57 protein-coding genes and 1 pseudogene (2 of these 58 only partly in view) are annotated in these 53926 nt (G+C 71.5%); 30 read left to right on the top strand and 28 right to left on the bottom strand.

Features of this window, described 5'->3' with window-relative positions; translation table 11 throughout:
* On the top strand, nt 1–1913 hold the 3' portion of the coding sequence (gcvP, locus tag ACZ5NW_RS32555; protein WP_468747592.1) for an aminomethyl-transferring glycine dehydrogenase. The gene continues 973 nt to the left of window position 1, outside the view; the window shows 1913 of its 2886 coding nt (coding positions 974–2886); its start codon lies off the left edge, out of view; the stop codon is at nt 1911–1913.
* A gap of 130 nt (nt 1914–2043) precedes the next feature.
* Here the strand turns inward: gcvP and ACZ5NW_RS32550 are convergent, their stop codons facing one another.
* Nucleotides 2044–3999, bottom strand: a complete 1956-nt coding sequence (locus tag ACZ5NW_RS32550; RefSeq protein ID WP_468747591.1) for an APC family permease — start codon at nt 3997–3999, stop codon at nt 2044–2046.
* A 522-nt stretch (nt 4000–4521) separates the two neighbouring features.
* Between ACZ5NW_RS32550 and ACZ5NW_RS32545 the strand changes: the two genes are divergently transcribed.
* From ACZ5NW_RS32545 to ACZ5NW_RS32530, 4 genes are all read left to right on the top strand, one after another.
* Entirely contained in the window at nt 4522–5814 is a 1293-nt protein-coding gene (locus tag ACZ5NW_RS32545; protein WP_468747590.1) for an extracellular solute-binding protein, read from the top strand.
* A gap of 6 nt (nt 5815–5820) precedes the next feature.
* Nucleotides 5821–6819: a carbohydrate ABC transporter permease gene (locus tag ACZ5NW_RS32540; protein ID WP_468747589.1), complete on the top strand. Its 999-nt coding sequence runs from the start codon at nt 5821–5823 to the stop codon at nt 6817–6819.
* A 65-nt stretch (nt 6820–6884) separates the two neighbouring features.
* Entirely contained in the window at nt 6885–7649 is a 765-nt protein-coding gene (locus ACZ5NW_RS32535; protein ID WP_468747609.1) for a carbohydrate ABC transporter permease, read from the top strand.
* 59 nt (nt 7650–7708) lie between these two features.
* On the top strand, nt 7709–8770 hold the full coding sequence (locus ACZ5NW_RS32530; RefSeq protein WP_468747588.1) for an endo-1,4-beta-xylanase: 1062 nt from the start codon (nt 7709–7711) through the stop codon (nt 8768–8770).
* A gap of 6 nt (nt 8771–8776) precedes the next feature.
* Here the strand turns inward: ACZ5NW_RS32530 and ACZ5NW_RS32525 are convergent, their stop codons facing one another.
* The 3 genes from ACZ5NW_RS32525 to ACZ5NW_RS32515 all read right to left on the bottom strand — a co-directional run bounded on the left by ACZ5NW_RS32525 (nt 8777) and on the right by ACZ5NW_RS32515 (nt 11171).
* A complete protein-coding gene (locus ACZ5NW_RS32525) occupies nt 8777–9868 on the bottom strand; it encodes a LacI family DNA-binding transcriptional regulator (protein WP_468747587.1) in 1092 nt (363 codons plus the stop codon).
* A gap of 198 nt (nt 9869–10066) precedes the next feature.
* Nucleotides 10067–10273, bottom strand: a complete 207-nt coding sequence (locus ACZ5NW_RS32520; RefSeq protein WP_468747586.1) for a DUF5999 family protein — start codon at nt 10271–10273, stop codon at nt 10067–10069.
* A 319-nt stretch (nt 10274–10592) separates the two neighbouring features.
* Nucleotides 10593–11171 carry a hypothetical protein gene (locus ACZ5NW_RS32515; RefSeq protein ID WP_468747585.1) on the bottom strand — a complete coding sequence of 193 codons (579 nt, stop codon included), beginning with the start codon at nt 11169–11171 and terminating at the stop codon, nt 10593–10595.
* Between the two features lie 560 nt (nt 11172–11731).
* Here ACZ5NW_RS32515 and ACZ5NW_RS32510 point away from each other — a divergent pair.
* Together ACZ5NW_RS32510 and ACZ5NW_RS32505 are read left to right on the top strand one after the other, a co-directional pair.
* The gene (locus ACZ5NW_RS32510; protein ID WP_468747584.1) at nt 11732–13249 is read left to right on the top strand and encodes a glutamate-cysteine ligase family protein; all 1518 of its coding nucleotides are present in this window, start codon (nt 11732–11734) and stop codon (nt 13247–13249) included.
* A gap of 248 nt (nt 13250–13497) precedes the next feature.
* A complete protein-coding gene (locus tag ACZ5NW_RS32505) occupies nt 13498–14265 on the top strand; it encodes a CPBP family intramembrane glutamic endopeptidase (RefSeq protein ID WP_468747583.1) in 768 nt (255 codons plus the stop codon).
* A gap of 4 nt (nt 14266–14269) precedes the next feature.
* On the opposite strand, the gene ACZ5NW_RS32500 is transcribed toward ACZ5NW_RS32505, so the two are convergent.
* Nucleotides 14270–15079, bottom strand: coding sequence for a PhzF family phenazine biosynthesis protein (locus ACZ5NW_RS32500; protein ID WP_468747582.1), 810 nt, complete (start codon nt 15077–15079; stop codon nt 14270–14272).
* A 175-nt stretch (nt 15080–15254) separates the two neighbouring features.
* Between ACZ5NW_RS32500 and ACZ5NW_RS32495 the strand changes: the two genes are divergently transcribed.
* Nucleotides 15255–16226 (top strand): NAD-dependent epimerase/dehydratase family protein, encoded by a 972-nt coding sequence (locus ACZ5NW_RS32495; protein WP_468747581.1) that lies wholly within the window; start codon nt 15255–15257, stop codon nt 16224–16226.
* Between the two features lie 53 nt (nt 16227–16279).
* Entirely contained in the window at nt 16280–16774 is a 495-nt protein-coding gene (locus ACZ5NW_RS32490; RefSeq protein WP_468747580.1) for a DUF6584 family protein, read from the top strand.
* 73 nt (nt 16775–16847) lie between these two features.
* Here ACZ5NW_RS32490 and ACZ5NW_RS32485 read toward each other — a convergent pair whose 3' ends face one another.
* On the bottom strand, nt 16848–17507 hold the full coding sequence (locus ACZ5NW_RS32485; protein WP_468747579.1) for a class I SAM-dependent methyltransferase: 660 nt from the start codon (nt 17505–17507) through the stop codon (nt 16848–16850).
* 116 nt (nt 17508–17623) lie between these two features.
* Here ACZ5NW_RS32485 and ACZ5NW_RS32480 point away from each other — a divergent pair, with 116 nt between their 5' ends.
* Complete coding sequence (locus tag ACZ5NW_RS32480) at nt 17624–18250, top strand: PadR family transcriptional regulator (RefSeq protein WP_468747578.1); 627 nt, start codon at nt 17624–17626, stop codon at nt 18248–18250.
* Between the two features lie 57 nt (nt 18251–18307).
* On the opposite strand, the gene ACZ5NW_RS32475 is transcribed toward ACZ5NW_RS32480, so the two are convergent.
* Nucleotides 18308–18739: a type II toxin-antitoxin system Rv0910 family toxin gene (locus ACZ5NW_RS32475; protein ID WP_468747577.1), complete on the bottom strand. Its 432-nt coding sequence runs from the start codon at nt 18737–18739 to the stop codon at nt 18308–18310.
* A gap of 133 nt (nt 18740–18872) precedes the next feature.
* Complete coding sequence (locus tag ACZ5NW_RS32470; protein ID WP_468747611.1) at nt 18873–19085, bottom strand: hypothetical protein; 213 nt, start codon at nt 19083–19085, stop codon at nt 18873–18875.
* 196 nt (nt 19086–19281) lie between these two features.
* Between ACZ5NW_RS32470 and ACZ5NW_RS32465 the strand changes: the two genes are divergently transcribed.
* Nucleotides 19282–19893: a peptidase gene (locus ACZ5NW_RS32465; protein WP_468747576.1), complete on the top strand. Its 612-nt coding sequence runs from the start codon at nt 19282–19284 to the stop codon at nt 19891–19893.
* Between the two features lie 64 nt (nt 19894–19957).
* Nucleotides 19958–20962, top strand: coding sequence for an EamA family transporter (locus tag ACZ5NW_RS32460; RefSeq protein WP_468747575.1), 1005 nt, complete (start codon nt 19958–19960; stop codon nt 20960–20962).
* Nucleotides 20963–20990: 28 nt separating this feature from the next.
* Here ACZ5NW_RS32460 and ACZ5NW_RS32455 read toward each other — a convergent pair whose 3' ends face one another.
* On the bottom strand, nt 20991–21623 hold the full coding sequence (locus ACZ5NW_RS32455; RefSeq protein WP_468747574.1) for an FMN-binding negative transcriptional regulator: 633 nt from the start codon (nt 21621–21623) through the stop codon (nt 20991–20993).
* Complete coding sequence (locus tag ACZ5NW_RS32450; protein ID WP_468747573.1) at nt 21623–22306, bottom strand: pyridoxamine 5'-phosphate oxidase family protein; 684 nt, start codon at nt 22304–22306, stop codon at nt 21623–21625. The genes ACZ5NW_RS32455 and ACZ5NW_RS32450 overlap by 1 nt, the downstream gene beginning before the upstream one ends.
* Nucleotides 22307–22341: 35 nt before the next feature.
* Between ACZ5NW_RS32450 and ACZ5NW_RS32445 the strand changes: the two genes are divergently transcribed.
* Nucleotides 22342–23673, top strand: coding sequence for an aminotransferase class I/II-fold pyridoxal phosphate-dependent enzyme (locus ACZ5NW_RS32445; protein ID WP_468747572.1), 1332 nt, complete (start codon nt 22342–22344; stop codon nt 23671–23673).
* Nucleotides 23674–23694: 21 nt separating this feature from the next.
* On the opposite strand, the gene ACZ5NW_RS32440 is transcribed toward ACZ5NW_RS32445, so the two are convergent.
* Nucleotides 23695–24630, bottom strand: coding sequence for a DMT family transporter (locus ACZ5NW_RS32440; RefSeq protein WP_468747571.1), 936 nt, complete (start codon nt 24628–24630; stop codon nt 23695–23697).
* Between the two features lie 94 nt (nt 24631–24724).
* On the opposite strand from ACZ5NW_RS32440, the gene ACZ5NW_RS32435 reads away from it, so the two are divergent.
* Complete coding sequence (locus ACZ5NW_RS32435; RefSeq protein ID WP_468747570.1) at nt 24725–25627, top strand: LysR family transcriptional regulator; 903 nt, start codon at nt 24725–24727, stop codon at nt 25625–25627.
* Between the two features lie 40 nt (nt 25628–25667).
* Here the strand turns inward: ACZ5NW_RS32435 and ACZ5NW_RS32430 are convergent, their stop codons facing one another.
* On the bottom strand, nt 25668–26135 hold the full coding sequence (locus ACZ5NW_RS32430) for a pyridoxamine 5'-phosphate oxidase family protein (RefSeq protein WP_468747569.1): 468 nt from the start codon (nt 26133–26135) through the stop codon (nt 25668–25670).
* Between the two features lie 146 nt (nt 26136–26281).
* Between ACZ5NW_RS32430 and ACZ5NW_RS32425 the strand changes: the two genes are divergently transcribed.
* A complete protein-coding gene (locus ACZ5NW_RS32425; RefSeq protein ID WP_468747568.1) occupies nt 26282–26914 on the top strand; it encodes a cysteine hydrolase family protein in 633 nt (210 codons plus the stop codon).
* A gap of 80 nt (nt 26915–26994) precedes the next feature.
* Here the strand turns inward: ACZ5NW_RS32425 and ACZ5NW_RS32420 are convergent, their stop codons facing one another.
* On the bottom strand, nt 26995–27492 hold the full coding sequence (locus ACZ5NW_RS32420) for a Rieske (2Fe-2S) protein (protein WP_468747567.1): 498 nt from the start codon (nt 27490–27492) through the stop codon (nt 26995–26997).
* Nucleotides 27493–27698: 206 nt separating this feature from the next.
* On the opposite strand from ACZ5NW_RS32420, the gene ACZ5NW_RS32415 reads away from it, so the two are divergent.
* Both ACZ5NW_RS32415 and ACZ5NW_RS32410 read left to right on the top strand, forming a co-directional pair.
* Complete coding sequence (locus tag ACZ5NW_RS32415) at nt 27699–28463, top strand: HipA family kinase (protein WP_468747566.1); 765 nt, start codon at nt 27699–27701, stop codon at nt 28461–28463.
* Nucleotides 28464–28545: 82 nt separating this feature from the next.
* Nucleotides 28546–28962, top strand: coding sequence for a DUF3037 domain-containing protein (locus tag ACZ5NW_RS32410; RefSeq protein ID WP_468747608.1), 417 nt, complete (start codon nt 28546–28548; stop codon nt 28960–28962).
* Between the two features lie 28 nt (nt 28963–28990).
* Here the strand turns inward: ACZ5NW_RS32410 and ACZ5NW_RS32405 are convergent, their stop codons facing one another.
* A complete protein-coding gene (locus ACZ5NW_RS32405) occupies nt 28991–29419 on the bottom strand; it encodes an excalibur calcium-binding protein (protein ID WP_468747565.1) in 429 nt (142 codons plus the stop codon).
* A 215-nt stretch (nt 29420–29634) separates the two neighbouring features.
* On the opposite strand from ACZ5NW_RS32405, the gene fabG reads away from it, so the two are divergent.
* From fabG to ACZ5NW_RS32380, 5 genes are all read left to right on the top strand, one after another.
* Nucleotides 29635–30396, top strand: coding sequence for a 3-oxoacyl-ACP reductase FabG (gene fabG / locus ACZ5NW_RS32400; RefSeq protein ID WP_468747564.1), 762 nt, complete (start codon nt 29635–29637; stop codon nt 30394–30396).
* A gap of 25 nt (nt 30397–30421) precedes the next feature.
* Nucleotides 30422–31174 (top strand): SDR family oxidoreductase, encoded by a 753-nt coding sequence (locus tag ACZ5NW_RS32395; protein WP_468747563.1) that lies wholly within the window; start codon nt 30422–30424, stop codon nt 31172–31174.
* Nucleotides 31175–31417: 243 nt separating this feature from the next.
* Nucleotides 31418–33001, top strand: a complete 1584-nt coding sequence (locus ACZ5NW_RS32390; RefSeq protein ID WP_468747562.1) for an ABC transporter substrate-binding protein — start codon at nt 31418–31420, stop codon at nt 32999–33001.
* Nucleotides 33002–33082: 81 nt separating this feature from the next.
* Nucleotides 33083–33766, top strand: a complete 684-nt coding sequence (ung, locus tag ACZ5NW_RS32385) for a uracil-DNA glycosylase (protein ID WP_468747561.1) — start codon at nt 33083–33085, stop codon at nt 33764–33766.
* A gap of 155 nt (nt 33767–33921) precedes the next feature.
* Nucleotides 33922–34371 carry a hypothetical protein gene (locus ACZ5NW_RS32380; protein WP_468747560.1) on the top strand — a complete coding sequence of 150 codons (450 nt, stop codon included), beginning with the start codon at nt 33922–33924 and terminating at the stop codon, nt 34369–34371.
* Nucleotides 34372–34852: 481 nt separating this feature from the next.
* Here the strand turns inward: ACZ5NW_RS32380 and ACZ5NW_RS32375 are convergent, their stop codons facing one another.
* Complete coding sequence (locus tag ACZ5NW_RS32375) at nt 34853–35371, bottom strand: hypothetical protein (protein ID WP_468747559.1); 519 nt, start codon at nt 35369–35371, stop codon at nt 34853–34855.
* A gap of 159 nt (nt 35372–35530) precedes the next feature.
* Here ACZ5NW_RS32375 and ACZ5NW_RS32370 point away from each other — a divergent pair, with 159 nt between their 5' ends.
* A complete protein-coding gene (locus ACZ5NW_RS32370; RefSeq protein WP_468747558.1) occupies nt 35531–36442 on the top strand; it encodes a Gfo/Idh/MocA family protein in 912 nt (303 codons plus the stop codon).
* On the opposite strand, the gene lnt is transcribed toward ACZ5NW_RS32370, so the two are convergent.
* From lnt to ACZ5NW_RS32345, 5 genes and pseudogenes are all read right to left on the bottom strand, one after another.
* Nucleotides 36360–37925 (bottom strand): apolipoprotein N-acyltransferase, encoded by a 1566-nt coding sequence (gene lnt / locus ACZ5NW_RS32365; RefSeq protein WP_468747557.1) that lies wholly within the window; start codon nt 37923–37925, stop codon nt 36360–36362. The genes ACZ5NW_RS32370 and lnt overlap by 83 nt on opposite strands.
* A gap of 79 nt (nt 37926–38004) precedes the next feature.
* Nucleotides 38005–38469, bottom strand: a complete 465-nt coding sequence (locus ACZ5NW_RS32360; RefSeq protein ID WP_468747556.1) for a nuclear transport factor 2 family protein — start codon at nt 38467–38469, stop codon at nt 38005–38007.
* 136 nt (nt 38470–38605) lie between these two features.
* Nucleotides 38606–39199 carry a DUF4291 domain-containing protein gene (locus tag ACZ5NW_RS32355; RefSeq protein WP_468747555.1) on the bottom strand — a complete coding sequence of 198 codons (594 nt, stop codon included), beginning with the start codon at nt 39197–39199 and terminating at the stop codon, nt 38606–38608.
* Between the two features lie 301 nt (nt 39200–39500).
* Nucleotides 39501–39713 carry a hypothetical protein gene (locus tag ACZ5NW_RS32350; protein ID WP_468747554.1) on the bottom strand — a complete coding sequence of 71 codons (213 nt, stop codon included), beginning with the start codon at nt 39711–39713 and terminating at the stop codon, nt 39501–39503.
* A 69-nt stretch (nt 39714–39782) separates the two neighbouring features.
* Nucleotides 39783–39934, bottom strand: a pseudogene (locus tag ACZ5NW_RS32345) (TerD family protein); the annotation flags it as partial.
* Between the two features lie 153 nt (nt 39935–40087).
* On the opposite strand from ACZ5NW_RS32345, the gene ACZ5NW_RS32340 reads away from it, so the two are divergent.
* On the top strand, nt 40088–40756 hold the full coding sequence (locus ACZ5NW_RS32340; protein ID WP_468747553.1) for a hypothetical protein: 669 nt from the start codon (nt 40088–40090) through the stop codon (nt 40754–40756).
* A 177-nt stretch (nt 40757–40933) separates the two neighbouring features.
* On the opposite strand, the gene ACZ5NW_RS32335 is transcribed toward ACZ5NW_RS32340, so the two are convergent.
* Together ACZ5NW_RS32335 and ACZ5NW_RS32330 are read right to left on the bottom strand one after the other, a co-directional pair.
* Nucleotides 40934–41113: a hypothetical protein gene (locus ACZ5NW_RS32335; protein WP_468747552.1), complete on the bottom strand. Its 180-nt coding sequence runs from the start codon at nt 41111–41113 to the stop codon at nt 40934–40936.
* A 125-nt stretch (nt 41114–41238) separates the two neighbouring features.
* Complete coding sequence (locus tag ACZ5NW_RS32330) at nt 41239–42114, bottom strand: undecaprenyl-diphosphate phosphatase (RefSeq protein WP_468747551.1); 876 nt, start codon at nt 42112–42114, stop codon at nt 41239–41241.
* A gap of 173 nt (nt 42115–42287) precedes the next feature.
* Between ACZ5NW_RS32330 and ACZ5NW_RS32325 the strand changes: the two genes are divergently transcribed.
* A complete protein-coding gene (locus ACZ5NW_RS32325; protein WP_468747550.1) occupies nt 42288–43082 on the top strand; it encodes an alpha/beta fold hydrolase in 795 nt (264 codons plus the stop codon).
* Here the strand turns inward: ACZ5NW_RS32325 and ACZ5NW_RS32320 are convergent.
* Nucleotides 43069–43539 (bottom strand): winged helix-turn-helix transcriptional regulator, encoded by a 471-nt coding sequence (locus ACZ5NW_RS32320; RefSeq protein ID WP_468747549.1) that lies wholly within the window; start codon nt 43537–43539, stop codon nt 43069–43071. The two genes, ACZ5NW_RS32325 and ACZ5NW_RS32320, sit on opposite strands and share 14 nt — an antisense overlap.
* A 93-nt stretch (nt 43540–43632) precedes the next feature.
* Here ACZ5NW_RS32320 and ACZ5NW_RS32315 point away from each other — a divergent pair, with 93 nt between their 5' ends.
* Complete coding sequence (locus tag ACZ5NW_RS32315; protein WP_468747548.1) at nt 43633–44802, top strand: thiolase family protein; 1170 nt, start codon at nt 43633–43635, stop codon at nt 44800–44802.
* A 37-nt stretch (nt 44803–44839) separates the two neighbouring features.
* Here ACZ5NW_RS32315 and ACZ5NW_RS32310 read toward each other — a convergent pair whose 3' ends face one another.
* Nucleotides 44840–45625, bottom strand: a complete 786-nt coding sequence (locus tag ACZ5NW_RS32310) for a TVP38/TMEM64 family protein (protein ID WP_468747547.1) — start codon at nt 45623–45625, stop codon at nt 44840–44842.
* 364 nt (nt 45626–45989) lie between these two features.
* Here ACZ5NW_RS32310 and tuf point away from each other — a divergent pair, with 364 nt between their 5' ends.
* Both tuf and ACZ5NW_RS32300 read left to right on the top strand, forming a co-directional pair.
* Complete coding sequence (tuf, locus tag ACZ5NW_RS32305) at nt 45990–47159, top strand: elongation factor Tu (RefSeq protein WP_468747546.1); 1170 nt, start codon at nt 45990–45992, stop codon at nt 47157–47159.
* 117 nt (nt 47160–47276) lie between these two features.
* Nucleotides 47277–48122, top strand: a complete 846-nt coding sequence (locus tag ACZ5NW_RS32300) for a spermidine synthase (protein ID WP_468747545.1) — start codon at nt 47277–47279, stop codon at nt 48120–48122.
* Here ACZ5NW_RS32300 and ACZ5NW_RS32295 read toward each other — a convergent pair.
* From ACZ5NW_RS32295 to ACZ5NW_RS32285, 3 genes are all read right to left on the bottom strand, one after another.
* On the bottom strand, nt 48084–49388 hold the full coding sequence (locus tag ACZ5NW_RS32295) for an MFS transporter (RefSeq protein ID WP_468747544.1): 1305 nt from the start codon (nt 49386–49388) through the stop codon (nt 48084–48086). The genes ACZ5NW_RS32300 and ACZ5NW_RS32295 overlap by 39 nt on opposite strands.
* A gap of 61 nt (nt 49389–49449) precedes the next feature.
* Entirely contained in the window at nt 49450–50493 is a 1044-nt protein-coding gene (locus ACZ5NW_RS32290; protein WP_468747543.1) for a DUF8017 domain-containing protein, read from the bottom strand.
* 136 nt (nt 50494–50629) lie between these two features.
* Nucleotides 50630–51601 (bottom strand): DUF8017 domain-containing protein, encoded by a 972-nt coding sequence (locus ACZ5NW_RS32285; protein ID WP_468747542.1) that lies wholly within the window; start codon nt 51599–51601, stop codon nt 50630–50632.
* An 86-nt stretch (nt 51602–51687) separates the two neighbouring features.
* Here ACZ5NW_RS32285 and ACZ5NW_RS32280 point away from each other — a divergent pair, with 86 nt between their 5' ends.
* Entirely contained in the window at nt 51688–52125 is a 438-nt protein-coding gene (locus tag ACZ5NW_RS32280) for a DUF4442 domain-containing protein (protein ID WP_468747607.1), read from the top strand.
* 138 nt (nt 52126–52263) lie between these two features.
* Here ACZ5NW_RS32280 and galU read toward each other — a convergent pair whose 3' ends face one another.
* A complete protein-coding gene (gene galU, locus ACZ5NW_RS32275) occupies nt 52264–53205 on the bottom strand; it encodes a UTP--glucose-1-phosphate uridylyltransferase GalU (protein WP_468747541.1) in 942 nt (313 codons plus the stop codon).
* 311 nt (nt 53206–53516) lie between these two features.
* On the opposite strand from galU, the gene ACZ5NW_RS32270 reads away from it, so the two are divergent.
* A protein-coding gene (locus ACZ5NW_RS32270) for an RICIN domain-containing protein (RefSeq protein ID WP_468747540.1) crosses the window boundary here: on the top strand, nt 53517–53926 show its start. It continues 1543 nt past the right edge of the window; only the first 410 of its 1953 coding nucleotides appear in the window; its start codon is at nt 53517–53519; its stop codon lies beyond the right edge, outside the window.

The raw sequence follows: 53926 nt of genomic DNA, 5'->3' as shown, positions 1-53926 counted from the left end.
AGACGCGTGAGCAGCACATCCGGCGGGAGAAGGCGACCAGCAACATCTGTACGGCGCAGGTGCTGCTCGCCGTCATGGCCGGCATGTACGCCGTCTACCACGGGCCCGAGGGCCTGCGGAGCATCGCCTGGCGGACCCACCGCTACGCCACGATCCTCGCCGCCGGCCTCACCCGCGGCGGAGTCGACGTGGTGCACGGCGGTTACTTCGACACGCTCACCGCGCGGGTCGAGGGGCGGGCCGCCGAGGTCGTGGCCGCGGCGCGCGCGAACGGCGTCAACCTGCGCCTGGTCGACGCCGACCACGTCTCCCTCGCCGTGGACGAGACCACCACGCGGGCCCAGCTGACCGCCGTATGGACGGCGTTCGGGGTCGACGGCGACGTGGCGGCGCTGGACGCGGAGGCGGAGGACACGCTGCCGGAGGCGCTGCTGCGCTCCGACGACTTCCTGACCCACCCCGTCTTCCACCAGCACCGCTCCGAGACCGCGATGCTGCGCTACCTGCGCCGGCTCGCCGACCGCGACTACGCGCTCGACCGCGGCATGATCCCGCTGGGCTCCTGCACCATGAAGCTCAACGCGACCACCGAGATGGAGCCGGTGACCTGGCCGGAGTTCGGGCAGCTGCACCCCTTCGCGCCCGAGGAGCAGGCCGCGGGCTACCTCACGCTCATCCGTGAGCTGGAGGAGCGGCTCGCCGAGGTGACCGGGTACGACAAGGTGTCGCTGCAGCCGAACGCCGGGTCGCAGGGCGAGCTGGCCGGTCTGCTCGCCGTGCGCGGGTACCACCGGGCCAACGGGGACGAGCAGCGGACCGTGTGCCTCATCCCGTCGTCCGCGCACGGCACCAACGCGGCCAGCGCCGTCATGGCGGGGATGAAGGTCGTCGTCGTGAAGACCGCCGAGGACGGCGAGATCGATGTCGAGGACCTGCGGGCGAAGATCGAGCAGCACCGGGACGAGCTCGCGGTGCTGATGATCACCTACCCCTCGACGCACGGCGTGTTCGAGGAGCACGTCGCCGACATCTGCGCCCAGGTGCACGAGGCGGGCGGGCAGGTGTACGTCGACGGCGCCAACCTGAACGCGCTGGTGGGTCTGGCCAAGCCGGGGCACTTCGGCGGCGACGTCTCGCACCTGAACCTGCACAAGACGTTCTGCATCCCGCACGGCGGCGGCGGCCCGGGCGTCGGTCCGGTGGCGGTGCGCGCGCACCTCGCGCCGTACCTGCCGAACCACCCGATGCAGCCGGCGGCCGGGCCGGAGACGGGTGTGGGCCCGATCTCCGCCGCCCCGTGGGGCTCGGCGGGCATCCTGCCGATCTCCTGGGCGTACGTGCGGCTCATGGGCGGCGAGGGGCTGAAGCGGGCCACGCAGGTGGCCGTGCTGTCCGCCAACTACATCGCCAAGCGGCTGGAGCCGCACTACCCGGTGCTCTACACGGGCCCGGGCGGGCTGGTGGCGCACGAGTGCATCATCGACCTGCGGCCGCTGACCAAGGCGACCGGTGTGACCGTGGACGACGTCGCCAAGCGGCTGATCGACTACGGCTTCCACGCGCCGACGATGTCCTTCCCGGTGGCCGGCACGCTGATGATCGAGCCGACCGAGTCCGAGGACCTGGGCGAGCTGGATCGATTCTGCGATGCGATGATCGCCATCCGTGCGGAGATCGAGAAGGTCGGCGCGGGCGAGTGGCCGGCCGAGGACAACCCGCTGCACAACGCGCCGCACACCGCCGGTGCGCTGGGCGGGGCGTGGGAGCACGCCTACTCGCGTGAGGAGGCCGTCTTCCCGGCCGGTGTGTCCGTCGCCGACAAGTACTGGCCGCCGGTGCGCCGGATCGACCAGGCGTTCGGTGACCGCAACCTGGTGTGCTCCTGCCCGCCGCTGGACGCGTACCAGGACTGAGTGCCCGGTCCTGAGCGCCGGGTCGGCGTCCGGAACGGCTGAAGGGCCCCCGTCTCCCTCGTGGAGTCGGGGGCCCTTCGCATGGCCGGGCACGGGCGTCAGCGTGGACTGGCCGGCGCGTCCAAGCCGCTCAGCCCGTGTGGACCCGCGGGCGCCTCGCGCGGTCCGGTTCCGCCTCGCGGAGGACCTCCCGGGTCACCGGGGCCACCTCGCCCTGACCGAAGAGGAAGAAGCGCAGGAAGTTGGCGAAGGGGCTGCCCTCGGTCCACTCGAAGTAGATGTGCGGGATGCAGTTCGTCGTGTCGCGGACGTGGAGGAGCAGGGCCGCCAGGGCGTTGGGGATGGAGGAGGACTCCAGGGTCAGCACGCGGTAGCGGTTGTGCATGACCTCGCCGCGCACGGTCAGGCCGGCCTCGAAGTCGGACGGGTCGGTGACCGTCACCTCGACGAAGATGAAGTCCTCCTGCTCCGGGAGGTCGTTGTCCGCCCGGATCTGCTCGATCTTGTCGCGGTACTCCGCCTTGTCCCGCCGGTCGGGCTCATTGGCGATGAAACGTATCTTTCGGCTGGCCATGTCCCGGACGAACCGCTCGGCCATGTCGTCCAGCGTCATGCTGGTCACGCGCAGCTCGAAGGCCCGCAGCAGCCGCGACAGCAGGGAGATCAGGATGATGCCGGCGATGAAGCAGGCGCCGATCTTCACACCGTCGGGGCGCTCGATGACGTTCACGACGGTGACGTAGAGCAGGACCGCGGAGATGGTCGCGAAGGTGATGACCCAGGTGCGTTCGCCGGCGCGCCGGGCGGCGATCGTCACCGCGATGGCGGCCGACGACATCAGGACCAGCACGCCGGTGGCGTAGGCGCCGCCCTGGGCGTCGACGTCGGCGTCGAAGATCCAGGTCACCAGGAAGCCGACCAGGGTGAAGACGATGACCATCGGGCGGACGGCGCGGGCCCAGTGCGGGGCCATGCCGTAGCGGGGCAGGTAGCGCGGCATCAGGTTGAGCAGGCCGGCCATCGCGGAGGCGCCGGCGAACCACAGGATGGCGATGGTCGAGATGTCGTAGACCGTGCCGAAGGCGCCGCCCAGGTAGTCGTGCGCGAGGTAGGCCAGCGCGCGGCCGTTGGCCTTGCCGCCCGCCTCGAACTCCTTCTCGGGGATCAGGAGGGTGGTGATGAAGCTGGTCGCGATCAGGAAGACGCTCATGATGACCGCGGCGGTGGTGAGCAGCTTCTTGGTGTCCCGGATGCGGCCCGTGGGACGTTCCTCGGTGTCGCCCGGGTCTCCCTGGACGTGGGGCATGACGGCGACACCGGTTTCGAAGCCGGACATGCCGAGGGCCAGCTTCGGGAAGACGATCAGCGACATGCCGATCATCACGGCGACGTTGCCGTGCTCGGCGGTGAGGGCGTTGGACCAGTCGGCGACCACGTGGCCCTCCGTCGCCACGTGCCACAGGCCGACGGCCACGACGACGGCGTTCAGCGAGAGGTAGATGACGACCAGCGCCACGGCGACCCCGATGGCCTCCAGGAAGCCCTTGAGGAAGACCGCGCCGAGCAGGGCGATGAGCACCAAGGTGATCACCAGCTGCTGGTCGTGCAGGGCGCTTTCCAGGTGGGGGTTCTCGACGAGGTGGGTCGAGGCGTCCGCCGCCGAGAGGGTGATGGTGATCAGGAAGTCCGTGGCGGCGAAGCCCAGCAGGGTCAGGACGAACAGCTTGCCCTTCCAGAACGTCAGCAGCCGCTCCAGCATCGCGATCGACCCCTCGCCGTGCGGGCTCTCCTCGGCGACGCGGCGGTACACCGGCAGGGCGCCGGCCAGGGTGACGATCACCAGGACGATGGTGGCGATGGGGGAGAGCAGGCCGGCGGCGAGGGCCGCGATGCCGGGCTGGTAGCCGAGGGTGGAGAAGTAGTCCACACCCGTCAGGCACATGACGCGGTACCAGGGCTGACCCTTGTGCGGGGGCTCGGGCTGGGCGTGCGGGCCCGTGTGGCCCTGTGCCTTGCCCATGTCGGACAGCCCCTCCAGCATCCAGGCGCGCAGGCGGCTGGGCGCGGGGTGTTCGGTCGTGGCCATCGGCGGGCTCCAGGTGCGGCTCAGCGTTCGGTTCCGGCCATCACACTGACGGCGGGCACCAGCGTAAGCGGAGCGTGACGTGTGGGCCTACGGATCATGGGGCCGGGGGCGTCAAGCTTGCGTTAAGACCGGCTCGCGAGGGGTGCTCGCCCCTCAAGAAGCGAGGCCACCGGGTGCCTCGCCCGTGGTTGGGCTGTACGGGGGACGGGGTGGCTTGTCGTCGAGGCGGACACCCAGCGTCATCGGCCGGGAGTGGTGATCGTCGAGGCCCTACCGGTCTTTCCGGTGGCCGGGTGAGGGCTTTCGTAAAGTTCGTCATGTCGAGCGAATGTTTCGTTCCCCATCCATCCGTCAGTGACACGCCTGTGGGTGCAAATTCAGTCTGTTCAAGGGGTTGCCACCCTCCGGACCCTGTCTCTAGGGTGCGGCAGCAGCGAAGCTTTCTGGATCACAAGCGAAACTTTCGATCTCCCGGGGTGTGTACACGGCAGTGCACTCCCCTATCTACCCAAGGAGCGCATGATGGGCGACCCGGCATTCTCCCGCCGAGGCTTCCTCGCGGCCTCCGCCGCGGCCGGTCTGAGCATGACCGCACTGAGCGCCTGCGGCGGCGACTCGGACGGGGGGTCGTCGGGGACGACCACCATCGAGTGGTGGAACATCTCCACCACCCAACCGGCCAAGGACGTCTGGGCCGCCCTCGCCAAGCGGTTCGAGGCCCAGAACCCCAAGGTCAAGGTGAAGATCGTCCAGCTGGAGAACGACGCCTACAAGTCGAAGATGACCGCGCTCATCGCCTCCGGCAAGCTCCCGGACATCTTCCACACCTGGGGCGGCGGCGTTCTCCAGCAGCAGGTCGACGCCGGCCTCGTCGAGGACCTCACCGACCGCACCAAGGAATGGGCGGACGGCATGCTCCCCGCCGCCAAGGAGGCGTACATCCTCGACAAGAAGGTCTACGGCATTCCCTTCGACATCGGCATGATCGGCTTCTGGTACAACAAGGCCCTCTTCAAGAAGGCCGGCATAGCCGAGACGCCCACCACCTGGACCGGCTTCCTCGACGCCGTCCGCAAGCTGAAGGCCGCCGGGATCACCCCGATCGCCCTCGCCGGCAAGGAGAAGTGGCCCGGCATGTACTACTGGGCCTACCTCGCCATGCGCACCGCGGGCATCGACGCGCTGCGGAAGGCCAACGAGGACAAGGACTTCACCGGCGCGGACTTCGTCCAGGCCGGCCGGCACCTGAAGGAGCTCGTCGACCTCGGCCCCTTCCAGAAGGGCTTCCTCGGCGCCGCCTACTCGACCCCGACCGGCCAGGCCGCCACCGTCGGCAACGGCAAGGCCGCCATGGAGCTCATGGGCCAGTGGGCCCCCACCGTCGAGGCCGACGCGGGCAAGGGCCTCGGCGCCGACCTCGGCTTCTTCCCGTTCCCCTCCGTCGAGGGCGGCAAGGGCACCATCACCGAGGTGTTCGGCGGAGGCGGCGGCCACGCCCTGCGCAAGGGCGCCCCGCAGGCGGCCGTCGACTTCCTGAAGTTCTTCGCCTCGGCGGCCACGGACACCGAACTGGTCAAGAAGACCGGCGTGATCCCGGTCGTCCCGGCCGCCGAGAGCGCCCTCACGGACGTCAACCTCAAGGCCGTACAGGCCCAGTTGAAGGCCGCCACCGGGTTCCAGCTCTACCTCGACCAGGCGTACGCGCCCGCTCTGGGACAGGAGATCAACGACAGCGTCGCCGCCCTGATCGCCGGCTCCAAGTCGCCCGAGCAGGTCGCCCAGTCGATCACCAAGGTCGCCAAGGAAGAGCAGTAGCACGCGATGACCTCGACTTTCCTCCCGGACAAGCGGAGCGGTCCGGACGTCGCAGCCCCGTCCCCGGCCGCCGACAGCGGCCGGGGGCGGGCCCGTCGGCGCCGGCTCCACTATCTGACCGCCCTCGGTCTCCAGGTGCCCGCCCTGGTGCTGTTCGGCACGCTCGTGCTGCTGCCGATGCTGTTCGCGCTCTACGCGTCCTTCTTCCGCTGGGGCGGCTTCGGCATGCCCGAGGACTACATCGGCGGAGACAACTTCTCCCGGCTCTTCGACGACCCCGTGTTCCTCGGGGACCTGTGGCGCTGTCTGCTCCTGGTGCTGCTCTCCCTCGCGCTCCAGCTGCCGTTCGCGCTGGCCCTGGCCGTCGCGCTCAACCAGCGCATCCGCGGCCGGGCCGTGTACCGGATGCTCTTCTTCGCCCCGTACATCCTCTCCGAGGCGATCACCGGTGTGCTGTTCGGCATGATCTTCGCGCCGGACGACGGCCTCGCCGACCACGTCCTCGGGAAGGTCGGCCTGGACGGGCTGGGCGGGGAGTGGTTCGCCGATCCGTCCACGGTCATGGCCACGCTCTTCCTGGTCATGATGTGGAAGTACTTCGGCTTCCACATGATGCTCTACCTGGCGGGGCTCCAGTCCATCCCCGCCGAGCTGACCGAGGCGGCCCTGATCGACGGGGCGGGACCCTGGCAGCGCTTCCGCAACATCACCCTGCCGCTGCTCGCGCCCACCCTGCGCATCAGCATCTTCCTGTCCGTCATCGGCTCCATCCAGCTCTTCGACCTGGTCTGGGTCACCACCTCGGGCGGCCCCGACCACCACTCCGAGACGATGGCCGTGACCATGTTCCAGTACGGCTTCAAGCGCTACCAGGTCGGCTACGCCAGCGCGATCAGCGTGGCCATGTTCGGCATCTGCCTCGTCTTCGCCCTCGCCTACCAGCGGTTCGTGCTCCGCCGCGACCTGGAGGGAGCCACCACGACCCTGAGAGGAGGCGGCTCGTGAGCGCCCGCAAGAGGACCGGCCGTACGCTCCCGCTGCACATCGTCCTGGCCGCCGTCGGCACCCTGATGGCCGTGCCGCTGCTCTACGCCGTCCTGTCCGGCTTCAAGTCCACCGACGAGCTCTCCCGCAACCCCATCGGCCTGCCCGACTCCTGGGTGACCTCCAACTACACCGACATCCTGAAGGACGGCTCCTTCTGGCAGCTCCTCGGCAGCAGCACCCTCATCGCGGTCGGTACGACGGTCGTGGTGGTCGCGGTCTCGGCGCTCGCCGCGTTCTCCTTCGCCCGGTTCGCCTTCCGCGGCCGGGAGGCGCTGTTCACGCTGTTCACGATGGGGCTGATGTTCCCCTTCGCGGTGGCGGCCCTGCCGCTCTTCCTGCTGCTGCGCTCGCTGGACCTGCTGGACAACCCGCTCGGTGTGATCCTCCCGCAGGCCGCCTTCGGACTGCCGATGACCATCGTCATCCTGCGCGGCTTCTTCCGGGAGATCCCGGCCGAACTGGAGGAGGCGGCCACGCTCGACGGCTGCGGCCCGCTCGGATTCTTCTGGCGGATCCTGCTGCCCATGGCCCGCCCGGCCCTCGGCACGGTCGCCGTCCTGGCCGTGGTCGGCAGCTGGAACAACTTCCTGCTGCCCCTGCTGGTGTTCACCGACTCCACCTGGTGGACGATCCCCATCGGCGTCCAGCAGTTCCAGGGCCAGTACTCCGCCGAGTACGCCCGCGTCTTCGCCTATCTCGTCCTCGCCATGGTTCCCGCCCTGGCCCTGTACTCCGTCGCCGAGCGCCAGCTCGTCGGCGGCCTCACCGCCGGCGCGACCAAGGGATGACCCGCGCCCGCGGACGTACGACTCACGCACAACCCCTTCCTTTCGTGAGGAGTCGCACCATGCCCAGCACGCCCCGCACCCGGCTCAGACTCGCCGGAGCGCTCGCCGCCGTCCTGGTCGCCGCCGGGATCGCGAGCGGACCCGCCGCGCAGGCCGGCGAGGAGCACCACAAGGAGCCGACCCTCGCGGACCTGGCCCACCGCCACGGCCGCTACTTCGGCAGCGCCACCGACAACCCCGAACTCACCGACGCCGCCTACACGAAGATCCTCGGCAGCGAGTTCGACATGATCACGCCCGGCAACGGCATGAAGTGGTACGCCACCGAGCCCCAGCAGGGCGTCTTCGACTGGACCAACGGCGACGAGATCCTCAACCTCGCCCGGTCGCACCACCAGAAGGTCCGCGCGCACACCCTCGTCTGGCACAGCCAGCTGCCGGACTGGGTCACGTCGAAGCAGTGGACGGCCGAGGAACTGCGGGCCGTGCTGAAGAACCACATCCAGACCGAGGCCCGCCACTACCGCGGCAAGGTCTACTCCTGGGACGTCGTCAACGAGGCGTTCAACGAGGACGGCACCTATCGGGAGAGCGTCTTCTACAAGACCCTCGGCCCCGGCTACATCGCGGACGCGCTGCGCTGGGCCCACGAGGCCGACCCGCACGCCAAGCTGTACCTCAACGACTACAACATCGAGGCGGTCGGCCCGAAGAGCGACGCCTACTACAACCTCGCGAAGCAGCTCAAGGCGCAGGGCGTCCCGCTCGACGGCATCGGCCTCCAGGCCCACCTCGCCCTCCAGTACGGCTATCCGACCACCCTGGAGGACAACCTCCGCCGCTTCTCCCGGCTGGGCCTGGACACCGCGCTCACCGAGGTCGACATCCGGATGATCCTTCCGGCGACCGACGAGAAGCTGGCCCAGCAGGCCGACTGGTACCGGGACGTGACCAAGGCGTGCCTGGCGGTGCGGCGCTGTGTCGGCATCACCATCTGGGACTACACCGACAAGTACTCCTGGATCCCGGCCTTCTTCGATGGCCAGGGTGCCGCGCTGCCCTGGGACGAGCAGCTTCAGCGGAAGCCGGCGTACACCGCGATCAGGCGCGCTCTGAAGTAGGGCCGGCTACCCATGGGTTGGTGGTGCGGTGCTCGACCGGACCACCAGCTCCGTGCCCAGTTCGACCCGGGGGGAGTCGAGGTGCTCGCCTCGGGCCAGGCGCAGGACCGTGCGGGCGGCGAGTTTGCCCATGTCGGCCAGGGGCTGGCGGATCGTCGTGAGGGGCGGGGCCGACCAGCGCACCTCCGGAAGGTCGTCGAAGCCGACCACGCTCAGATCCTCCGGGACGCGCAGCCCGCGTCGGCGCAGCGCCTCGATCGCGCCGAGCGCCATCTGGTCGCTGGCCGCGAACAGCGCGGTCGGCGGTTCGGGCAGGTCCAGGAGGGTGTTGCAGCCGGTGAAGCCGGACTCCGGACGGAAGTCGCCGGGGACGACGAGGGAGGCGTCGACGGTCAGTCCGGCGTTCTCCAGGGCGGCCCGGTAGCCGTCGTAGCGCGCCCGGGAGCAGAGCAGCCGGGGCGGGCCCGCGATCAGGCCGATCCTGCGGTGGCCGAGGGAGATGAGGTGCTCGGTGGCGGCGCGTCCGCCCGACCAGTTCGCGGCGCCGATCGTGGGGGTGTCGGCGGTGGGGGAGCCGGTCGGGTCGACCACCACCAGGGGGACGCCCAGGATGCGCAGCTGCTCGTGCAGCGTGGGCTCCAGCGCCGAGGTGACGAGGATGACGCCGTCGGAGGCGCGGGCGCGCAGATTGCGCAGCCATTCGCGGGCGGCGCCCGAGCGGCCGTGGATCGCCGAGACGACGGTGCCGACGCCGGCGGCGCCCGCGGCCTCCTCGACGCCGCGGATGATCTCCACCGCCCAGGGGCTGTCGAGGTCGTTGAAGACCAGGTCGAGGAGGGTGGCAGCGCGGGTGGGCGAGGCGGAGGCCCGCTTGCGGTAGCCGTGCCGGCGCAGCAGGTCCTCGACCCGGGCGCGGGTCTGCGGGGAGACGTCGGAGCGGCCGTTGACGACCCGCGAGACGGTCGGCACGGAGACACCGGCCCGCCGGGCGATCTCGGTGATGGTGATCTTCTCGCCGACGGCTGCGCCGACCTTCTGGTCGGCTGTGTCGCCGTCCCGCGACGACGCCTCGTCGGCCCCGGCCTTCCGCGCTGCCACGTCCCCGCCTCCGTCGCTGTTCGTCGGCTCGCTGTCCGAAACTTCCAGGAGTCTTCCGGAAAGCGGGCGGCCGTGGGAAGGCGTACGGAGGAGAAAGCCCGCGCTACGGTCGGTGACTTCCCCCGGGACATGCCACGGGGCCGGTGCGCAGCGGCGGCTGCGGTCCGGCCCCTCGATCTCGTCCGGCCGGCCGGAGGCTCAGGCGGCCGTCACGACCCGGCTGGTGTCCAGCGGGCGATGCGGAGCGATGATCCGGCCGTCCGGCAGGAGCTCACCGGTGTCCTCGAACACGAGAACGCCGTTGCACAGCAGGCTCCAGCCCTGCTCCGGGTGGTGCGCCACGAGGCGGGCGGACTCCCGGTCGGCGGAGGTGGCTGTCGGACACGGTGGCTGGTGCTGGCACATGGAAGGGATCTTTCGCTCTGGCGTGATGTGTGGAGTGTGTGTCGTGTCTGTCCCGCGGCGTGAAGCGTCGTTCATGGCCGCCCCCCGTTGTGATAAGTCGGTACGGAACCCAGTGTTGCCCTACGGGCGTCGATCCGCAGGGATTTCGCGGCACCGCTTCTCACAGGTTCATGACGCATCACTCAAGCGGGCGGTTCATCGCGAGGGCACGGTCACTTCGGATGGTTCCGGGGGGCCGTAAAGGGCTAGTCCGTACGGACCCCGGGCAGCGCCGTGCCCTGTCACCGGGGCCGCGGTGACAGGGCACGGGGAGTGAGGGTCAGGCGGACAGCAGGGGTGCGGGCGTCACCCGGGGGGTGAGCGCCAGGAGCAGTTCGGCGACCTGGTGGGGGCGGTGGGAGGCGATGCCGGGCGGTGCCGGGGCGAGCGGGATGAGCAGGTCGACGGGGTCCGGGTGGCCGGTGGTGCCGTCGGAGGCGCAGTCGCCGTGCAGCCACAGCGTGAGCATGTACAGGCCGGGTACGGACAGCAGGCGCGCCTGGTAGGGCTGGGCCACCGTCTCCGCCTGCCGCAGGGCGCGTTCGGTGGAGGGGATGTACGGGCCCTCGAAGAAGTGCGAGAACGTCCAGCCGTCCGCGGTGAGCCGGGTCTCCGCCGCCGCCACCGCGCGGTCGCCGCAGCGGATCAGGAAGCGCCAGCCGGCCAGCCGGGTGGCCGCCGTGCCCTCGGGCGTGATCCGGTCCAGCACATGGACCGGCAGGGGGAGTTCGGGCGTGACGGGTCCCTGGGCCGAGCGCAGGGACGGGGTCCGCGCCTCACGGACCGCGGTGGGGGAACCGAGGGCCGTGAGGACGGAACGCAGGGCGGGCGCGGGAGCCGGGGGGACATGCAGCGGCATGGTGGGTCGCCTCTCATTCGACAGGCACAGTGGCGCGAGGGCGGGGGCGGACGGCGCTGTCAGCACTCGGGGGTCGAGGCAAGAGAGGCAGGGGCCTGGATCTGTGAAAGAGGGGTACAGACGTGGCCTGCCGTCCGGGAATCGACGACAGGCTGTTCCGAGCGTGGGCGCCCACCTTCTGCCTTGTACGCGGAGTTTATACGACACGTGTTGTGACTGTGTTTCGTCTAGCCGATTCCGGGAGACTCGGCAAGGGTCCATTCAGTCGGCGATTCGCGTGAATCATCCCGATTCAGCGACGGTGTCGTGGCGTTGACCTCGGGAAATGCGGGTCAAGCGGACGGCCCATTCTTGTCGGCGTTTTTCACGAGTCGTCCATCGGTGAAAAAGCGCCCCGCCGCATGCCCCGTGAATGTGCCGCGGGTCACCGCCGCTCAGCCTAGCGGCCGACGGGCCCGCGCGGGGACGTTATCGATCGGCTTCGCTGGGCATCATCCCCCCTGACCCGGGAGACCCGGCGGCCGGAGCTTCGGCCCGCCCATGCGAGGAGGGATGCTTCGATGGGGGAGAAGGTCGTGGCAGGGGGGTTCGACCTGGCCGACCGCCAGCACTACCGGGACAAGCTCCGGCGGTGTCTGACGGGGCTGGAGCGGCTGCTGGCCCAGCGGCGCTTCGATCGGCCGAAGAACCTCATGGGGCTGGAGATCGAATTGAATCTCGTGGGCTCCGACGGCATGCCGAAAATGCTGAATGGGCAGGTCCTCGAAAGGATCGCCAGCCGGGATTTCCAAACAGAACTCGCCATGTTCAATCTGGAAGTGAACATAGCCCCACACCGGCTCGGCGGGCGGGTATTCGATCGACTCGCGGAGGAACTCCGCACCTCCTTGGCATATGCCGACAGAAAGGCGGCGGAGGTCGACGCCGGAATCGTGATGATCGGCATTCTGCCGACGCTCGAACGGGACGATCTGGTCTCCACCAATCTTTCCGAGGTCGATCGTTACACCCTCCTCAACGATCAGATCGTCGCGGCCCGCGGCGAGGATTTCGCGCTGGACATCGAGGGGGTGGAACGGCTCTCCTGCACCGCGAAGTCGATCACCCCCGAGGCGGCCTGCACCTCCGTGCAGCTGCATCTGCAGGTCACCCCGGGCCGTTTCGCCGATGTGTGGAACGCCGCGCAGGCCGTCGCCGCGGCCCAGGTCGCCATCGGCGCCAACGCGCCCTTCCTGTTCGGCTGCGAGCTGTGGCGCGAGTCCCGGATCCCGCTGTTCCTGCAGTCCACCGACACCCGCCCGCCCGAACTCCAGGCCCAGGGCGTACGGCCGCGCACCTGGTTCGGGGAACGCTGGGTCTCCTCGGCGTACGAGCTGTTCGAGGAGAACCTGCGCTACTTTCCCGCGCTGCTGCCGATCTGCGACGAGGAGGAGCCGCTGGAGGTCCTCGCCCGGGGCGGGGTGCCCAAGCTCGCCGAACTCGTCCTGCACAACGGCACGGTGTACCGGTGGAACCGGCCCGTCTACGGCATCGCCGACGGCGTCCCGCACCTCAGGGTGGAGAACCGGGTGCTGCCCGCCGGCCCCACCATCACCGACGTACTCGCCAACGCGGCCTTCTACTACGGCGTCGTCCGCGCCCTCGCCGAGGAGTCGCGGCCGGTGTGGCAGCGCATGCCGTTCCGTACAGCGGCCGCCAACTTCGACGCGGCCTGCCGGTACGGGATCGACGCCCGTCTCCAGTGGCCCCGGCGAGGGCGGCTGGGCGGTACGGCCGAGGTGGACGCGGTGAGTCTCGTACGGGACGAGTTGCTGCCGCTCGCCGAGGCGGGGCTGGACGCGTGGGGGGTGGAACCGGCCGACCGCGATCTGTACCTCGGGGTGATCGACGAGCGGTGCCGGCGGCGGGTGAACGGGGCGTCGTGGCAGGTGGCCACGTTCCACCGGGCGCTGGAGACCGGCCTGACCCGGGAGGCGGCCCTCGCGGCGACGACCCGGCGCTACAGCGAGCTGATGCACCAGGGCGATCCGGTCCATCTGTGGCCGGTGGGCCTGCCGGAGCCGGTCCCTACGGGGTGAGAGCGGGGCGGGGGGAATAGGTGTTGGGGGCGAACAGGGAGGCCGGAGTAGGGGTGGCTGGGAATCCGTGGGTGGCTGGGCGCGGGGATCCGGCATAGGTCGTGGATCTGCGGGTCGGGTCGATGTGTCGTGCGGCGGTGGGGACCCTGGTTGGTGGTGTTCGGGGGGCTTCTGTGGAAGATGGGCACGACGGGGTTCGCCGAGCGGAGGCAGGTGTGTGGGTGGACGCGGGGTCGAGGGCCGAATCCATGGCGCAGGAGCGGCCCTCGCGCCGGATCCTGCGGGACGAGACGCTGCTGGTGCTGGGCCTCTCGCTCGGCGCGAGCGGAGTGTCCGCCCTGATCAGCTTTGTCGGCTCGGTCACCAGACCGGGCGGCCTCAAGGACCAGGCGGCGACCCTCAACGCGTCGGCCGCCCCGGGCCGCCCCTGGCTGGACCTCGCCTGGCAGCTGTTCGGCATCGCCTCCGCCCTGGTACCGGTCGCCCTGGTCGCGCACCTGCTGCTGCGCGAGGGCCGGAGCCTGCGCACCCTCGGCTTCGACCGCACCCGGCCCTGGCCCGACCTCGGGCGTGGCGCGGCCGTCGCGGCGGTCATCGGCAGCACCGGCATCGCCTTCTACCTCGCCGCCCGCGGCCTCGGCTTCAACCTCACCGTGGTCCCCGAGGCACTGCCCGACGTGTGGTGGAAGTACCCGGTGCTGATCCTCTCGGCGCTGCAGAACGCCATCCTCGAAGAGGTCATCGTGGTCGGCTATCTGCTGCGCCGGCTCGGCCAGTTGGACTGGACCCCGGGCACCGCCCTGGTGGCCAGCTCCGTGCTGCGCGGCTCGTACCACCTCTACCAGGGCATCGGCGGATTCGTCGGCAACATGGTGATGGGCGTCGTCTTCGTCCTCCTGTACCGCCGCTGGGGCCGGGTGGGCCCCCTGGTGGTGGCGCACTCGCTGCTCGACATCGGCGCGTTCGTCGGCTACGCGCTGCTGGCCGGGAAGGTGGACTGGCTGCCGACGGCCTGAGCGGTCAGGCCAGCAGCTCCCCCTCGATGACGGTGACCGCGTGACCGCTCAGCAGCGTGCGCTCACCGAGCAGCCGAGTGCGCACCCGGCCGGACCGCGGCGAGGCCTGAAGGCCGGTCAGGTCGGTGCCGCCGAGCCGCTCGGACCAGAAGGGCGCCAGCGCGGTGTGGGCGCTGCCGGTGACCGGGTCCTCGTCGATGCCGAGGTTGGGGAAGAAGCAGCGCGAGACGAAGTCGTGGCCCCGGTCCGGGTGCTCGGCACGGGCGGTGGCGATGATGCCGCGCGCGGAGTGGACGCCCAGGGCCCTGTGGTCGGGGCGCAGCGCGTGGACGGTCTTCTCGTCGGCGAGTTCCACCAGCAGGTCGCCCACGTTCGGGCCGGTGTCGAACACGGCGAGCGGCTCCGCGCCCAGCGCCTCGGCGATCCCGGCGGGCACCTCGGCCGGTGTGAGCGGGGCGGTGGGGAAGTCCAGGGTGATCGAGCCGTCCTCGGCCGGCGTGGCGCCGAGCACCCCGCTGAGTGTCGCGAACCGCACCGGGCCCTCGTGGGCGCCGGTGGTGTGCAGCACATGGGCGGTGGCGAGGGTGGCGTGACCGCACATCGCGACCTCGGCGACGGGGGTGAACCAGCGCAGCGCCCAGTCGGCCTCACCGCCCTCCGGCAGCCGGTGGGCGAAGGCGGTCTCGGCGTGGTTGACCTCCATGGCCACCTGCTGGAGCCAGGCGTCGTCCGGGAACGAGTCCAGGAGCACGACCCCCGCGGGGTTGCCCGTGAACGGGCGGTCGGTGAAGGCGTCGACGATTCGGATACGCATGCGTGGACCGTAGAGGCCGCGCGCGCCGTCGCGCCAAGGCCAATTCGCGCTCGGCGGCCTGGCCGCGGGCGGGTGGGCGCCAACTGGGCGGCGGCGTGGGCGAGTTTGAGGGATGATCGCCAGGGAACGGTCGGCTGACGCGTTCATGAGTGTCGTGACGAGGGGGAGAGGGTCGATGCCGCACGCGACGACGGGGACCGGTGGCACGGTGGTGCTGACGGGGGCGACGGGCTTCATCGGATCGGCGGCGCTGCGCGCCCTGTTGCGGGACGCGCCGGGGACGCGCCTCCGGGTACTGGTGCGCCAGGTGCCGGCCCCCGGGGAGTACGGCGACGAGGCGGCGGCCGTCGACTGGGTGCGCGGTGACATCACCGACCCGGCGACGCTGAGCGGACTGTGCGAGGACGCCTCGGCGGTGCTCCACCTGGCCTCGTACATCGGCTCCGACGAGGAACTGTGCGAGGCGGTGAACGTCGGCGGCACCCGGGCGCTCATGGCGGAGGCCGCGCGGGCCGGTGTCCGGCGGGTGACGCATCTGTCCACGGCGGCGGTCTACGGCGCCGGACCGCACCGGGGCGTCGCGGTCGACGAGGTGACCCCCGAGCCGGTCTCCGCGGTGAGCCGGACCCGGCTGGCGGGCGAGCGGTACGCGCGCGGGGCCGCGGCGGTCGTCCTGCGGCCCGGGATCGTGCTGGGCCGGGGCGACCGGTGGGTGGTGCCCGGGCTGCGGGAGCTGGTCGCCCGGGTCCCCGGGGCGTGGAACGGCGGCCGGGCCCTGCTGTCGGTGGTGGACGTGGAGGACCTGGGCCGCCTTCTGGCGGCCCTGGCAACGGGCCCGCGCCCGGTGCCGCCCGGCACCTACCACGTGGGCCATCCGGCGCCGGTGCGCTGCGGGGACCTGCTGGCGGAACTGGCGGCACACGGTGTCGTACCGCCCCTGCCGGACGTCGATCTGTCGTGGGCGGAGTGCGTGGCACTGCTGCGGGCGACACCGGGCCGGGCCTCGGAGCGGCAGCTGGAGCTGGCCGCCCAGGACCACTGGTACCTGTCCGACGACATCTGGAAGCTGGCGGACTGCCCGCCGGGGCCCGGGCCGCTGAAGCGGCTGGCGGGGGCGGCGGAGTGGTATCGGCGGCAGGCGGGCTGAGGGGACCCGGAAAACGGGTCGCTCCGGCGGGCCGCTGCGCCGATCATGGGCGCATGCCCCTCCTGGACACCCTCGCCCGAGCCGACGCCGACCTGCTCGCCGGTCGCGTTCCCGTGGCGCGTCAGCGCCTGCGCGGACTGGTGTCGTCGTACCCGGGCGATCTCACCGTGCGTCGGAGGCTGGCCGAGGTGTACCGGCTGTACGGCGAGCCCGCGCAGGCCGGGCGGTGGATGTACCTGGAGGAGGACCGCGACCCGGCCGAGACCGCCGCCTTCGAGGCGAGGTACCGCACCCCGGGCGAGCGCATGAAGGCCCTGGCCTGGCGCGGCCAGGAGAGCGAGGCCGGCTCGGTGTTCGCCCGGGAGCAGCTGGCGGCCGTGCGAGAGGCCTGCTCCGAGGCCGCGGGGCGGCCCGTCGGCTGGGGCGAGGAGCCGGACGCGACCCCGACGAGCACGGCCCGGGACATCGCCGCCGGGGTGGGCTGCCTGCTGGTCCTCGTCGCGATGGCGGCGATCTGGGCCTACGGTCTGTTCGCGCTGTTCGACTGAGACGTGGCGGCGTGAGCCTGGCTGCCTGAGCCCGGCCGCCTGACTCTGGAGGCTTCCGTCCGGACGCACTCCGCTAGTCCGCCATGGGCTTGTGGGCCAGGAAGGTGCCGACGCGGCGCTGGTCCCCCGGGGCCAGTTCCTGCACCAGTTGTGCGGTGACCGTGAGGCCGGCCTGGGTCAGCAGTTCGGTGATGCGTTGCGGCGGGGGCCGGTGGGACTCGTAGGTCACCGGGTGCCCGCCGTACCCGTGCGTCGGCCGGATGCGTTCGCCGTCTCCGATGTGACCGGCCAGCATCAGCGGGGCTCCGGGGGCCAGGGTGCGGTGGAACTCGGCGTAGAGCGTGGGGAGTTCCTCGGGCGGGGTGTGGTGGGTGGAGTAGTAGGCCAGGATGCCGCCGAGTTCGCCGTCCCCGAGGGCGAGGGCGGTCATCGAACCCACCCTGAAGTCCAGCCCGGGTGAGGACCGGCGGGCGAGTTCGATCATCTTCGGGGAGACATCGATGCCGAGGACCGGCAGTCCCTGGTCCGCGAGATGGGCCGTGACGCGACCCGGCCCGCAGCCCAGGTCGGCGACCGGGCCCAGACCGGCCGCCCGCGCGGTCTCCGCGAACGCGGCCAGCATCGCGCGCGAGAGCGGATCAAGCTCCGCCGGGCTCTTGACGAGGTCCTGGTAGTCGGCGGCGACGGTGTCGTAGGACTCCCGGATCGCGGCCAGATATGCGGGCTCGGTCACGCCCGTCACTCTAGTTTCCGATGTCGTCCCGTCGTGAGGAGGGGCTTGTCGCTCCCTTCTTTCCGATATATCGTTGAGGCATCGCGATCGATCAACGATGGAATGGAGTGAGAGCGATGCGTACCCATGGATACGAGCGTGGACATGGACAGGACGGCCCCTTCCGGCGTGGCCGGGGTGGTTTCGAGGGGCGGCGTGCTGCCTTCGGGCCCTTCGGTCCGGGTGGGCCGGGATTCGGTCCCGGCGGGCCCGGCTTCGGTGGCCCCGGCCCCTGGGGGCGAGGGCGCGGCGGCCCGAGGGGAAGGGCGCGGCGGGGTGATGTACGGGCTTCGATCCTGGCCCTGCTGAAGGACCGGCCGATGCACGGTTACGAGATGATCCAGGAGATCGCCGAGCGCAGCGGCGGAGCGTGGAAGCCGAGCCCGGGTTCGGTCTACCCGACCCTCCAACTGCTGGAGGACGAGGGGCTGATCATCAGTGAGACCGAGGGCGGCAAGAAGCTGTTCGCCCTGACCGAGGAGGGTCGTACGGCGGCCGAGGCCGGCCCCGAGGCCCCCTGGGAGGAGGCCTCGCGAGGGGTCGACTTCGAGGCTCTCGGTGAGATCCGGCAGGCCGGCTTCGGTCTGATGGAGGCCTTCGGTCAGGTCTGGAAGACCGGGAGCAAGGAGCAGCGCGAGAAGGCGCTGGCCGTGATCAACGAGGCGCGCAAGAAGCTGTATCTGATCCTGGCCGACGAGGACTGATCGTCGGTGCCCGGAGGGCGCCCCGCATGCTGTGCGGGGCGCCTTCTCGCGTCCCGGTCAGGTCACCAGCCCGCCCAGCTTGCGCAGGGACTCGTTCAGCGCGGCCGTCGCCGAGTCCTTGAGCTTGCCGGCCATCAGGGACACGGCCGCGCCCGTGAACTCGCCGTCGATCCGGACCGTCGCGGCTTCGTCGCCGTCCGGCGTGAGGGTGTAGCGCGTGGCCACCGTCACCGCCATCGGGCCCTTGCCGCGGATCGCGAGCAGCCGGGCCGGCTCCAGTTCCTCGACCGTCCACTCCACCTCGGCCGGGAAGCCCATGAGCTTCATGTTCTCCTGGAAGGTCGCGCCGACCTCCAGGGTCGTGGGGCCGCCCTCGGGGAAGTTCGTGTGGGTCGCGTTCCACTCGCCGTACGCCGGCCAGTCCGTGAGTTGCGCCCAGATCTTCTCCGCCGGTGCCCCGATGTGCGCCTCCGCACTCACTTCGGCCATGCGACCACCTCTCCGACTCGGGCCAGGTGTCGCGGAACGTAGCCGCAGGACGGTGAACATTCAATACTGATGGACCGTCAGAAAATGGGGAGTCCGTGGCTTGCGTACCGCGCCTCGGTCCGTGGGACGCCGGTCAGCCCACGCGGCGTATCCGCGCCGCGTCGAAGAGGTCCCAGGCCCTCGGGAAAGGTCCCTCGTCGTGGCAGTGCCACGCGTCCCAGAAGAGATCGGCGGGGAGGGCGTCCTCGGGGGCGTACACCCGGTAGACGTACTCCATGCCGTCGACCGCGGGCAGGGCCACCAGCCAGCACTCGGTCACCTCGTCCCTCACCCCCTTGGTACGCACGGTGTGGGACGTGCGAAGTGGTCCGGTGGTTGCCTGAGGGGCGTGAGGCAAGGCGGCGCGCGCCCCTGGGGTGAAGGAGGCCGGATCTCATCCCTGGGGAGGAGATGCCGCCGTCGTGGGTCCGCTCAGCGTGGGACGCGGAAATGCTTCGCTGCGTGGATGACCGGACCGGGTCGGGGCTGATGGGGTGGGCGATGTGCAATCCCGTATTCCCCGCCAGCCGGACCGAGAACCAGCGCATCCCGGCGGGCACGACGGCGGCGGGCTCAGTGAGGAGCTCGCCGCGGTGGTCGCCGGTGCCCGCCGCCGGGCCCTGAGGGACGGGGACCGGCAGATCGACACCGCGCATCTGCTGCACTCGCTCCTGGAACACGATCCCGAGGTGCGCGCCGCCTTCGACGGCACCTCCCAGCTCGCCCGCCTGCTCGGCTACCTGGTCCAGCGCAGCATCGGCTACGGGCTGCGCTGGCAGGGCGGGGTGGAGGACTCGGGGGCGCTGCCCGTGGTACGAGAGGCGGCGGCGTCCGCAGACGCCTCGGTCTGCGCCGCTGGTGACGGTGCTGACGCGGCGCGTTTCTCGCCTGTCGCCGCGGTCGCCATGCGGCACGCCTGTGCGCGGGCCCTGCGCCGGGGCGGCGTGCCCGCCCGTGGTCTCGATCTGCTCGCGGCGATCATCGCCGACCCCGAGGCGCGGGCGGTCGAGGTGCTGCACCACGCCGGTGTCGACGCCGGGCAGCTGCTGGACCGCGTCGAGGGAGGCGTCCGGGAGGTCGTCGGGGACGTCGAGGGGGCGGACGCCGGCTGGTGAATCCCGTCCAGCCGGTGAGACAGGTGTCAACGGGGGTGACGGTCATGTCATCGCCTGTCATCATGTGCCGGTGCATACGTCTGTGAGCAGTCAGGGCAGTCGCGGCAAGGGCATCGGCCTCTCGCTCGCGGTGGGGTCGGCCGTCGCCTTCGGCGGGTCCGGGGTCGCCGCCAAGCCGCTGATCGAGGCGGGCCTGGATCCGCTGCACGTCGTCTGGCTGCGCGTCACCGGCGCGGCCCTCGTGATGCTGCCCCTCGCCGTGCGCCATCGCGCCCTGCTGCGCCGCCGCCCCGCGCTACTGGTCGGCTTCGGCCTGCTGGGCGTCGCCGGTGTGCAGGCCTTCTACTTCGCCGCGATCTCCCGGGTCCCCGTCGGCGTCGCCCTGCTCGTCGAGTATCTGGCGCCCGCCCTGGTGCTGGGCTGGGTGCGGTTCGTGCAGCGGCGGCCGGTGACCCGCGCGGCGGCCATCGGCGTGGTCCTCGCGGTCGGCGGACTGGCCTGCGTCGTCGAGGTGTGGTCGGGGCTGGGCTTCGACGTCGCCGGACTGCTGCTGGCGCTGGGCGCGGCCTGCTGTCAGGTCGGCTACTTCGTCCTGGCCGATCAGGGCACGGACCCCGGCGCCGACGCCCCGGACCCGCTCGGTGTCATCGCCTACGGCCTTCTCGTGGGCGCGGCCGTCCTGACCGCCGTGGCCCGGCCCTGGGGCATGGAGTGGTCCGTGCTCACGGAGACCACCCGGATGAACGGCACCGCTGTCCCCGCCTGGCTGCTGCTGGCGTGGATCGTGCTGATCGCCACGGTGGTCGCCTATGTCACCGGCGTGGTCTCCGTGCGCCATCTCTCCGCGCAGGTCGCGACGGTCGTCGCCTGTCTGGAGGCGGTCATCGCGACCGTCCTGGCCTGGGTCCTGCTCGGCGAGCACCTCTCGGCCCCGCAGATCGCCGGTGGCGCGGTCGTGCTCCTCGGCGCGTTCATCGCCCAGTCGTCGACGCCGGTGAAGGGTTCCCCGGATCCGGTGGCCGGCGGCTCCCCGGAGAGGGAGCCGGCCCAGCGCACGACCGCCGTTTAGCGGCCCCCGTCCGTCGGGCTCCCGTTCGTCAGGCCCCGCGGCGTCGTGCCAGGTGCTCGCGTGCGGCGTCGTCCCGTGACCCGCCGCGCTGGGCGAGGCGCGTCGCGACGCGGTCCCTGACCTCCTGCGACCGTTTGCCGCCGTACTTGAACTTCGCCCGTACGTCGGTCACTTCGAGCCGCAGTCCCCGGATCCCCGACAGCAGCCGCCCGTACGGCGCCTCTCCGACCGCGGCCCGGGCGGAACCGCCGTCGGGCTGGAAGTGGCCCAGCTGGCGGTTGAGTAGCTCGGCCTTGGCGGCGGGATCGTCGACCACGTGGGCGGTGCACCGCAGTTGCACCGCCGCGTAGAAGCTGGTCGGCACGCCGTGCTCGGGCGGGTCCTCCAGGGGCGCCTGCCAGGGGCCGGGTACGAAGACGTAGTCGTCGACGACGCTGAGCAGCACCGTGGGACCGGCTTCGAGGGCCCGCCACACCGGGTTGGGGCGGGCGAGGTGGGTGAGGGCCTCGCGGCGCTCGGCGTCGTAGGCGAAGTGCAGCGGTTGGACGAAGGGCGGCTCGCCGTCGAGGCCGTTGACCGCGAGCTGCCCGAAGTCGTGCCGGGACAGCCACTGCTGCCACTCGGCGTCGTCGCGGGCCGCGTCCCAGGGGTGGATCAGCATCACAACCCCGCGAGGTAGTCGGGGAGTCCGGTGCCGGGGGCGAGGTCGGCGTCCGGTACCGGGGTCTCGTAGCCCTTGCGCAGCGGGACGACGCCGGCCCAGTGGGGGAGGGCGTAGTCCTCGGGCTCCTCGCTCACCCCGCCCGTGCGGAGCTTGGCCGAGACCTCGTTCAGGTCGAGCCGGATCACCGCGGTCGCGGCCAGCTCCTTCTTGTTGGCGGGCCGGGAGTCGGCGGCCCGGCCGGGTACGACGTGGTCGACCAGGGCGTCGAGGGCGGCGAGCTTCTCCTCGGGGTCGGTGACGTCGTAGGCGGTGCCGTGCACCACCACCGAGCGGTAGTTGATCGAGTGGTGGAAGGCGGAGCGGGCGAGCACCAGGCCGTCGACATGGGTGACCGTCAGGCACACCGGCAGGCCCGGGTCGGCCTGGCCCGTCATCCGCAGCGGGCGCGAGCCCGTCGAACCGTGCACATAGAGCCGCTCGCCCACCCGCCCGTACAGCGTCGGCAGAACGACCGGGGCGCCGTCGCGCACGAAGCCGAGGTGGCAGACGTACCCCTCGTCGAGTATCGAGTGCACCAGCTCCTTGTCGTACGAGGCCTTGTGCGCGGCTCGCGTCGGCACCGTACGGTCGGTCGGGGCGTAGGCGTCGGACGGTGTCGTGGGCTGCGCGGTCCCCTGCATGGCGCTCTCCATTGCACTAGTGCATAATTGGCTTTGTGCTAGGAGAGTATCCGATCAAAGGTCGGCGTGCAGCAGACATTTCCGCGAGCATCGAGCGCGCGGTCGGCGCGGGTGAGCTGGAGCCCGGCCAACTCCTGCCACCCATGCGCGAGTTGGCCGGCACGCTGGGGGTGAACGCCAACACGGTCGCCGCCGCGTATCGCATGCTGCGCGAGCGCGGGGTGATCGAGACCGACGGACGCCGGGGCAGCCGGGTGCGGCCCAAGCCGGCGACGACGGGCCGCGAGAAGCTGCGGTTGGACGTGCCGGCCGGGGTCCGTGACCTGGCCGACGGCAATCCGGACCCCGCGCTGCTGCCCCCGCTGGCGGAGGCGTTCGCGGCGGCCGCCGCCCGTCAGGACCGGCAGCCCGTGCTGTACGGGGCGGAGCCGGTCGAGCCCGACCTCGCCCGCCTCGCGCACGCCGACTTCACCGCCGACGGGGTGCCCGCCGGGCCGCTCACGGTCGTCTCCGGCGCCCTCGACGCCGTGGAACGAGTCCTCGCCGCCCACCTCAAGCCCGGCGACGGTGTGGCCGTGGAGGACCCCGGCTGGGCCCGCACCCTCGACCTCGTGCCGGCGCTCGGACTGCGCGCCGTCCCGATGCGCGTCGACGACGACGGGCCGCTGCCGGAGGAACTGCGCCGGGTCCTGGCGGCCGGGGCGCGTGCCGTCGTGGTCACCGATCGTGCCCAGAACCCCACCGGAGCCTGCGTCGGGGCGGCACGCGCGCGTGCGCTGCGCGACGTCCTCGCCCAGTACCCCGAGACCGTGCTGATCGAGGACGACCACGGGCACGGCATCGTCGACCAGCCCCTGCATCCCCTGGCGGGCGCCACCCGGCACTGGGCCTTCGTCCGCTCGGTGGCGAAGGCGTACGGCCCGGACCTGCGTCTCGCGGTCATGACCGGCGACGAGGTCACGGTCGACCGGGTGCGGGGCCGCCATCGCCTGGGCCCCGGATGGGTGAGCCTGCTGCTCCAGCGGGCGGTGGTGCGGCTGTGGACCGACGGGGCGCTGGACGGAGCCGCGGTGGCGGCCGCGTACCGCCATCGCCGGGACGCCCTGATCGACGCGCTGGCCGAGCGGGGGGTGACGGCGCACGGCCGCAGCGGCATGGGCGTCTGGATCCCGGTCCCCGACGAGACGGGAGCGGTCTCCCGCCTCCTCCACGCGGGCTGGGCGGTGACCCCGGGGGCGCTCTTCCGGTTGGCGTCCCCACCGGCGATCCGGATCACGATCTCGACACTGCGCGACGAGGAGGTGACCCCGTTGGCGGACGCGGTGGCGCAAGCGCTGGGTCCGGCACCGGCGAGGAGCTACGTGTGAACCGCTGACGCGCCCTTCCCCTCAAGGGCCCGGCTTTCTCTGCGTGAGCGCCGCCCCCGCGAGGATGATCACCGCCCCGACGGGCGTACTCCAGCGCAGCGACTCCCCGAGAATCACCACTCCCGCCCCGGTGGCGATCACGGGAATGAAGTACGTGACCATCTGCGCGGTCGTCGGACCGACCTCGGCGACCAGCCCGTACTGCACCAGCATGGCCAACCCGGTGCCCAGCGCGCCCAACGCGGCGATCGCGAGCAGCGGAACCGCGTGGAAACCGGTCGGGAAGCCGCTGGACACCGCTGTGATCAAGGCCAGTTGGACGGTCGCCAGAAACAGCTGCACGCCGGTCATCGACAGGTTCGAGTACCCGGTTCCCGCCAGATTGCGGCGCAGGTAGATCCATCCGACGGGGTAGCTGAGCGACGCCAGCAGGGCGAGGGCGGTGCCCCGGGCGTCGAGTCCGGAGAAGCCCTGCCAGGCGCCCAGGACCGTCAGCACGCCGAGGAAGCCCAGGCCGAGACCCACGACCCGCACCCGGGTCGGCCGGTCCTCGGAGAGGGCGACGAGGGAGAGGGCCATGCCCCACAGCGGGGAGGTCGCGTTGCAGATGCCCGCGAGGGTGGAGGGGATGCTCAGCTCCGCGTAGGCGAAGAGGGAGAAGGGGAGGGCGTTGAGGAGGAACGCCGCCACCGCCAGGTGACCCCACAGGCGCACCCCGCGCGGCAGCCGCTGCCGCTGGACCGCCATCGCGATCGCCAGGACCGCCGTACCGAAGACCAGTCGGCCCAGGGTGACCTGGAAGGGCGCGTACCCGTCGGTGCCCACCTTGATGAGCAGGAAGCTGAAACCCCAGATCAGGGACAGTGCGCCGAAGCGGAGGCGCCAGTCCGTGCGGGGCCGGGAGGGGGCGGTCGGCGGGGTGGGGGTTCGGGTCGTCGAGGCGGTGGCGGTCGTCATGGTCGTAACGATGCGGGAGCCGTTCTCGTAGCACAATCGAGATTTCGCGCCCAATATCTCGTAGCATCGCTTACATGTTGAACCTGGAGCGTACATGTTGAATCTGGAGCGCCTGCGCACCCTCGACGCCCTCTCCCGGCACGGCTCGGTCAGCGGCGCAGCCGAAGGGCTGCACGTCACGACCTCGGCGGTGTCGCAGCAGCTGGCCAAGCTGGAGCGCGAGGTCGGCCAGCAGCTCCTCGCCAAGAACGGGCGGGGTGTGCGCCTCACCGACGCCGGGCGGCTGCTCGCCGAGCACGCGGCCCGCATCCTCTCCCAGGTGGAGCTCGCCCAGGCCGATCTGGAGGCCCAACGCGGGCAGGTGGTAGGGGAGTTGAGGCTGTCCGCGTTTCCGACGGCCGCGCGCGGGCTGTTTCCCGTCGCGCTGCCCGCCCTGCGCCGCGAACATCCCGCGCTGCGCCTGCGCTCGTGCGAGCTGGAGCCGGAGAAGGGCATCTCCGGGGTCGTGCGCGGCGACCTCGACCTCGCGGTCGTCCTGGACTGGTACAACAAGCCGATCCCGCTGCCCGACGGCCTGGCCAAGGCGCCCATCCTCGACGACCCCGCCGAGGTCGCGATGCCGGCCGGCCATCGGCTCGCCGGTCGGGACGAGGTCGACCTGGGCGAGTTCGCCGAGGACGAGTGGATCACCTGGGGCGAGGGCGAGTTCTGCCACGAGTGGCTGATGTTCACGCTCCGCTCGCGCGGCATCGAGCCGATCGTCGGCCACCGCGCCGCCGAGACGCACACCCAACTCGGGCTTGTACAGGCCGGGTTGGGCGTGTGCATCGCACCCCTGCTCGGCCGGCACCCGGTGCCCGAAGGCGTCGTGATGGTGCCGCTCAAGCAGCAGGTGCGACGCCATGTCTACGTCGTGTGGCGGGCGGACGCCGACCGCCGCCCGTCCATCCGCGCGGCCGTCCGCGCGCTCAAGGAGGCGGCGGAGAAGGTGAGTTGATCACTGACGCGAGGGCGTGCCCACTCGCGGGGTGCTCGCTTCAGGCGTCGCCCAGCTTGCGGAAGTCCCACGACACGACCTTCTCCGGGCGCAGCCGCACCCACGCGTGCCGGCCGTCGTGCGGCATGCTGTCCAGGCCGAAGTTCTTGCGGGCGAACAGCGCCTCCACGGTGTCCAGTTCGGCGCACAGCTCCCCGGTGCGCGGGGCCTCGCCCACGAAATCCACGGTTCCCGACAGCTCGACGCCGCGCAGCTGGCCGTACTCCTCGCCCGTGTCGACGACGATCGCCACCCGCGGGTCGCGCCGCAGATCCGCCCACCGCCTGCTGCGCACCACCGAGTACAGCCACAGCGCGCTGCCGTCCCACAGGAACCACAGCGCGCTGACGTGCGGGGCGCCGTCGGTGGACACCGTGGCGACCCGGCAGGTGCGCTGGGTGGTGAGGAACGCGTTCACCTCACCGGGCGTCATCATGATTCTGCGGCCCCGGCGCTGAGTGACGGTCATCCGGCCCCCTCTTTCTCCCACGTCGTGCCAGAGAGATCCTCTGACATCACGTCAGAAAAGAGTTGTCCCAGGATGGGGCGTCTTCCCCGCGAACGCAATGGCGGATAGTCTCGCCCGCCCCAACCCCCCTGTGTCCAGGAGGAGTCGTGCCGCCGTCCGCAGAACTCCGTGACCTCCTCGACCCGTCGCACACCGTGCTGCTCACCGTCGAATGCCAGCAGGGTGTCGTCGGCCCCGACGCCGCGCTGCCCCAACTCGCCCATGAGGCACGCCGGTCCGGAGCCCTCGCCAACGTCGCCCGGCTGGTGGCAGCGGCCCACGCCGGCGGGGTCCAGGTGATCCACGCGATCGCCGAGCGCCGTCCCGACGGCCGGGGCGCCAGCCGCAACGCCCGGCTGTTCCGCGCCGCCGAACGGCTGCCCGTCCAGCAGCTGACCGGCAGCACCGCCGTCCGCGTCGCCGCCCCGATCGAGGTCGCCGACGAGGACTTCGTCGTACGACGGCTGCACGGGCTCTCGCCCGTCCAGGGCACCGACGTCGACGCGCTGCTGCGCAACCTGGGCTGCCGCACCCTGGTGGTGTGCGGCGTCTCGGCCAATGTGGCGATCCCCAACGCCGTCTTCGACGCGGTGAACCGGGGCTACACCGCCGTCGTGCCCTCGGACGCCATCGCGGGGGTGCCCGCCGAGTACACCCCCGCGATGATCCGCCACACGCTCGCCCTGGTCGCCACGATCGCGACCACGAAAGAGGTGGCGGCCCACTTCGGACGCGGCTGATCCCGTACACGGCAGAGATCGGACGGGGTCGAGATGGACGGGGTCGAGATGGACGGGGTCGAGATCGGACGGCGCCGACCTCACGCGAGGGTGATCGAGTCCCCCTTCACGGTGATCGACACCGACGGCAGCGGCTTGGGCGCCGGACCGCCCTTCACGCTGCCGTCCTCGATCGAGAACTTGCTGTTGTGACAGGGACAGTGGATGACACCGTTCTCCACGCTCTTCACCGCGCAGCCCTGATGGGTGCACACGGCCGAGAACGCCTTGAACTGGCCGGCCGCCGGCTGGGTGACGACCACCTTCTGGTCGGCGAACACCTTGCCGCCGCCCTCGGGGATGTCGGCCGTCGTGGTGAGCGCGGCACCCGCCGCGGCGCCGGCCCCGCCGGCCGAACCGCCGGTGCTCGCGGCCCCGCTGCCGCCGGTCGAGGCGCCGGAACCCGTGTCGACCGAGGAGGAGCCGCCGTCCGAGTCCCCGCAGGCGGTCAGCGCGACGGCGAGCCCCGCCGCTCCGGCCGCCGCCACGACCGTACGACGGGCCGGACCCGATGCGGAGTTGAGCGATGCGCTGGTCATGCTGGCGTTTCCCTTCGGCGAGGAAGAACTGCGTGATCTGTCGAGTGGTACGCGCCGTGAGCGCCCCCTGTTCAGCGGAGGCGTCGACTCCGGACAATGTCCAGATCCTGACCCGGTCGAGATCAGGAGGGCGTAAGCCAGAGCTGTCGCGCAGCTGTCGACCCCGGCGGCACGGGCGTCCACCTGCGCCCCAGTAACCTGGGGCGATGCTCAAGGACGTCACCGCCACTCGCTACATCACCCCTCTGCGGGAGGGCGGCTCGCTGCCGGGGCTCGTCGAGGCCGACGACTTCGGGATCTACGTCATGAAGTTCACCGGCGCCGGACAGGGCCGCAAGACGCTCGTCGCGGAGGTCGTCTGCGGCGAACTCGCCCGCCGGCTCGGCTTCCGGATGCCCCGGCTGGTCACCCTGGAGCTGGACCCGGTGCTCGGGCTCGGCGAACCCGACGACCAGGTGCAGGAGCTGCTGAAGTCCAGCGGCGGCACCAACCTCGGCATGGACTTCCTCTCCGGCGCCCTCGGCTTCGACCCGCTCGCCTTCCCGGTGAGCGCGGAGGAGGCCGGGCGGATCGTCTGGTTCGACGCGCTGATCAACAACGTGGACCGCTCCTGGCGCAACCCCAACCTCCTGATGCACGGCGGCGACCTGTGGCTCATCGACCACGGCGCCACGATGATCTGGCACCACAACTGGCCCTCCGCCGAGACCTCCGTCGCCCGCCCCTACGACGCCTCGGACCACGCCCTGGCCCGCTTCGGCCCCGATCTCGCCGCCGCCGCGGCGGACCTGGCCCCCCTGGTCACCGAGGAACTCCTCGCCGAGGTCACCGCCGAGATCCCGGACGCCTGGCTGACGGGCGAGCCGGGCTTCACCACCCCGGACGACCTCCGCCGCGCCTACGCCCGCCCCCTGCTGGCCCGCGCGGCCACCATCCACGAGCGCGTCACCGGCCTCGGGGAAGCGAAGTGAGCGAGGACCGCGCCACAGCCCACCGCAGCGACCGCAGCCAGGAGACCCAGTGAGCGAGAGCCGTATCAACGTGGCCGGCCGGATGACCGAGCGGCACATCACCCGCCCCGGTCAGGGCGGCGGCCGGGACGTCTTCGAGTACGCCCTGCTGCGGGTCGTCCCCCGCGTGGAGCGCGGCGAGTGCGTCAACGCCGGCGTGCTCGTGTACTGCCGTGCCCGGGGGTACGTCGGTGCCCGCACCCACCTCGACGAGGCGCGGCTGCTCGCCCTCGACCCCGGGGTCGACCTGGCCGGTGTCCGGGCCGCGCTGGACGCCGTCGAGCGGGTGTGCGGCGGGGGAGAGACGGCGGGCCAGGCCGCGGGCGACGACGCCGGGCGCCGCTTCCGCTGGCTGGTCGCCCCGCGTTCCACGATCGTCCAGCCGGGCCCCGTGCACACGGGCCTGACCACCGACCCGACCGCCGAGACGGAACGCCTACTGGACCTCCTGGTGAGGTGACGGGCGGTGCCTGGCGAGCCGGCGGCTGCTAGCGGTGACGTGCGGACACTCCCCGTGTCCGCCGCCGTCCGACCACCACGACGCCCGCGACGGTCGCGCCGGTGACGAGGGCGAGGCCGATGGCGATGTCCCAGTCGGCCGGGCCGGTGAGCGTCGCGCCGCCCAGGCCGCCCTGGACGCCGAGGGTCGGGACGACGGTGGCCGGGGTCAGGGGGCGGAACGTGGACGAGGTGACGCCGCGGCGGGGCAGCGCCTCGCAGGCTATGCCGTCGTCGGGACCCTGGTCCTCGTCGAGGCGGTTGGGATCGCTGGGATCCGCGTCAAAGACGGCCTGGGCGTCCTCCTGGAAGGTGAAGTCACGGCAGTCCAGATCCTGGGCGTGAGCGGGGGCGGCCATCGGCACGATCGCGGATATCGCGAACAGCGCGCCGGCGGCACCGGCCCTGCGACGGGTCATGGGGCCCTCCCTTCGGGCAAGAACGACTCGCCCTTCGACGCTAGGAGGGCGAGCATCGAAGCGGCGCGCGACAGTGGGCCGATCGGGTAATGGATCACACCGGGCGGGTGTGCCGTTGACACCGGGTGCCGGGGCTTCTAGCGTCACGTCTGCTGAAGGTACTAAGCGGTCGCTCACCGCACATCGTGTTCTCTCAAGGGCGAGGAGATCCAGCAATGTCCACCACTGAGCAGCGGGTCGCAGTAGTCACCGGTGCCGCGCGCGGTATCGGCGCCGCCACCGCCGTACGGCTGGCCGCCGAGGGCCGCGCCGTCGCCGTGATCGACCTCGACGAGGCCGCCTGCAAGGACACGGTCGAGAAGATCACCGCCGCCGGTGGCCGGGCGATCGCGGTCGGCGCCGACGTCTCCGACGAGGCCCAGGTCGAGGCGGCCGTCGCACGGGTCGTCGAGGAGCTCGGCGCCCCCACGATCCTCGTCAACAACGCGGGTGTGCTGCGCGACAACCTGCTGTTCAAGATGAGCGTGTCCGACTGGGACACCGTCATGAACGTGCACCTGCGCGGCTCCTTCCTGATGACCAAGGCCGTCCAGAAGCACATGGTCGACGCCGGCTTCGGCCGTATCGTCAACCTGTCCTCGTCCTCCGCGCTCGGCAACCGCGGCCAGGTCAACTACTCCGCCGCCAAGGCCGGTCTGCAGGGCTTCACCAAGACCCTCGCCATCGAGCTCGGCAAGTTCGGCATCACCGCCAACGCCGTCGCGCCCGGCTTCATCGCCACCGAGATGACCAAGGCCACCGCCGACCGCGTCGGCATGGGCTTCGAGGAGTTCAAGGCCGCGGCCGCCACCCAGATCCCCGTGGCGCGCGTCGGCGAGCCCGGCGACATCGCCAACGCCATCGCGTTCTTCACCGGCGAGGCGGCCGGATTCGTCTCCGGCCAGGTGCTGTACGTCGCCGGCGGCCCGCTCAACTGAAGCCCAGGGAACAGGGAACACGGACATGACTGAACACTCCGGCAAGGTCGCGCTGATCACCGGCGCCAGCCGCGGCATCGGATACGGCGTCGCGGAGGCGCTGGTCGCCCGCGGCGACCGGGTCTGCGTCACCGGCCGCAACGAGGACTCCCTCAAGGAGGCCGTCGAGCAGCTCGGCACCGACCGCGCGATCTACGTCGTCGGCAAGGCGCACGACGAGGCCCACCAGGCCGAGGCCGTCGCCCGCACCATGGAGGCCTTCGGGCGCGTCGACCACCTGGTCAACAACGCCGGCACCAACCCGGTGTTCGGGCCGATCGCCGACCTCGACCTGAACGTGGCGCGCAAGGTCTTCGAGACCAACGTGATCTCCGCGCTCGGCTTCGCCCAGAAGACCTGGCACGCCTGGCAGAAGGACAACGGCGGCACGATCGTCAACATCGCCTCCGTCGCTGGCATCGCGCCCTCGCCGTTCATCGCCGCCTACGGCGTCAGCAAGGCCGCGCTGATCAACCTCACCGCGCAGCTCGCCCACGAGTTCGCGCCCAAGGTGCGGGTCAACGCGATCGCCCCGGCCGTGGTGAAGACCAAGTTCGCGCAGGCCCTGTACGAGGGCCGGGAGGAGGAGGCCGCCGCGGCCTACCCGCTCGCCCGGCTCGGCGTGCCCTCCGACATCGGCGGGGCGGCGGACTTCCTCACCTCCGAGCAGTCCGCCTGGGTCACCGGGCAGACCCTCGTCGTCGACGGCGGCATCTTCCTCAACGCCGGCGTCGGCTGACCCCGTCCGGACCGTTGACCGGGCCGTTCCCCGGGCCGGTCACGAAGGGCTCACGAAGGGCGCCGTTTCCTTGACGGAAACGGCGCCCTTGTCGTCGTAGGAGGTCGTCCGGGGCCCGCGCGGCGCGCTGACAACGTAGTCAGAAACGAGTCGATCAAGACCGCCGCACGAGGCTGGTTCTCCCCCCGTGGCACTGCGGTATGGTCTGCCGACCCTTGGTACGGCAGATCGAGGAGTGAGCGCGTGTTCAACCGGAAGCGAAGCCTTCGGCAAGTGGCGGCGATCGCCTCCCTCGGGATGGTCGCCGGCTGCGGCTACTTCTCGGACAGCGGTTCCGAAGACAAGGGTCCGATCGTCGTCGGCACCACCAGCGCCCCCAGCACGCTGGACCCCGCCGCCTCCTGGGACGGCTCCTGGGAGCTGTTCCGCAACGTGTACCAGACCCTCCTGTCCTACCCGAGCGGCGCGACCACCCCCGAACCCGACGCGGCCAAGTCCTGCGAGTTCACCGACAACGCCAGCCGCGTCTACCGCTGCGAGCTGCGCGAGGGCCTCACCTTCTCCAACGGCGACACGCTCGACGCCCAGGCCGTGAAGCACTCCATCGACCGCATACGCAAGATCAACGCCAAGACCGGCCCCGCCGGGCTGCTCGGCAGCCTCGACCGCGTCCAGGTCCTCGGCGACCGCGAGGTCGTCTTCCGGCTGAACAAGCCCGACGCCACCTTCCCGTTCGTGCTCGCCACCCCGGCCATGTCGATCGTCGACCCGGACGACTACCCCGCCGGCTCACTGCGTACCGACTCCTCGGTCGTCGGCTCCGGCCCGTACCGGCTGCAGCACTACGAGGAGGGCAAGCGCGCCGAACTCACGCGCAACGACCACTACAAGGGCTTCGCCGACCGGCAGAACGACGCGGTCACCATCCGCTACTTCCAGGACTCGGCCACCATGGTCAAGGCCCTGCGCGACCGGCAGATCGACGTCACCTACCGCGGTCTCGCCGCCGACGACATCGTCTCCCTGGACGACAAGGCCCCCGAGAACGAGGGACTGCAGCTCGTCGAGGGCGCCGGCACCGACATCAACTACCTGGTGTTCAACCCGAAGGACCCGTGGGCGAACAAGCTCGCCGTACGCCAGGCCGTCGCGCAGATCGTCGACCGGACCGCCATCGCGCACACCATCTACAAGGACACCGTGGAGCCGCTGTACTCCATGGTCCCGCAGGGCCTGACCGGCCACACCACGGCCTTCTTCGACGACTTCGGTGACCCCGACCCGGACAAGGCGCGCGAGATCCTCACCGACGCCGGCATCACCGGACCCGTCCCGCTCACCCTCTGGTACACCTCCGACCGCTACGGCTCCGAGACCGCCCTGGAGTTCAAGGAGCTCAAGCGCCAGCTGGAGGCGTCGGGCCTGTTCAAGGTCACCCTGAAGAGCCGGCCCTGGAAGACGTACGTCTTCGGCTACCAGAAGGGCGAGTACCCGGTCTTCGGCCGCGGCTGGTTCCCCGACTTCCCCGACGCCGACAACTTCATCGCGCCCTTCGTCGGCGAGCAGAACGCGCTCGGCACGCCCTACCCGTCGAAGGAGATCGTCAACACCCTGCTGCCGCGCTCGCGGGAGGAGAAGGACCGCGCCAAGGTGGTGAAGGACTTCGAGGCGGCCCAGCGCGTCTTCGTCGAGGACGCCCGGCTGCTGCCGCTGTGGCAGGGCAAGCAGTACGTGGCCGCCAACGAGGACATCTCCGGCGGCGAGCAGTCCCTGGACCCGTCGACGATCATGATGATGTGGAAGCTGTCCCGAAAGACCAGCTGGTAGCACGGATCCGGGAGCCGGTTGTCAGTGGTCGCCTGTAGGTTCTGAGGCCTGGAAACCACCGCACGACCGAAGGACGTTGACGTGACCGACACCGCCATGCTGCCCGAGTCCTGGCGCGGGGTGCTGGGCGACGAGCTCCAGCAGCCCTACTTCAAGGAGCTGACGGAGTTCGTCGAGGAGGAGCGGGCGAAGGGTGCCGTCTACCCGCCGCGCGAGGAGGTCTTCGCCGCGCTCGACGCCACGCCGTACGACAAGGTGAAGGTCCTCATCCTCGGCCAGGACCCCTACCACGGCGAGGGCCAGGGCCACGGTCTGTGCTTCTCGGTCCGCCCGGGCGTGCGCGTCCCGCCCTCCCTGCGCAACATCTACAAGGAGATGCACGAGGAGCTCGGCACCCCGATCCCGGACAACGGCTATCTGATGCCCTGGGCCCAGCAGGGCGTCCTGCTGCTCAACGCGGTCCTCACCGTCCGCTCCGGCGAGGCCAACTCGCACAAGGGCAAGGGCTGGGAGAAGTTCACCGACGCCGTGATCCGCGCGGTGGCCGGCCGGCCCGACCCGGCGGTGTTCGTCCTGTGGGGGAATTACGCGCAGAAGAAGCTCCCGCTGATCGACGAGACGCGGCACGCGGTGGTCAAGGGCGCGCACCCCTCCCCGCTGTCCGCGAAGAAGTTCTTCGGCTCCCGTCCGTTCACGCAGATCAACGAGGCGGTGGCCGCGCAGGGCCACGACCCGATCGACTGGACCGTGCCGAACCTCGGCTGACCGCCGCCGGGCCGGTTCCTCGCGCGACCGGCCCGGTGCCGCCTGACGAAGATCGCCGGTCGCTGCGGTTAGCGTCGTCCCGGGGACAGAGTGTTCCGGGAAGAGGTGTGTGTCCCGGGCGCAGGCGTCGTCCCCCGGACGGTTTGGAGGGCGCGGTGGCGGAGCGACAGGGGCAGACGGCGCCGGACACCTTGCCGACGCGGATCGGGCAGGTGGTGATGCTGCACCACGGCGGTGACCGCGAGGAGGCCCGCCGGCGCCTGCTCGACCTCTGGTCGGAACTCGGCGAGCACGGCGACCCGCTGCACCGCTGCACCCTCGCCCACTATCTGGCCGACACCCAGGACGACCCCGAGTACGAACTGGCCTGGGACTTGAGGGCGTTGACCGCCGCCGAGGAACTGCGGGACTCGCGCGAGACGGCGGCGCTGTATCCCTCGCTGCATCTGAACCTGGCCGCGGACTACGCGAAACTGGGCCGCCCCGACGCGGCCCGGGCCCATCTGAGCCGCGCCCGGGGAGCGGCCCGCACCCTGCGCGACGACGGCTACGGCGACGGGGTGCGGGCGGAGATCAGACGACTGGAGCAGCGCCTCGGGGAATGAGGCCTGCGCCTCGGGCTGGGGCGGGCGCTTCGGGGGCTGAGCCCGCGCCTTCGGGGCTGGGGCTGGCGCCTCGGGGGCTGGGGCCTGCGCCTTCGGGGCTGGGGCGGGCGCTTCGGGGGCTGAGCCTGCGCCTTCGGGGCTGGGGCGGGCGCTTCGGGGACTGAGCCCGGGCCTCCGGGACTGAGCCTGCGCTTCGGGGGCTGAGCCTGCGCCTTCGGGGCTGGGGCCGGCGCCTCGGGGACTGAGCCTGCGCTTCGGGGACTGAGCCCGGGCCTCGGGGATGAGGCCTGCGCATCCGGGAGGCCGGCGCCCCGGATACCTGAGGCTGCAGCGACGGCCCCGGGCGCTCTATCCGCCGTGTGTCCGCCCGCAGATCACGGCCTCCGGGCCGGCCGCCCGGGCCTCGGGGCTGAGGCCTGCGTCTCGGGGGCTGAGGCCGGCGCCCCGGATACCTGAGGCTGGGGCGACGGCCCCGGGTGCACTATCCGCCATGCGTCCGCCCGCAGATCACGGCCTCCGGGCTGTCCGCCCGCCAGCCCCCGTACTTCCTCCCCAGCGCGCACACATCGGTGTCCTTGCGGACCTCCCGGGAGACGTCCTTCGACACCTTCTCGGGCAGGTCCTGGAGGTCGACGTGCGGTGGAGCGGGCCGGCGGGCCGGGGGATGCGTCGGACGGCCGTTCGAACGCGGCTGCTGGGGCCGCGAGCCCCCACGCCCCGGCTGCTCCCGCGCCGCGCTGTCCGGCGCCGGCCGCCGCCGCTGCTCCGGCACCTTCTCCTCCGGCTTCCGCGACGACTCCACCATCTCCAGCGCCTCCCGCACCGGCGCCTGCACCACCTGCGTCCCGGCCTGTCCGTCGGGCCTCGGGGCCACCGGCACGTAGGGCGCCGCGGGCGGCGGACCGGGCGCGGGCGGGCGCTGCTGAACGGTCACACAGCCGGCGAGGGCCGACACGGCCACGGTGACCAGGAGCGTTGCGGTAGTCGTCGTTCGCTGCACCCGCGCAACTCTGCTGGGTCACCCGCCCCGAGCGACAGCGGACAAGCGGAGGTTGCCCCGCACGGGTGATCTCCTGCCCCGTAAGGAGGGCGCGGGCGTCCCCGCGCTGACCCCCGTATGCTGCCGTGCAGGCATCCCGCGGGCAGAGAGGAGCCCTCCGTGAAGGTCGGCTGCATCGGACTCGGCGACATCGCGCAGAAGGCGTATCTGCCGGTCCTCGGCGTGCAGCCCGGAGTCGAGCTGCATCTGCAGACCCGCACCCCGGCCACCCTCGACCGGGTCGGCGACAGCCTTCATCTGCCGCCCGCGCAGCGCCACCGCGACCTCGACGCGCTGCTCGCCGAGGGCCTCGACGCCGCCTTCGTGCACGCGCCCACCAGCGCCCACCCCGAGATCGTCGCCCGGCTGCTCCAGGCGGGCGTCGCGACCTACGTCGACAAGCCGCTGGCCTACGAACTCGCCGACTCCACGCGGCTGGTGGAGCTCGCCGAGGAGCGCGGCACGAGCCTCGCCGTCGGCTTCAACCGGCGCTTCGCGCCCGGCTACGCCCAGTGCGCCGACCATCCGCGCGAGCTGATCCTCATGCAGAAGAACCGCGTCGGGCTGCCCGAGGAGCCCCGCACGATGATCCTCGACGACTTCATCCACGTCGTCGACACCCTGCGCTTCCTGGTGCCCGGCCCGGTGGACGACGTGACGGTACGCGCGCGCGTGGCGGACGGGCTGCTGCACCACGTCGTGCTCCAGCTCGCCGGGGACGGCTTCACCGCGCTCGGTGTGATGAACCGGCTCAGTGGCTCCAGCGAGGAGATCCTGGAGGTGTCCGGGCAGGACACCAAGCGGCAGGTCGTCAACCTCGCCGAGGTCATCGACCACAAGGGGCAGCCGACCGTGCGCCGTCGCGGGGACTGGGTGCCGGTGGCCCGGCAGCGCGGTATCGAGCAGGCCGTGCTCGCCTTCCTGGACGCGGTGCGCGCGGGAAAGCTGCTCAGTGCCCGGGACGCGCTGGCGACTCATGAACTGTGCGAGCGGGTGGTCCGAGCGGTGCGGGAGCACTCCGCCGCGGCCTGAGGGCCCGGGTCCCCTCGGCGAGCCCCAGCGCGATCAGCACGAGCAGGGCGGCGTGCACCGGCCAGTCGCCGAAGCGGACGTACGGCGTGACGCCGTCGGCCAGCGGCACGTCGTACACCGCCGTCGTGCTCGCGTCCATGCCCAGCCAGGCGCCCAGGCGCCGTCCGCTCGCGTCGTAGACCGCGGAGACACCCGTCAGCGTCGCGTGCACGAAGGGGCGGCCGGTCTCGGCGGCGCGCAGCGCGGCGAGCGACGCGTGCTGCTCGGGGGCCCAGCTGTGCTGGAAGGTCGACGTCGACGACTGGGCGACGACGACATCGGCGCCGTCGTCGGTGAGGTGGCGGCTCATGTCGGGGAACGCCGTCTCGAAGCACACCAGGGGGCCGATCCGCAGTCCGGGCGAGGCGTCCATCACGACCTGCTCGGTGCCGCGCCGCCGGTCCTCGCCGGCCGCCTTGCCGACCGAGGTGGCCCAGCCGAGCAGCGAGCGGGCCGGGATGTACTCGCCGAAGGGCACGAGCCGCATCTTGTCGTACCGGTCGCCGGTCGGGCCCATCGGTCCGACGAGGAGGGAGCTCTTGTAGATGCCCGGCCGGTCCGAGCGGCGAGCGTCGACGTTGACGAGGATGTCGGCGCCGGTGGCGCGTGAGAGGTCGGCGATGCGGTGGGCGAGGTCCGGCCGGTCGCTCAAGTCGTAGCCGACGCTGCTCTCGCCCCAGACGATCAGGTCCACGTCCTGGCCGATGAGCCGGCGGGTCAGCTGCTCCTCGCGGTCGAAGCGGTGGTCGGGGCCGTCGATCACCCCGGGCTGGACGATCGCGATCCGGGTCCGGCCGTCCGTGTCCGGGCGCGGTGACCACACCCAGGCCGTGGAGGCCGCGGCGGCGGTGGCGACGAGTCCGGCGACGGCGGGCGTCCGGGAGTGCGGCAGGGCGATCAGGACGGCGGCGGCGACATTGACGGCCACGACGAGGAAGCTGATCAGCCACACCCCGCCGACCGACGCCAGCCGCAGCGCGGGCTGCACCTGCCACTGGCTCGCCCCGAGCATGCCCCAGGGGCCGCCGAGCCCCTGCCAGGACCGGACGAGTTCGACCATCAGCCACGCCGAGGGCAGCACCACCAGGGCCGCCACGACCCGGCCACGGGAGGGCGCACCGGCCAGGAACCGGCGCACCAGCCAGGCCCAGGGCGCCCACAGCGCGCCCAGGAGGGCCGCGATGACCAGCGTGAACACATGCAGGCTCGGCAGCAGCCAGTGGTGCATGGCCAGCATGAACCCGAAGCCGCCCCACCAGCCGTCGTGGAGCGCGCGCCTCGGGGTGGGCGCGGCGCGGGCGAGCAGCATCCAGGGGACGAGCGCGACGTACGCCCACCACCACAGGGCGGGAGCGGGGACCGCGAGCACGGGCAGGGCGCCCGCCAGCGCGGCGATCGCCGAGCGCCGCCACGGGGAGGCGAGCCACTGACCGGACCAGTTCATGGGGGCGCCTCCTGCCCGAGGGGTGGATCCAGTGTGCCGCGCCGGGGACGATCTCGGACAGAGGGCACGGGCGCGGGTTCTACGACGAGGGCAGTCGCCGCCATTTCTCCCGTACGACCACCTCGCGCACTCGCCAGCCGTCGGGGGTGCGCAGGAGGGCGAAGGCGTACCGTCCGCCGCACACGAAATCGGGTGGCGCGGTGTCCCCGTCGCCGGTGGTGAGGCGCATCGGGTTGACGTAGTCGGCCTGGACGCGGGCCGTGTCACCGGTGTCCTGCTCCAGGATCCCGAAGCGGAGCCGGCGGTTCACGATGAGGTGCTGGCGCATCGGGAACATCCGCATGGTGTCGGCGAGCCACACGGCGACATCGCCGGCGCGCCCCTCGATGCCCCCGGCGGAACGGTAGTCCGCCCGTCCGTCGGAGGTGAACAGTTTCCGGTACGCCGCCCAGTCGCCGTCGTCGACGGTCACCGCGTAGTCGGTGATCAGCCCATCGACGGCCAGCCGATCCATCACGGTGGCAAGCTCCACACGCTGCGTCATGGGCCGAGTGTTGAGCACGACGGATGCACAGCCAAGGGTCGTGCGCCGATCGGCGGACATTCGCCGGCCGTGGAGACCTCGTCCATGCTGACGGCACGATCGGCATGACCGTGAACAGCTGCCGGTGTGTCGCTGGTCAGGGCCGCAGGTGGGCGAGCAGTTCGTCGCCTGCGGGGTAGCGCTGTTCCTGGGGAAGCAGTCGTGTCGCGGAGTCCAGATCGCCGTGATCGACGAGTGTGCGGATTTCTCGGGCGAGTGGAGTCACGTCGCTGATGGACACGATCCAGTCGTCCGCGTAGCGCGAAGACGCCTCGCCCGAGAGCCCGAGTTGCAGCGAGCGGTGCGGCAGAGGACGCAAGTTGAGGTCGCGTTCGGGGTCCCACTGGACACGGGCCGGTGCGCGCTTGAGTTCACGCTGCCAGGTGCCGCGATCGGGATGCAGACCGCGAACGTAGCTCGACAGACAGGCGTGGCGCAGCGCCCAGTCGAAGCCGGCGCGAGTGATCTCGACGGCGAGAACGGTCTCCTGCCCGGCGCTGGTGCCCCAGTTGGAGCGGTACATCATCCACAGGAAGCTGGGTTTGATCCATGTCATGCGATTCCGCCGCCACATGGAGGGAAAGCGGCCGTCCCGGACGGCGGGCACTCCGATTTCAGGGGAGTAGGCCTGGTAGACGGTGATCGTGGATGCCGTGTGGAGTGCACGGATCCGGCGGTGCGGTTCTTCCATGGCGTACAGAGTGGGGTCGGCCGACTCGGGGGGCCACCGATTTTTGTGCGGTCAGTCGAATGTGCACGTCACTTCGTCGGTGGCCCACTCCACGCGCTCCGTCGCACTGGGCAAGTCCGCGGGCGGCACGCCTACCGCGGACAGAGCTTCCGACGGCCAGGAATCGGAAACGAATTGTTGATGCAGTACCGGTGGCCGCGATGTCGTGCACCAGGTCAGCCGGCCGATGAAGTGGTCGGGCCTGGTCGCGAGATCCATGGAAGCAAGCTCCGCCCAGCTGACCCAGCTCGCGCCGTACAAGTCACCCGCTGCAACCCAGGACCCCAACTGCGCACCCGCTCGACAGATCGACGGGAAGGCCGCGGTCCGGTGCGAGCGGTTGGAAGCCCGCGTAATCGGTCTCGTCGTACAGCGGCCAAAGATCCATGGCGGCCACCCACGGCTCACCGTCGTAGTAGTCGGTGCCGACGCCGGGGTGACGAAACTCGATGCCGCCGTGGATGTCCGTACTCACGAAGCGGCACCGTAACAGCGCACGCGGGGACAGGCACGCGCCTTTACACGCCATGGGCACCGGGGGGATCTACTCCACCTCGATGCCGAAATCCTGAACGAGTTCCTCCAGGCCGCCCGTGTAGCCCTTGCCGCGCCGCCCAGAATGAAGTCCCAGTCTCCGTTCGCCCTTCGGCGGAAGGAGCCGAGTACCAGGGCGGTTTCGCCGACAAAACCAGTAGAGCGACGACTCATGCGCTGCAGGCCCTCCCCAGGACATTGGCAGCCGAAAGGCACTTTGGTTGTCCCCGCAACCAGGTGTAACCAGATGACTCTAGCCAGCAATCACCGTCTCGCACATCCACTCGCCGAAGAAGCGTGGATCATGGAGCCGTGATGAAGCGGACCAACAAGGCGGCTCCTGTCGAGCGGTCGGAGTACGAGCCGGAGCTCTCGGCGTACCAGCGGGCGATGCGGAACCGGCTTCTCGCGGCTCCCGTGGTGGCCGCTCCTGAGCCCTGGCGGTCCGTCTTCGAGTCCCGTGTCGCCGTCGGCGGGCTGCTCGGGATCGGCTTCGCGACGCATCCTGACCATGGCCACGATCTCGTGATGGTGGTTTCCAGCGACGGTCACGGACTCTTCGACGCCGTTACGGGGGCGAAGATCGCCAGGGACCGCGACCCCGACCCCGAGGACAGCACCCCCGACGCGGTTGCCGACTTGTCCTGCCCCGGACTGGGGCCGATCACCGGAAGCCGCGTGCGCATCGCAGGACTCTTCGGCGGAGGGCTGCACACCACCACCGCGGACGGCTGGACCCTGGAGGTCGTCACCCCGGCCTGGCCGAACGATCGTGTCCTGCTGTCCAGCGATGGTGGGCTGCCCCATGCAGGTCCGCACGGAGAGCGGTGGTGGCACATCCTCCATTCCGACTACTCCGAACTCCGAGCAGTCGGCTTTTCGCCCTCGGGACGGACTATTGCCGTAGCGACGAGCAGCGACATCTCCCTGTGGACACGCGGCACGGGCAACGGCCACTCAGTCCCCGGTGCGCTGTGCCGATGAGTGGAGCGTCGGGATCGAGGACGTGACCCCGTCGGCCAGGGAGATCCACCCGCATGTCCGAGCGGGTGAACTGGCGGCGGCGCGAGCCCTGTTGCCGCCGGAGCGGCCTTGTCCGGTGACCGAGGAGACGCGGGCGCATCTGGTGCGCCGAGGGGTGCCGGATCCGGGAGGGGCGGGTCAGGCGGCCTCGACGACCTCGCCGCGTATCGCCGCGGCCCACTTGACCACCAACAGCTCGTACTCCGCGCGTTCCTGGGCCGACAGGGACCCACCCGCACGCAGCCACAGGGCCCGGATCCGCTCGTTTAACTCGGCAGCGGACCGCACGGAACCAGAGAACGCATAATCGGGGGACATGCGCCAAGCCTAGGCGCAAGAACTGACAGCGCGCTACCGCGTCGCTACGGAAGCACTATGGGCTTGGTCACGAATGATCGATCAACTGCCGTGCCCGGCCCCGTACTTGGCCCCCCGTGCCGGCCTCAGCCCGCCGACTCGCCCGCGTGAGGGCTCAGGGCGCCCGCCGTCACCAGGGCCACCAGGATGATGCCGAGGGCCACGCGGTACCAGACGAAGGGCATGAAGCTCTTGGTCGAGATGTACTTCATGAACCATGCGATCACCGCGTACCCCGACCCGAACGCGATCGCCGTCGCGAAGAGCGTCGGGCCCCAGGAGACGTGATCGCTCTCCATCGCGTCCTTGACCTCGAAAACACCGGACGCCAGGACCGCGGGGATCGCGAGGAGGAAGGAGTAGCGGGCCGCCGCCTCCCGCTTGTAGCCCATGAACAGGCCGCCGCTGATCGTCGCGCCGGAGCGGGAGACGCCGGGGATGAGGGCGCACGCCTGGCACAGTCCGTAGATCAGGCCGTCCCGCACGCCGAGGTCCGAGAGTGTTTTGCGCTGTTTGGGCGCCCGGTGCCGCCCGCCCTTCTCGTCGCGCGCGGCCATCCGGTCCGCGACGCCGATCACCACGCCGATGACGATCAGCATGGTCGCGGTGACCCGCAGATCGCGGAACGGCCCCTCGATCTGGTCCTTGAGCGTGACGCCGAGCAGGCCGATGGGGATCGAGCCGACGATGACCAGCCAGCCCATCCGCGCGTCCGGATCCTTGCGCATCGTCTTGTCGACGAGGGAGCGGCTCCACGCCGAGATGATCCGCCCGATGTCCTTGCGGAAGTAGATCAGCACCGCGGCCTCCGTGCCGATCTGGGTGATCGCGGTGAAGGCCGCCCCGGGGTCCTTCCAGCCGGAGAACGCCGCGGTGAGCCGCAGGTGCGCGCTGGAGGAGACGGGAAGGAACTCGGTCAGCCCCTGGACGAGTCCGAGGACGAGGGATTCAAACCAAGACATGAAGTTACGGAGTCCAAGTGCCGATCGTGGAACGGGCGACGGGCGCACCGGACCACCGTTCGGTGATCAAGGAATCGAGTGCGCCGAGGGCAGCCTAGCGTCCCCACGTACCCGCTCCGGAGCCGGGGCCGATCACCGCGACAGCGGGGGAGTGCGCCTCTAGCCTGGGTGACATGGCAGTCGTGCGGGTGCGTGGGCTGGACGTCGCCTATGCGCGTGCGGGGGAGGGGCCGCCGCTCGTCCTTGTGCACGGGGCCGGGCTGGACGGGCGGATGTGGGAGCCGCAACTCGCCGATCTGGCCGATGAGTTCACGGTCGTGGCGTGGGACGAGCCGGGAGCGGGGAGGTCGTCGGACTTGCCGCCCGCTTTCACGCTCGCGGACTTCGCACGCTGCCTCGCCGCCGTGATCGAGGACGTGGACCTGGGGCCCGCCCATGTCGCCGGGCTGTCCTGGGGCGGGACGCTCGTCCTGGAGCTGTACCGGCATCACCCCGAGCTGGTGCGCACGCTCCTCCTGGTGGACACCTACGCGGGCTGGAAGGGCTCGCTGCCGCCGGAGGAGGTCGCGGCCCGAGTGGAGGGGGCGCGGCGAATGCTCGCCGTACCGCGTGAGGAGTTCGACCCGGCCGTGCCGGGGCTGTACGCGGGCGGTCCCCCGGAGGCGTACGCGGAGCTCCTGGACGCCATGGCGCGGGACGTGCGCCCGGAGACGATGGGCCGGGAGCTGTTCCTGATGGCCGAGGCCGACCAGCGGGACCTGTTGCCGCGGATCGCCGTGCCGACCCTGCTGGTGTGGGGCGAGCTGGACGCGCGGTCGCCGCTGAGCGTGGCGCGGGCGTTCCGGCGCGCGATCGGGGACGCGCGGCTGGTCGTCCTGCCCGGGGTGGGGCATATGAGCACCCTGGAGTCACCGGAGGACTTCGCCCGGGCGGTGCGGCGGTTCCTGCACGGGTTCATGCCGCTGTAGGCCCGGAGAGCGTCCAGCCCGGGGCCTGCGGGTGGGCCGTGAGGTCCTCGTGCCGGGCCTCCGTGCCACAGGCCCGGCAGGTGACGACCGGGACGAACTCGTTCCCGCAGTGGTGCTCGACCACCATCGGGAGGTCGCCGTCGGGGTGCAGATGGCGGTCGCCCCACTCCTTGAGGGTCATCAGGACCGGCTCCAGCTCCAGCCCGGCCTCCGTCGGCCGGTACTCGAAGCGCTGGGGGCGCTCGCTGTAGACCCGCTTGGTCAGGATCCCGGCGTCGACCAGGCGCCGCAGCCGGGTGGCCAGCACGTCGCGCGGGGCGCCGATGTTGCGGACCAGCTGGTCGAAGCGGCCGTTGCCCAGACACACCTCTCGCAGGACCAGCAGGGAGTACTTCTCGCCGACGAGCGCCAGGGTGTCGGCGATGGAGCAGGGGCGGGGGTCTTTCGTGGCGGGCATGGCGCCCAGTCTAGGGGAGGGTTTGATTTTCCAACTCACAGAGCTATGGTGAGTTCGGATTTCCTACTCACTGGTAATCGTGGAGGCCGCAGCATGCGAGACGCCGTCATCGTCGAAGCCGTACGCACCCCCATCGGCAAGGGCAGGCCGAACGGGTCCCTGGCGCACGTCCACCCCGTCGAACTCCTCGCGCACACCCTGCGCACCCTCGTCGAACGCTCAGGCGTCGACCCCGCCCTGATCGACGACGTCATCGGCGGCACCGTCGACCAGGTCGGCGAACAGGCCATGAACACCACCCGCTACGCCGCCCTGTCCGCAGGCTTCCCGGAGTCCGTGCCCGCGACCACCGTGGACCGCCAGTGCGGCTCGTCGCAGCAGGCCGTGCACTTCGCCGCCCAAGGCGTGATCTCCGGGGCGTACGACCTCGTCGTCGCCTGCGGCGTCGAGTCGATGAGCCGGGTGCCGATGTGGTCCAACGTGCCGCCCGGCAAGGACCCCTTCGGCCCCGGCATCGCCGAGCGCTACCCCGAGGGCCTCGTCCCGCAGGGCATCAGCGCCGAGCTGATCGCCGCCAAGTGGTCCCTCACGCGCGCACAGCTGGACGACTTCGCCGTCTCCTCCCACCGCAAGGCCGCCGCGGCCTGGGACCAGGGCCTCTTCGACGCCGAGGTCGCACCCCTGGACGGCGTCACGCGCGACGAGTGCGTCCGCCCCGGCAGCACCCCCGAGATCCTCGCCGGCCTCAGGCCCGCCTACCACGACCCGGCCTTCGCCGAGCGCTTCCCGCAGATCGAGTGGAACATCACCGCCGGCAACGCCAGCCCCGTCAACGACGGTGCCTCGGCGGTGCTGATCACGTCCGGCGAGACCGCGGCCCGCCTCGGCCTGCGCCCCCTCGCCCGGCTGCACAGCTTCGCCGTCACCGGATCCGACCCGCTGCTGATGCTGACCGGCGTCGTCCCCGCCACCGAGAAGGTGCTGCGCAGGGCCGGCCTGCGCCTCGACGACATCGACCTGTTCGAGGTCAACGAGGCGTTCTCCAGCGTCGTCCTCGCCTGGCAGCAGGAGACCGGCGCCGATCTCGCCAAGGTCAATGTGCACGGCGGCGCGATCGCCCTCGGTCACCCGCTGGGCGCCAGCGGCACCCGGCTGACCACGACCCTGGTCCACGCCCTGCGGGAACGCGGCGCCCGCTACGGCCTGCAGACCATGTGCGAGGCGGGCGGCCTCGCCAACGCGATGATCGTGGAAAGGGTGTGAGCGGAACGCGACGGCCTGAGCCGCACGGCTGGAGCGGTCACTTCGCGCGCAGGTGATGGCGCTTGCGCCAGGCCACCACGACGCCCGCGACCATCGGGACGGCGATCCCGGCCAGCGCGATCAGGAAGGCCGGGGACGTCGGCGCCGAGGCCCGCGCGCCCGCCACCACGTACGCGGCCGTGTTCGGCACGGAGCCCAGCGCGGTCGCGACCAGGAACGGCATCCAGCGCATCCGCGAGACGGCGGCGCAGTAGTTCGCCGCCCAGAACGGCACCCCCGGGAACAGCCGCGCCGCCATCATCGAGCGGAAGGCGTGCCGGCTGAGCTGGCCGTCCGCCGCCTTCAGCCACCGCCCCCGCAGCAGGGGCCGCAGCGCGTCCTGCCCCAGCAGGCGGCCCAGGCCGAACGCGGCGCCGGCGCCCAGCACCGTGCCCGCCAGCGTCGTCCCGAGGCCCAGCTGGGAGCCGAACAACGCGCCCCCCGCCAGATTCAGCAGCGGACGCGGCACGAACGCCACCGTGCACAGGCCGTACGCCACCGCGAACACCAAAGCCGCGGCGGCGCCGCCCAGTTGAGGCGGCCAGCCGTCCGCGAGCAGCCGTTGCGGCTCGAAGAGCAGCACGCCGGACGCGGCCGCCACGAGCAGCGCGACCAGCAGTGAGAAGCGGGACCAGGGCGAGCGCAGCACGCGCGTGCAGCGCGCGGCGAGGCCGACCGGCGGCGTGGGGACGACGACCGCCGTCGCGGGGACGGTGAGCTCCAAGGCGGCGGCCCGGGGAGAGGCCGTGCCGGTGCTCCCAGAGCGGGTGGGTGCATCGAGCATCCGGTGACAGTAACCGACGGACATGTCTGATCGCCGTATGGTCCGTCTCACGACCGCCACAGGCTCACCCGGGTCCGGAAGAACATCGGGGACCGAATCGGGGCGCAACTCCCGCACCACGAAAAACCGTTCGACTCCGGACAGGGCATCGGCGATGATCGACGCCATGTTCCGGTACGCCTTCGTCGTCGCAGCATCCGCCGTCGCGGATGCTCCGAAGGCTGCCGTCCTCACCTTCCCGGCCGCAGTCGACGGCGCCCGAAGCTGACCCTCCCCGGATCGTCCGGCGGACCCCGCAGGGGGAGGGTCGGCCCGTCCCCCGGGGTCCCCACCTTCCACTCCGCGCAGACTTCGAGGTACAGCCATGCCCAAGACGGCGTACGTCCGCACCAAACCGCATCTGAACATCGGCACGATGGGTCATGTCGACCACGGCAAGACCACCCTGACCGCCGCCATCACCAAGGTCCTCGCCGACCGCGGCGCCGGCACCTTCGTGCCCTTCGACCGCATCGACCGCGCCCCGGAGGAGGCCGCCCGCGGCATCACCATCAACATCGCGCACGTCGAGTACGAGACCGACACCCGGCACTACGCCCACGTGGACATGCCGGGCCACGCCGACTACGTCAAGAACATGGTCACCGGCGCCGCGCAGCTCGACGGGGCGATCCTCGTCGTCTCCGCGCTGGACGGGATCATGCCGCAGACCGCCGAACACGTGCTGCTCGCCCGGCAGGTGGGCGTCGACCACATCGTCGTCGCCCTCAACAAGGCGGACGCCGGTGACGAGGAGCTCACCGACCTCGTCGAACTGGAGGTGCGCGACCTGCTCACCGCGCACGGCTACGGCGGCGACTCCGCGCCCGTCGTACGGGTCTCGGGGCTGAGGGCACTGCAGGGCGACCCCCAGTGGACGGCGTCGATCGAGGCGCTGCTCGACGCGGTCGACACGTATGTGCCCATGCCGGAGCGGTATCTGGACGCGCCCTTCCTGCTGCCCGTGGAGAACGTGCTCACCATCACCGGCCGGGGCACGGTCGTCACCGGCGCGGTGGAGCGGGGCACGGTCCGGGTCGGTGACCGGGTCGAGCTGCTCGGCGCCGGGCTGGAGAGCGTGGTCACCGGTCTGGAGACGTTCGGCAAGCCCATGGAGGAGGCGCAGGCCGGGGACAATGTGGCGCTGCTGCTGAGGGGCGTGCCACGGGACGCCGTACGACGTGGGCATGTCGTGGCGGCGCCGGGGAGCGTCGCTCCGCGACGGCGGTTCGCCGCGCAGGTGTATGTGCTGTCCGCGCGTGAGGGCGGGCGTACGACGCCGGTCGTCACCGGGTACCGGCCGCAGTTCTACATCCGTACGGCGGACGTGGTCGGGGAAGTCGACCTCGGTGAGGCGGGCGCCGCCCGGCCGGGGGAGACGGTGACCATGACCGTCGAGCTGGGGCGGGAGATTCCGCTGGAGCCGGGCCTCGGTTTCGCCGTCCGCGAGGGCGGACGCACGGTGGGGGCGGGGACCGTGACCTCCGTCGAGTGAGGTCGAGGGGCGCGGGGTGCCGCGGGCCGTTGTGGCTGGTCGCGCCCGGGCGTGGAGCCGCAGAGCGGCACGGCCCCGCGCCCCTTGCCGCCGGATCGGCACGGGCACAATGGACGGGTGAGCGAAGCGATCCCCGTGTTCCGTGCCGTCGAGTTCGGCGCCGCCAAGCTGATGCCCGACGTGGACCGGGAGCGGGCCTGGCTGCTCACCGTCGACGGGGCGCCGCAGTCGTACGTCGACCTCGACGAGCCGACCCATCTGGAGTTCGAGTACGCCCAGCGGCTCGGGCACGTCCTCGACGTCGTCGCCGAGGCCGGGCGGCCGCTGGACGTGCTGCACCTGGGCGGGGGCGCCTGCACCCTGCCCCGGTATCTGGCGGCGACCCGGCCCGGCTCACGGCAGGACGTAGTCGAGGCCGACGGGGGACTGCTCGATCTGGTCGCCGAGCATCTGCCGCTGCCGCAGGGGTCCGGGATCGCCCTGCACCACGGCGACGCACGGCAGTGGCTGGAGGGTGCCCCGGACGACTCGGCCGACGTGCTCGTCGCCGACGTCTTCGGGGGCTCCCGGGTGCCCGCGCACCTCACGTCCCTGGCCTACGCGCGCGAGGCCGGGCGGGTGCTGCGCGCCGACGGCGTCTATCTGGCGAACCTCGCCGACGGCGCGCCCTTCCCGTTCCTGCGCTCCCAGCTCGCCACCTTCGCCGAGGTGTTCGAGGAACTGGTGCTCATCGCCGAACCGGCGGTGCTGCGCGGCCGGCGGTTCGGCAACGCCGTGCTCGCCGCCTCCCACCGCCCGCTCGACATCCCGGCGCTCGCCCGCCGTACCGCCGCCGACGCCTTCCCCGCGCGGGTCGAGTACGGGCCCGGGCTGCGCCGGTTCACCGGTGACGCGTGCCCCGTGCGGGACGAGGACGCCATGCCCTCACCCGTTCCGCCCGAGGGCGCCTTCGGCATCGGCTGACGCGGGGCCGGGCGAGGAGCGGATCACCGGCTTCGTACGTCGGGTCAGATGCCGTACGTCCGGTACGCACAGCACCGCCGCCGTGACCACGACGACCAGCGTGGCACAGCCCCACAGCGACGCCGTACGGCCGAACGCGGACTCCGCCGGCCCGGCCAGCGCCGTCGCCAGCGGGACGAGAGCGACGGAGCCGAACCAGTCGTAGGCGGAGACCCGAGACAGCTTGTCGTCGGGTATCTCCTGGTGCAGGGCCGTCATCCAGGACACGCCGAAGACCTCCACCGTCACCCCGGTCAGGAACATCACCGCGCACAGCACCGCGACCGGCACCGGCACGGCGAGCGCGGCGGACGGCAAGGCCAGCGGGAAGACGCACAGGGTGCCCGCGAGCAGCAGTCGGCGCGGCTTCCAGCGGGTCATCAGCAGCGCGCCGGCGACCGTGCCCCCGCCGAAGAAGCCGAGGGCGAGACCCCAGGGGCCCGGGCCGCCCAGGTGGTCCCGGGCGACGAGCGGGCCGTAGACCGCGTCGGCGGCGCCCACGACCGCGTTGGCGATCGAGAACTGCAGGACGATGCCCCACAGCCAGGGCCGGCCGCTGAACTCCCGCCAGCCGTCCCGGAGATCGGCGAGCATGCCGCCGCCCTCGGTGCGCGGCGGGACGCGGCCGACGTCGAGGAAGGAGCGCAGCGCCGCGGCGACGGCGAAGGCGGCGGCGTCCGCCGCGAGCACCCAGCCCGGGCCCACGGCGGCGACGAGCGCCCCGCCGAGGGCCGCCCCGCCGAGCGCCGCACCCTGCATCGCCATCCGGAACACCGCGAAGGCCCGGCCGGCCTGCTCGCCCTCGACCGAGGACAGCAGCATGCCCTCGGCCGCCGGACTGAAGAACGCCTGACCGGTGCCGCCGAGCGCGGTCAGCGCCATCATCTGCCACAGCCGGGGCTCGCCCAGCAGCACCAGCGCCGCGAAGGCGCCCTGCGACAGACAGTTGAGCGCGTTGGCCGCGACCATCACGCGGTGCCGGGGGAAGCGGTCCGCGAGCGCGCCACCGATGAGCAGGAACAGCACCAGCGGCAGCGTGCGCGCGGCCGCGACCAGCCCGACGTCCCCGCCGTCGCCGCCCGCCTCCAGCACGGCGAAGGCGGCGGCGATCAGCGCTCCCTGACTGCCGAGGTTCGTCACGAACGCGGCGGCCGTCAGCAGGCTGTAGTTGCGGCCCGCCCAGGCGGGTCGGCGCAGATGGTGGCGGGTGTCGGCGGTTGGGCTCACCGGGTGACTATCGCCGCCCGGTGCCCGAAGAGCCAAACGGTTTCCCCGCCGGACGCCCCGCTCAGCTGTGGGTCGGCTCTCCGTGCAGTCGCACCGTGCTGAGGATCTTCATGATCGTCTCCTTGGGCACCTCGTCCTTGACGCCCTTGGCCCCGTAGAGGTTGAAGGAGACGAAGTCGCCCGCGGAGTTCTTGAAGCCGAACGTGATCGCCTTGCCGTCGCTGTCGCACTTGCCCTTCTGCGGCGTGTTCGTCGACTGCGCCCAGGCGTAGCTGCCCTGGATGCCCGAGGCGGTCTTGAACGGCGTGGCCTTCTGGTCGAAGGTGATGCTCTTCTTGTCGGGCTGGGTATAGCCGCCGAACACCCACCAGGCGGGCGTGTTGAGGGCGACCTCGTCGGTGTTCTTCGCGCCCTCCGCGCCCTTGGAACCGGCCACGGCGAGCGAGGTGTCGTCGGTCTTGCCGTCCTTGTCGTCGTCCTCCGTGCACCACTTGGACTTGAAGACGGCGTTGCCGCCCTGAAGGATCTGGTCGTAGCCGCTGGGCTTCTTGTCGTCCTTCCACTCGAAGCCGAGGCTGGTGCCCGGGTTCTGCACCTCCCAGTCCCCCGGCACGTCGAAGGCGATGCCCCACTTGGGGTTCACCACGACCTTCCAGCCGGCGATCGTCGGCTTCTCGGTCTCGGTGCCGCGCGGGTTGTCGCCGCCCGACGACGCCGTGTCGCTCGGCTGCGCGCTCGCGGACGACACGGCCGGGGACGGGCTCTTGCCCTTGCCCTCGACCTTCTGGTCGTCATCGCCGCCGCCCAGCACCACAACGCCCGTGACAGCGGCGGCCACCACGACGGCGGAGGCCGCCACGATCGCGACGAGCTTCGTGCGGTTGCCGCCGCCCCCGCCGCCGCCCGGCTGCGTCTGCGGCGCGCCCGGCACGGTCGGCGCACCCCACTGCGGCGCCTGCTGCTGCGGTTGCTGCCCATAGGGGTTGGGCTGCTGATAGCCGGGCTGCTGATACGGATTCGGCTGCTGGTATCCCGGCTGCTGGTACGGATTGTTCTGCGCCTGCGGGTTCTGGTCTCCCCCGGGCGGCTGCTGTCCTGGCCACATGCGCAGCAACCCTAGTGCCGCCCGGGACACGTTTCGGTCACCGGTCCTCGTCGGGGAGGTAGCGAATCGGGATTCGCCATCAGGAATCCGGCACCGAAAATCCCGGCCGCGGGCCGACGCCTCCCGGAGCGCGGCATCAGGACTTCGGCGCCTCGTACAGCCGGACGGTCGCCAGGATCTGGCGGATCGTCGCGTCGGAGACCTCGTCCTTGACGCCCTTGGCGCCCGCGAACGACCAGGAGGCGAGGTCGCCGTCGGGTGTCTTGAACGCGAAGGTCGTCGACTTCCCGTCGGAGTCGCACTTGTGCTTCTTCTCCACGCCCGTGGACCGCGAGGTGGCGACGCTGCCGCTGAGGCCGGATGCGGTGGTGAAGGCGGTCGCCGGACCGGTCGTGACCTTCTTGTGGTCGGGCTGGGTGTAGTCGCCGTAGACCCAGTTCGCGGAGTCGGTGCGGGCGATCTCCTCCGTGGACCGCGCGCCGTCGTTGGCGCGGGTGCCGACGATGGCCAGCGCCGTGTTGTCCTGTCGGCCGTCGCGGTCGTCGTCGGACAGGCACCACTGGTACTGCAGCACGGCCGGGGCCTTCATGCCGACCAGCACCTTCTCGTCGGGGTCGCTGTCCTCCGAGACCCACCACGCCCAGGACGTCTTCTGCACCTCCCAGGCCGGCGGTACGTCGAAGGCGACGCCGAGGTCCGGGTTCACGACGACCTTCCAGCCGGCCACGGTCGGCTTCAGGCTCGCGCCCTCGCGCGGGGCGTCACTGGCGGACGCGGAGGCGGAGGCCGGCGCGGAGGTGGAGGTGGCCGTCGGTCCGGGTGCGGCCTCGTCGTCGCCGCGGCCCACCAGCACGGCACCCGTCACGGCCGAGGCCACGACCACCGCGGCGGCCGCCGTGAGCGCGATCACCTTGGTACGCCGTCCGCCGCCGCCGGGCGCCGGTGCCGGGGGCGTGTGCCAGGGGGCGGGCGGCTGCTGCGCGTAGGGGTTGGGCTGCTGGTAGCCGGGCTGCTGGTAGGGGTTCGGGGGCTGGTTCCCCTGGTACGGGTTCGGCGGCTGGTTCCCCGGTGTCCCGCCGCCCGTCGGCGGTTGCTCTCCTGGCCACATGGGCGGCAAGCATACGGCGATCATGCGAGCGCTCTGGCGGGCAGAGGCTACTCGTGGGTAACATCGCGGTCATGAGCGCAGACCAGATGTCCGTCGGCGAGATGCTCGCCGCCACGGTGCCCATGGCCCGGACCCTCAACCTGGAGTTCCTGGAGACCACCCCCGAGAAGGCCGTGGTGGCTCTGCCGGACCAGAGCCCATACCACAACCACGTGGGCGGCCCGCACGCCGGCGCGATGTTCACGCTCGGCGAGTCCGCCAGCGGCGCCATCGTCCTCGCCGCCTTCGGCGACCAGCTCGCCCGCGCCGTGCCGCTGGCCGTGCGCGCCGAGATCGCCTACAAGAAGCTCGCGATGGGTGCCGTCACCGCGACCGCGACCCTGGGCCGCCCGGCCGCCGACGTCGTCGCGGAGCTGGACGCGGGGGAGCGGCCCGAGTTCCCCGTGACCATCGAGATCCGGCGCGGCGACGGGGCTGTGACGGGTGAGATGACCGTGGTGTGGACACTGCGGCCCAACGGCTGAGCGGCGCGGCTGCCTGACGGCTGAGCGGTGCGGCTGCCGGACGGCTTGGCGGCACCCAACGTCGTACGAGGAGCCCGGCCGAATGCGTGTGACCGGCCGGGCTCCTCGGTGTTCCCGGCGTCCCGAACCGGAGGTCCCTCAAGCCGCGAGCCGTTCGCCGACGCCCTCGTCCGCCAGGCCGGCCACGAACTCCCTGAGCCACGCCGTGAATTCGGGCCCCAGGTCGGGCCGGGCGCAGGCCAGCCGCACCACCGTGCGCAGATAGTCCGCCTTGTCGCCGGTGTCGTAGCGCAGGCCGTCGAAGACGACCCCGTGCACCGTGCCGTCGGCCGCCAACTCCTGAAGCGCGTCGGTCAGTTGGATCTCGCCGCCCCGCCCCGGCGGGGTGCGCTCCAGGACTCCGAAGACGGCCGGGTCGAGGACGTACCGGCCGATGACGGCGTAGTGGCTCGGCGCGTCCTCGCGCGAGGGTTTCTCCACCAGTCCGGTCACCCGCACCACGCCGTCCTCCCCGGACGGTGCGACGGCCGCGCAGCCGTAGAGATGGATCTGCTCCGGCGGTACCTCCATGAGGGCGACCACGCTGCCCCCGAACCGGTCGCGCACGTCCAGCATCCGGCTGAGCAGCGTCTCGCGCGCGTCGATCAGGTCGTCGCCGAGCAGGACGGCGAAGGGCTGGTTCCCCACATGGTGCTTGGCGCACAGCACCGCGTGGCCGAGGCCCAGCGGGTCGCCCTGGCGGATGTGATGGATGTCGGCGAGCCGTGCGGGGTCGCGCACCGCGTCGAGCCGCACGGTGTCGCCCTTGGCGGCGAGCGCCTGTTCCAGTTCGAAGGCGTGGTCGAAGTGGTCCTCGATCGCCCGTTTGTGACGGCCCGTCACCATCAGGATGTCGTCGAGACCGGCCGCGGCCGCCTCCTCCACGACGTACTGGATGGCGGGCTTGTCGACCACCGGCAGCATCTCCTTCGGGGTCGCCTTGGTGGCGGGGAGGAAACGCGTGCCCAGGCCGGCGGCCGGGACAACCGCCTTGCGCACCACGGGTGTCGGCTTCGGGGTCGTGGAGTGGGGGGCGTTCATGCGGGACAGCGTGGCGCACCTGGTTGGGAGTAACCCGAGAGCGGGATCGGAGAATCCTGTGGACCGCCCGGAATAGGTGAACCGCCCGGAATTCCAGTCGGGATACCGCCGGTAACTCGACCGGCGCCGACTCATGTTGACCTTGGGTCACCCGAACTCCTTGTTTCCTGTGAGACCCGTGTGCCAAGGTGAGCCACCCCCCCCACGGGACGCGCCTACGTACGCGCACAGGTAGGCACCAATCACTCGCCTGCTTTTCCGGCGGACCCGTTTATCGCTCGCGGTCCGCCGGCTTGGAAGGAAATGGTTCCGTGCATTCGCCCAACCCCCCACACCCGCCGTATCCCCCGAGGCCCGGCCGCCCGCCGGCCGCGTCCGACCGTGATCTCGCCGCGCGGCTCGCCACGGACGACGGCGCCCCCGCCGTGGCGCTCCTGCTCTCCCGGCACTGGCGATCCGCCTACGACTACGCCACCGTCTGCCTCGCCGATTCCGGACCGGCGGCGCAGCTCGTGGCCGCCGCGGCCGTCCACGAGGTGCTCGGCCGGCTGGAGAGCGGCAGGACCGGCGGCGCTCTGCGCCCCCAGCTCCTCGTCGCCGTCCGCGACACGGTTCGCGCATGGGCCGGAGCGGCCGGAGTTCCCGCCGAACTCCCCGCGCTCGGCAAAACCATCGGCGCCCGTGGCCTGCGCGCGGCCCGTACCGGCACCCCGGAAAGGCG

This window comes from Streptomyces sp. NPDC032126, assembly GCF_055580085.1.
Note: the sequence above shows the minus strand (reverse complement) of the source record. Positions and strands in the feature narration are given on the sequence as shown.

Bases quoted from the DNA above. Each gene is read 5' to 3' on its own strand.
- ACZ5NW_RS32550 (WP_468747591.1), bottom strand. From the start codon at position 3,999: ATGGCCACGACCGAACACCCCGCGCCCAGCCGCCTGCGCGCCTGGATG.
- ACZ5NW_RS32545 (WP_468747590.1), top strand. From the start codon at position 4,522: ATGGGCGACCCGGCATTCTCCCGCCGAGGCTTCCTCGCGGCCTCCGCC.
- ACZ5NW_RS32540 (WP_468747589.1), top strand. From the start codon at position 5,821: ATGACCTCGACTTTCCTCCCGGACAAGCGGAGCGGTCCGGACGTCGCA.
- ACZ5NW_RS32535 (WP_468747609.1), top strand. From the start codon at position 6,885: ATGGCCGTGCCGCTGCTCTACGCCGTCCTGTCCGGCTTCAAGTCCACC.
- ACZ5NW_RS32530 (WP_468747588.1), top strand. From the start codon at position 7,709: ATGCCCAGCACGCCCCGCACCCGGCTCAGACTCGCCGGAGCGCTCGCC.
- ACZ5NW_RS32520 (WP_468747586.1), bottom strand. From the start codon at position 10,273: ATGTGCCAGCACCAGCCACCGTGTCCGACAGCCACCTCCGCCGACCGG.
- ACZ5NW_RS32515 (WP_468747585.1), bottom strand. From the start codon at position 11,171: ATGCCGCTGCATGTCCCCCCGGCTCCCGCGCCCGCCCTGCGTTCCGTC.
- ACZ5NW_RS32510 (WP_468747584.1), top strand. From the start codon at position 11,732: ATGGGGGAGAAGGTCGTGGCAGGGGGGTTCGACCTGGCCGACCGCCAG.
- ACZ5NW_RS32505 (WP_468747583.1), top strand. From the start codon at position 13,498: ATGGCGCAGGAGCGGCCCTCGCGCCGGATCCTGCGGGACGAGACGCTG.
- ACZ5NW_RS32500 (WP_468747582.1), bottom strand. From the start codon at position 15,079: ATGCGTATCCGAATCGTCGACGCCTTCACCGACCGCCCGTTCACGGGC.
- ACZ5NW_RS32495 (WP_468747581.1), top strand. From the start codon at position 15,255: ATGCCGCACGCGACGACGGGGACCGGTGGCACGGTGGTGCTGACGGGG.
- ACZ5NW_RS32490 (WP_468747580.1), top strand. From the start codon at position 16,280: ATGCCCCTCCTGGACACCCTCGCCCGAGCCGACGCCGACCTGCTCGCC.
- ACZ5NW_RS32480 (WP_468747578.1), top strand. From the start codon at position 17,624: ATGCGTACCCATGGATACGAGCGTGGACATGGACAGGACGGCCCCTTC.
- ACZ5NW_RS32475 (WP_468747577.1), bottom strand. From the start codon at position 18,739: ATGGCCGAAGTGAGTGCGGAGGCGCACATCGGGGCACCGGCGGAGAAG.
- ACZ5NW_RS32455 (WP_468747574.1), bottom strand. From the start codon at position 21,623: ATGCTGATCCACCCCTGGGACGCGGCCCGCGACGACGCCGAGTGGCAG.
- ACZ5NW_RS32450 (WP_468747573.1), bottom strand. From the start codon at position 22,306: ATGCAGGGGACCGCGCAGCCCACGACACCGTCCGACGCCTACGCCCCG.
- ACZ5NW_RS32440 (WP_468747571.1), bottom strand. From the start codon at position 24,630: ATGACGACCGCCACCGCCTCGACGACCCGAACCCCCACCCCGCCGACC.
- ACZ5NW_RS32435 (WP_468747570.1), top strand. From the start codon at position 24,725: ATGTTGAATCTGGAGCGCCTGCGCACCCTCGACGCCCTCTCCCGGCAC.
- ACZ5NW_RS32430 (WP_468747569.1), bottom strand. From the start codon at position 26,135: ATGACCGTCACTCAGCGCCGGGGCCGCAGAATCATGATGACGCCCGGT.
- ACZ5NW_RS32420 (WP_468747567.1), bottom strand. From the start codon at position 27,492: ATGACCAGCGCATCGCTCAACTCCGCATCGGGTCCGGCCCGTCGTACG.
- ACZ5NW_RS32415 (WP_468747566.1), top strand. From the start codon at position 27,699: ATGCTCAAGGACGTCACCGCCACTCGCTACATCACCCCTCTGCGGGAG.
- ACZ5NW_RS32410 (WP_468747608.1), top strand. From the start codon at position 28,546: ATGACCGAGCGGCACATCACCCGCCCCGGTCAGGGCGGCGGCCGGGAC.
- ACZ5NW_RS32405 (WP_468747565.1), bottom strand. From the start codon at position 29,419: ATGACCCGTCGCAGGGCCGGTGCCGCCGGCGCGCTGTTCGCGATATCC.
- fabG (WP_468747564.1), top strand. From the start codon at position 29,635: ATGTCCACCACTGAGCAGCGGGTCGCAGTAGTCACCGGTGCCGCGCGC.
- ACZ5NW_RS32395 (WP_468747563.1), top strand. From the start codon at position 30,422: ATGACTGAACACTCCGGCAAGGTCGCGCTGATCACCGGCGCCAGCCGC.
- lnt (WP_468747557.1), bottom strand. From the start codon at position 37,925: ATGAACTGGTCCGGTCAGTGGCTCGCCTCCCCGTGGCGGCGCTCGGCG.
- ACZ5NW_RS32360 (WP_468747556.1), bottom strand. From the start codon at position 38,469: ATGACGCAGCGTGTGGAGCTTGCCACCGTGATGGATCGGCTGGCCGTC.
- ACZ5NW_RS32355 (WP_468747555.1), bottom strand. From the start codon at position 39,199: ATGGAAGAACCGCACCGCCGGATCCGTGCACTCCACACGGCATCCACG.
- ACZ5NW_RS32340 (WP_468747553.1), top strand. From the start codon at position 40,088: ATGAAGCGGACCAACAAGGCGGCTCCTGTCGAGCGGTCGGAGTACGAG.
- ACZ5NW_RS32335 (WP_468747552.1), bottom strand. From the start codon at position 41,113: ATGTCCCCCGATTATGCGTTCTCTGGTTCCGTGCGGTCCGCTGCCGAG.
- ACZ5NW_RS32330 (WP_468747551.1), bottom strand. From the start codon at position 42,114: ATGTCTTGGTTTGAATCCCTCGTCCTCGGACTCGTCCAGGGGCTGACC.
- ACZ5NW_RS32325 (WP_468747550.1), top strand. From the start codon at position 42,288: ATGGCAGTCGTGCGGGTGCGTGGGCTGGACGTCGCCTATGCGCGTGCG.
- ACZ5NW_RS32320 (WP_468747549.1), bottom strand. From the start codon at position 43,539: ATGCCCGCCACGAAAGACCCCCGCCCCTGCTCCATCGCCGACACCCTG.
- ACZ5NW_RS32315 (WP_468747548.1), top strand. From the start codon at position 43,633: ATGCGAGACGCCGTCATCGTCGAAGCCGTACGCACCCCCATCGGCAAG.
- ACZ5NW_RS32310 (WP_468747547.1), bottom strand. From the start codon at position 45,625: ATGCTCGATGCACCCACCCGCTCTGGGAGCACCGGCACGGCCTCTCCC.
- tuf (WP_468747546.1), top strand. From the start codon at position 45,990: ATGCCCAAGACGGCGTACGTCCGCACCAAACCGCATCTGAACATCGGC.
- ACZ5NW_RS32290 (WP_468747543.1), bottom strand. From the start codon at position 50,493: ATGTGGCCAGGACAGCAGCCGCCCGGGGGAGACCAGAACCCGCAGGCG.
- ACZ5NW_RS32285 (WP_468747542.1), bottom strand. From the start codon at position 51,601: ATGTGGCCAGGAGAGCAACCGCCGACGGGCGGCGGGACACCGGGGAAC.
- ACZ5NW_RS32280 (WP_468747607.1), top strand. From the start codon at position 51,688: ATGTCCGTCGGCGAGATGCTCGCCGCCACGGTGCCCATGGCCCGGACC.
- galU (WP_468747541.1), bottom strand. From the start codon at position 53,205: ATGAACGCCCCCCACTCCACGACCCCGAAGCCGACACCCGTGGTGCGC.